This window comes from Nonomuraea sp. NPDC049637, from assembly GCF_040675235.1.
GTDB lineage: Bacteria > Actinomycetota > Actinomycetes > Streptosporangiales > Streptosporangiaceae > Nonomuraea.
Window position 1 is genome coordinate 1 of sequence record NZ_JBFAOM010000050.1, and the last position, 56,786, is coordinate 56,786.

General features: G+C 70.8%; 54 protein-coding genes and 1 pseudogene (1 of these 55 running past the window's edge). 43 read left to right on the forward strand and 12 right to left on the reverse strand.

The window, feature by feature from the left end; all coding sequences use genetic code 11:
• A partial coding sequence (locus AB0J71_RS41705) for a PIG-L family deacetylase (protein ID WP_364419647.1) occupies positions 1-527 on the reverse strand: 527 nt, incomplete at its 3' end.
• Positions 528-1,045: 518 nt separating this feature from the next.
• On the opposite strand from AB0J71_RS41705, the gene AB0J71_RS41710 reads away from it, so the two are divergent.
• From AB0J71_RS41710 to rfbD, 8 genes are all read left to right on the forward strand, one after another.
• Entirely contained in the window at positions 1,046-1,423 is a 378-nt protein-coding gene (locus AB0J71_RS41710; RefSeq protein ID WP_352322213.1) for a hypothetical protein, read from the forward strand.
• 19 nt (positions 1,424-1,442) lie between these two features.
• Positions 1,443-2,327, forward strand: coding sequence for an EamA family transporter (locus tag AB0J71_RS41715; protein ID WP_352322214.1), 885 nt, complete (start codon positions 1,443-1,445; stop codon positions 2,325-2,327).
• Positions 2,324-2,956, forward strand: a complete 633-nt coding sequence (locus AB0J71_RS41720) for a GntR family transcriptional regulator (protein WP_352322216.1) — start codon at positions 2,324-2,326, stop codon at positions 2,954-2,956. The genes AB0J71_RS41715 and AB0J71_RS41720 overlap by 4 nt, the downstream gene beginning before the upstream one ends.
• 70 nt (positions 2,957-3,026) lie before the next feature.
• Positions 3,027-3,377 (forward strand): hypothetical protein, encoded by a 351-nt coding sequence (locus tag AB0J71_RS41725; protein ID WP_352322218.1) that lies wholly within the window; start codon positions 3,027-3,029, stop codon positions 3,375-3,377.
• A gap of 265 nt (positions 3,378-3,642) precedes the next feature.
• Positions 3,643-5,097 carry a sugar transferase gene (locus tag AB0J71_RS41730; protein ID WP_352322220.1) on the forward strand — a complete coding sequence of 485 codons (1,455 nt, stop codon included), beginning with the start codon at positions 3,643-3,645 and terminating at the stop codon, positions 5,095-5,097.
• A 2-nt stretch (positions 5,098-5,099) separates the two neighbouring features.
• A complete protein-coding gene (locus tag AB0J71_RS41735) occupies positions 5,100-6,167 on the forward strand; it encodes a glucose-1-phosphate thymidylyltransferase (protein WP_352322222.1) in 1,068 nt (355 codons plus the stop codon).
• Positions 6,164-7,087 (forward strand): dTDP-glucose 4,6-dehydratase, encoded by a 924-nt coding sequence (gene rfbB / locus AB0J71_RS41740; protein ID WP_352322224.1) that lies wholly within the window; start codon positions 6,164-6,166, stop codon positions 7,085-7,087. The genes AB0J71_RS41735 and rfbB overlap by 4 nt, the downstream gene beginning before the upstream one ends.
• Positions 7,088-8,008 (forward strand): dTDP-4-dehydrorhamnose reductase, encoded by a 921-nt coding sequence (gene rfbD / locus AB0J71_RS41745; RefSeq protein WP_364419649.1) that lies wholly within the window; start codon positions 7,088-7,090, stop codon positions 8,006-8,008.
• Here rfbD and AB0J71_RS41750 read toward each other — a convergent pair.
• On the reverse strand, positions 7,931-8,536 hold the full coding sequence (locus tag AB0J71_RS41750) for a dTDP-4-dehydrorhamnose 3,5-epimerase family protein (RefSeq protein ID WP_352322227.1): 606 nt from the start codon (positions 8,534-8,536) through the stop codon (positions 7,931-7,933). The two genes, rfbD and AB0J71_RS41750, sit on opposite strands and share 78 nt — an antisense overlap.
• A gap of 305 nt (positions 8,537-8,841) precedes the next feature.
• Between AB0J71_RS41750 and AB0J71_RS41755 the strand changes: the two genes are divergently transcribed.
• Genes AB0J71_RS41755 through AB0J71_RS41785 form a run of 7 tightly spaced genes read left to right on the forward strand, consistent with a single transcriptional unit; the run spans position 8,842 to position 16,191 of the window.
• Positions 8,842-10,059 (forward strand): class I SAM-dependent methyltransferase, encoded by a 1,218-nt coding sequence (locus tag AB0J71_RS41755; protein WP_364419651.1) that lies wholly within the window; start codon positions 8,842-8,844, stop codon positions 10,057-10,059.
• Positions 10,056-10,829 carry a glucose-1-phosphate cytidylyltransferase gene (locus AB0J71_RS41760; RefSeq protein WP_352322231.1) on the forward strand — a complete coding sequence of 258 codons (774 nt, stop codon included), beginning with the start codon at positions 10,056-10,058 and terminating at the stop codon, positions 10,827-10,829. The genes AB0J71_RS41755 and AB0J71_RS41760 overlap by 4 nt, the downstream gene beginning before the upstream one ends.
• Positions 10,826-11,479, forward strand: a complete 654-nt coding sequence (locus AB0J71_RS41765; RefSeq protein ID WP_364419653.1) for a PIG-L family deacetylase — start codon at positions 10,826-10,828, stop codon at positions 11,477-11,479. The genes AB0J71_RS41760 and AB0J71_RS41765 overlap by 4 nt, the downstream gene beginning before the upstream one ends.
• Before the next feature lie 6 nt (positions 11,480-11,485).
• Positions 11,486-12,508 carry an SDR family oxidoreductase gene (locus tag AB0J71_RS41770; protein ID WP_364419655.1) on the forward strand — a complete coding sequence of 341 codons (1,023 nt, stop codon included), beginning with the start codon at positions 11,486-11,488 and terminating at the stop codon, positions 12,506-12,508.
• The gene (locus AB0J71_RS41775; protein ID WP_352322236.1) at positions 12,505-13,782 is read left to right on the forward strand and encodes a DUF4910 domain-containing protein; all 1,278 of its coding nucleotides are present in this window, start codon (positions 12,505-12,507) and stop codon (positions 13,780-13,782) included. The genes AB0J71_RS41770 and AB0J71_RS41775 overlap by 4 nt, the downstream gene beginning before the upstream one ends.
• Positions 13,779-14,750, forward strand: coding sequence for a hypothetical protein (locus AB0J71_RS41780; RefSeq protein WP_352322238.1), 972 nt, complete (start codon positions 13,779-13,781; stop codon positions 14,748-14,750). The genes AB0J71_RS41775 and AB0J71_RS41780 overlap by 4 nt, the downstream gene beginning before the upstream one ends.
• Positions 14,740-16,191 (forward strand): oligosaccharide flippase family protein, encoded by a 1,452-nt coding sequence (locus tag AB0J71_RS41785; protein ID WP_364419657.1) that lies wholly within the window; start codon positions 14,740-14,742, stop codon positions 16,189-16,191. The genes AB0J71_RS41780 and AB0J71_RS41785 overlap by 11 nt, the downstream gene beginning before the upstream one ends.
• 10 nt (positions 16,192-16,201) lie before the next feature.
• On the opposite strand, the gene AB0J71_RS41790 is transcribed toward AB0J71_RS41785, so the two are convergent.
• The gene (locus AB0J71_RS41790; protein ID WP_364388452.1) at positions 16,202-17,158 is read right to left on the reverse strand and encodes a glycosyltransferase; all 957 of its coding nucleotides are present in this window, start codon (positions 17,156-17,158) and stop codon (positions 16,202-16,204) included.
• A gap of 257 nt (positions 17,159-17,415) precedes the next feature.
• Between AB0J71_RS41790 and AB0J71_RS41795 the strand changes: the two genes are divergently transcribed.
• Complete coding sequence (locus AB0J71_RS41795) at positions 17,416-18,162, forward strand: hypothetical protein (RefSeq protein WP_364419659.1); 747 nt, start codon at positions 17,416-17,418, stop codon at positions 18,160-18,162.
• On the opposite strand, the gene AB0J71_RS41800 is transcribed toward AB0J71_RS41795, so the two are convergent.
• On the reverse strand, positions 18,159-19,043 hold the full coding sequence (locus AB0J71_RS41800; protein ID WP_364419661.1) for a DUF6492 family protein: 885 nt from the start codon (positions 19,041-19,043) through the stop codon (positions 18,159-18,161). The two genes, AB0J71_RS41795 and AB0J71_RS41800, sit on opposite strands and share 4 nt — an antisense overlap.
• A gap of 169 nt (positions 19,044-19,212) precedes the next feature.
• On the opposite strand from AB0J71_RS41800, the gene AB0J71_RS41805 reads away from it, so the two are divergent.
• Together AB0J71_RS41805 and AB0J71_RS41810 are read left to right on the forward strand one after the other, a co-directional pair.
• Entirely contained in the window at positions 19,213-19,932 is a 720-nt protein-coding gene (locus AB0J71_RS41805) for a hypothetical protein (protein ID WP_352322247.1), read from the forward strand.
• On the forward strand, positions 19,929-21,281 hold the full coding sequence (locus AB0J71_RS41810) for an O-antigen ligase family protein (protein WP_364388448.1): 1,353 nt from the start codon (positions 19,929-19,931) through the stop codon (positions 21,279-21,281). The genes AB0J71_RS41805 and AB0J71_RS41810 overlap by 4 nt, the downstream gene beginning before the upstream one ends.
• Here AB0J71_RS41810 and rfbC read toward each other — a convergent pair.
• Positions 21,220-21,765, reverse strand: a complete 546-nt coding sequence (rfbC, locus tag AB0J71_RS41815) for a dTDP-4-dehydrorhamnose 3,5-epimerase (RefSeq protein WP_352322251.1) — start codon at positions 21,763-21,765, stop codon at positions 21,220-21,222. The two genes, AB0J71_RS41810 and rfbC, sit on opposite strands and share 62 nt — an antisense overlap.
• A 62-nt stretch (positions 21,766-21,827) precedes the next feature.
• On the opposite strand from rfbC, the gene AB0J71_RS41820 reads away from it, so the two are divergent.
• From AB0J71_RS41820 to AB0J71_RS41840, 5 genes are read left to right on the forward strand one after another with little or no spacing between them, the layout of a single operon-like run.
• Positions 21,828-22,691 carry a WecB/TagA/CpsF family glycosyltransferase gene (locus AB0J71_RS41820; protein WP_352322252.1) on the forward strand — a complete coding sequence of 288 codons (864 nt, stop codon included), beginning with the start codon at positions 21,828-21,830 and terminating at the stop codon, positions 22,689-22,691.
• Positions 22,692-22,715: 24 nt separating this feature from the next.
• Positions 22,716-24,809 carry a glycosyltransferase gene (locus tag AB0J71_RS41825; RefSeq protein WP_364419663.1) on the forward strand — a complete coding sequence of 698 codons (2,094 nt, stop codon included), beginning with the start codon at positions 22,716-22,718 and terminating at the stop codon, positions 24,807-24,809.
• A 25-nt stretch (positions 24,810-24,834) separates the two neighbouring features.
• On the forward strand, positions 24,835-26,124 hold the full coding sequence (locus tag AB0J71_RS41830) for a hypothetical protein (RefSeq protein ID WP_352322464.1): 1,290 nt from the start codon (positions 24,835-24,837) through the stop codon (positions 26,122-26,124).
• A gap of 11 nt (positions 26,125-26,135) precedes the next feature.
• Positions 26,136-27,428, forward strand: a complete 1,293-nt coding sequence (locus AB0J71_RS41835) for a hypothetical protein (protein WP_364419665.1) — start codon at positions 26,136-26,138, stop codon at positions 27,426-27,428.
• A complete protein-coding gene (locus AB0J71_RS41840; protein WP_352322466.1) occupies positions 27,425-28,300 on the forward strand; it encodes a Gfo/Idh/MocA family oxidoreductase in 876 nt (291 codons plus the stop codon). The genes AB0J71_RS41835 and AB0J71_RS41840 overlap by 4 nt, the downstream gene beginning before the upstream one ends.
• Here AB0J71_RS41840 and AB0J71_RS41845 read toward each other — a convergent pair.
• Positions 28,297-29,388, reverse strand: a complete 1,092-nt coding sequence (locus AB0J71_RS41845) for an acyltransferase (protein ID WP_352322467.1) — start codon at positions 29,386-29,388, stop codon at positions 28,297-28,299. The genes AB0J71_RS41840 and AB0J71_RS41845 overlap by 4 nt on opposite strands.
• Before the next feature lie 64 nt (positions 29,389-29,452).
• Positions 29,453-30,262 carry an AfsR/SARP family transcriptional regulator gene (locus AB0J71_RS41850; RefSeq protein WP_352322498.1) on the reverse strand — a complete coding sequence of 270 codons (810 nt, stop codon included), beginning with the start codon at positions 30,260-30,262 and terminating at the stop codon, positions 29,453-29,455.
• Between the two features lie 349 nt (positions 30,263-30,611).
• Between AB0J71_RS41850 and AB0J71_RS41855 the strand changes: the two genes are divergently transcribed.
• The 9 genes from AB0J71_RS41855 to AB0J71_RS41895 are packed head-to-tail and all read left to right on the forward strand — an operon-like array spanning position 30,612 to position 40,786.
• Positions 30,612-32,594, forward strand: a complete 1,983-nt coding sequence (locus AB0J71_RS41855; RefSeq protein ID WP_352322468.1) for a hypothetical protein — start codon at positions 30,612-30,614, stop codon at positions 32,592-32,594.
• Entirely contained in the window at positions 32,591-34,000 is a 1,410-nt protein-coding gene (gene pelF / locus AB0J71_RS41860) for a GT4 family glycosyltransferase PelF (protein ID WP_352322469.1), read from the forward strand. The genes AB0J71_RS41855 and pelF overlap by 4 nt, the downstream gene beginning before the upstream one ends.
• Positions 33,997-35,394 (forward strand): hypothetical protein, encoded by a 1,398-nt coding sequence (locus AB0J71_RS41865; RefSeq protein WP_352322470.1) that lies wholly within the window; start codon positions 33,997-33,999, stop codon positions 35,392-35,394. The genes pelF and AB0J71_RS41865 overlap by 4 nt, the downstream gene beginning before the upstream one ends.
• 22 nt (positions 35,395-35,416) lie before the next feature.
• A complete protein-coding gene (locus AB0J71_RS41870) occupies positions 35,417-36,142 on the forward strand; it encodes a sugar phosphate nucleotidyltransferase (RefSeq protein WP_352322471.1) in 726 nt (241 codons plus the stop codon).
• Positions 36,139-36,990, forward strand: a complete 852-nt coding sequence (locus tag AB0J71_RS41875) for an NAD(P)-dependent oxidoreductase (RefSeq protein ID WP_352322472.1) — start codon at positions 36,139-36,141, stop codon at positions 36,988-36,990. Before AB0J71_RS41870 ends, AB0J71_RS41875 begins: the two co-directional genes overlap by 4 nt.
• The gene (locus AB0J71_RS41880; protein ID WP_352322473.1) at positions 36,987-37,844 is read left to right on the forward strand and encodes an endo alpha-1,4 polygalactosaminidase; all 858 of its coding nucleotides are present in this window, start codon (positions 36,987-36,989) and stop codon (positions 37,842-37,844) included. The genes AB0J71_RS41875 and AB0J71_RS41880 overlap by 4 nt, the downstream gene beginning before the upstream one ends.
• Before the next feature lies 1 nt (position 37,845).
• Positions 37,846-39,141 carry a nucleotide sugar dehydrogenase gene (locus AB0J71_RS41885; protein ID WP_364419667.1) on the forward strand — a complete coding sequence of 432 codons (1,296 nt, stop codon included), beginning with the start codon at positions 37,846-37,848 and terminating at the stop codon, positions 39,139-39,141.
• On the forward strand, positions 39,138-40,088 hold the full coding sequence (locus AB0J71_RS41890) for an NAD-dependent epimerase/dehydratase family protein (RefSeq protein ID WP_352322475.1): 951 nt from the start codon (positions 39,138-39,140) through the stop codon (positions 40,086-40,088). The genes AB0J71_RS41885 and AB0J71_RS41890 overlap by 4 nt, the downstream gene beginning before the upstream one ends.
• Positions 40,085-40,786 (forward strand): hypothetical protein, encoded by a 702-nt coding sequence (locus AB0J71_RS41895; RefSeq protein ID WP_352322476.1) that lies wholly within the window; start codon positions 40,085-40,087, stop codon positions 40,784-40,786. The genes AB0J71_RS41890 and AB0J71_RS41895 overlap by 4 nt, the downstream gene beginning before the upstream one ends.
• A 60-nt stretch (positions 40,787-40,846) precedes the next feature.
• Here AB0J71_RS41895 and AB0J71_RS41900 read toward each other — a convergent pair whose 3' ends face one another.
• The 4 genes from AB0J71_RS41900 to AB0J71_RS41915 form a co-directional block, all read right to left on the reverse strand.
• The gene (locus tag AB0J71_RS41900) at positions 40,847-41,893 is read right to left on the reverse strand and encodes a 2-oxoacid:ferredoxin oxidoreductase subunit beta (RefSeq protein ID WP_352322477.1); all 1,047 of its coding nucleotides are present in this window, start codon (positions 41,891-41,893) and stop codon (positions 40,847-40,849) included.
• A complete protein-coding gene (locus tag AB0J71_RS41905) occupies positions 41,886-43,730 on the reverse strand; it encodes a 2-oxoacid:acceptor oxidoreductase subunit alpha (RefSeq protein WP_352322478.1) in 1,845 nt (614 codons plus the stop codon). The genes AB0J71_RS41900 and AB0J71_RS41905 overlap by 8 nt, the downstream gene beginning before the upstream one ends.
• Before the next feature lie 120 nt (positions 43,731-43,850).
• On the reverse strand, positions 43,851-43,940 hold the full coding sequence (locus tag AB0J71_RS41910) for a putative leader peptide (RefSeq protein WP_352322479.1): 90 nt from the start codon (positions 43,938-43,940) through the stop codon (positions 43,851-43,853).
• Positions 43,941-43,973: 33 nt separating this feature from the next.
• Positions 43,974-45,452, reverse strand: coding sequence for a polysaccharide deacetylase family protein (locus tag AB0J71_RS41915; protein ID WP_364419669.1), 1,479 nt, complete (start codon positions 45,450-45,452; stop codon positions 43,974-43,976).
• A gap of 85 nt (positions 45,453-45,537) precedes the next feature.
• Between AB0J71_RS41915 and ndhC the strand changes: the two genes are divergently transcribed.
• From ndhC to AB0J71_RS41945, 6 genes are all read left to right on the forward strand, one after another.
• Positions 45,538-45,909: an NADH-quinone oxidoreductase subunit A gene (gene ndhC, locus AB0J71_RS41920; RefSeq protein ID WP_352322481.1), complete on the forward strand. Its 372-nt coding sequence runs from the start codon at positions 45,538-45,540 to the stop codon at positions 45,907-45,909.
• A 44-nt stretch (positions 45,910-45,953) separates the two neighbouring features.
• The gene (locus tag AB0J71_RS41925; RefSeq protein ID WP_364419671.1) at positions 45,954-47,099 is read left to right on the forward strand and encodes a M48 family metallopeptidase; all 1,146 of its coding nucleotides are present in this window, start codon (positions 45,954-45,956) and stop codon (positions 47,097-47,099) included.
• Positions 47,100-47,227: 128 nt separating this feature from the next.
• A complete protein-coding gene (locus AB0J71_RS41930; RefSeq protein WP_352322499.1) occupies positions 47,228-47,701 on the forward strand; it encodes an NADH-quinone oxidoreductase subunit B family protein in 474 nt (157 codons plus the stop codon).
• Positions 47,698-48,240: an NADH-quinone oxidoreductase subunit C gene (locus tag AB0J71_RS41935; RefSeq protein WP_352322483.1), complete on the forward strand. Its 543-nt coding sequence runs from the start codon at positions 47,698-47,700 to the stop codon at positions 48,238-48,240. Before AB0J71_RS41930 ends, AB0J71_RS41935 begins: the two co-directional genes overlap by 4 nt.
• On the forward strand, positions 48,233-49,174 hold the full coding sequence (gene nuoH, locus AB0J71_RS41940; RefSeq protein ID WP_352322484.1) for an NADH-quinone oxidoreductase subunit NuoH: 942 nt from the start codon (positions 48,233-48,235) through the stop codon (positions 49,172-49,174). Before AB0J71_RS41935 ends, nuoH begins: the two co-directional genes overlap by 8 nt.
• Before the next feature lie 79 nt (positions 49,175-49,253).
• Positions 49,254-50,198 (forward strand): hypothetical protein, encoded by a 945-nt coding sequence (locus tag AB0J71_RS41945; protein ID WP_352322485.1) that lies wholly within the window; start codon positions 49,254-49,256, stop codon positions 50,196-50,198.
• Between the two features lie 172 nt (positions 50,199-50,370).
• On the opposite strand, the gene AB0J71_RS41950 is transcribed toward AB0J71_RS41945, so the two are convergent.
• Positions 50,371-51,624: a serine/threonine-protein kinase gene (locus tag AB0J71_RS41950; RefSeq protein ID WP_352322486.1), complete on the reverse strand. Its 1,254-nt coding sequence runs from the start codon at positions 51,622-51,624 to the stop codon at positions 50,371-50,373.
• 315 nt (positions 51,625-51,939) lie between these two features.
• Here AB0J71_RS41950 and AB0J71_RS41955 point away from each other — a divergent pair, with 315 nt between their 5' ends.
• From AB0J71_RS41955 to AB0J71_RS41975, 5 genes and pseudogenes are all read left to right on the forward strand, one after another.
• On the forward strand, positions 51,940-53,460 hold the full coding sequence (locus tag AB0J71_RS41955) for a 4Fe-4S binding protein (RefSeq protein WP_364419691.1): 1,521 nt from the start codon (positions 51,940-51,942) through the stop codon (positions 53,458-53,460).
• Positions 53,457-54,017: an NADH-quinone oxidoreductase subunit J gene (locus tag AB0J71_RS41960; RefSeq protein ID WP_352322488.1), complete on the forward strand. Its 561-nt coding sequence runs from the start codon at positions 53,457-53,459 to the stop codon at positions 54,015-54,017. The genes AB0J71_RS41955 and AB0J71_RS41960 overlap by 4 nt, the downstream gene beginning before the upstream one ends.
• Positions 54,017-54,319 (forward strand): annotated as a pseudogene (nuoK, locus tag AB0J71_RS41965) (NADH-quinone oxidoreductase subunit NuoK); the annotation flags it as partial. The gene AB0J71_RS41960 and the pseudogene nuoK, both read left to right, overlap by 1 nt.
• Before the next feature lie 146 nt (positions 54,320-54,465).
• Positions 54,466-56,409 (forward strand): NADH-quinone oxidoreductase subunit L, encoded by a 1,944-nt coding sequence (locus tag AB0J71_RS41970; protein WP_364419673.1) that lies wholly within the window; start codon positions 54,466-54,468, stop codon positions 56,407-56,409.
• Positions 56,406-56,786, forward strand: partial view of an NADH-quinone oxidoreductase subunit M gene (locus AB0J71_RS41975; RefSeq protein ID WP_364419675.1) — the 5' portion only. 1,245 nt of this gene lie beyond the right edge of the window; 381 of the gene's 1,626 nt are visible here — the first part of the coding sequence; the start codon lies at positions 56,406-56,408; its stop codon lies beyond the right edge, outside the window. Before AB0J71_RS41970 ends, AB0J71_RS41975 begins: the two co-directional genes overlap by 4 nt.

Consider the following 56,786-nt stretch of genomic DNA (forward strand, 5'->3'; position numbering starts at 1 on the left):
ACGGTGGGCTGGTAATGCTGCATCAGGCCGCGCAGTACGGCGACCACGTCGTCGTAGGCGTAGGTGTACGACTGGGTCACCAGGCTGCCCTGCGGGATGATCGTGTGATCGACGAAGTCGTCCACGACGGTGAACCAGCCGAGCTGGTCGTCGCGCAGGTTCATGAACACGAGCTGGACCCGTGGTTCGGCGGTGAGGGTGTACCTCTCGACCTGGCGGCCGGCCAGCGACCAGGCGTCGCGGCTCCACTCCTCCTGGGCATGGGGGTCGGCGTCGGGCACCCCGGCCATGCGCGCGTAGGCGTCCTGGATGCCGCGCTGCCGGTTGCGGGCGCGTTGCTCGTCGGTGCTGCCGAGCCCGGTGAGCTGGCCGGCGGTGATGAACACGGTCACGCTCGACTGCCCCGACCGGATGGAGTCGTGGATGTCGGGGTTCATGAACAGCAGGTCGTCGTCCTCGTGCGCGACGACCTGCATGAACTGGTCGCCCGCCGTGGTGGCCGAGGCGGTGCCTCCGGCTCCGGTCATCGGGATCAGCGTGACCAGTGCCACGGCCAAGGCAGTCAGCCGAACGGATAAGGACGTGAACGCGTTTCTGCGCATGTGTGCTCCCCCCACCAGGTCCTCCGGGCCGTCGTTGCGTGCCCAGAAGCCGATGCTGATCAGCCCGTAATTGGCGAGCAAGGGGAAAAGAGATAACAACTGCGTAACTCGCGCCGCGAGTAAGGCAATGTTATGGCACGGACCGCACGGGAAAACGGTTGCCTCGCGGTTTTCGGCCACGCCTTTCCCGTCGGTACGAAAACGTTCCCGACAATCCACGGGCGAATATGGCGCGGCCCATGGCGTTCCGTGATCGCGGGATCGCTCCGGCGGCCGTGAATGCGGTCACGCGCCCGCGGGCCGGCGCTGCGGAATTCCGGACGGTTCCATTCGTTCCCCGCAGCCCGACGGAAACGGACGCCGAGGGCCGGTATTCCCGGCCGGCACGCATGCGAATGGACACGAGTGGTCGGCGTGGCGTGCCCTGATCTAGGCTTTCGGACGTGAATGGAGAGAGTCTGGCCGCGGCGGGCCTGCTGGAAACTCTGAGCCGGGCCGCGGTGGTTCTCGCCGAGTCGCGGCACCCCTTCGTGTGCAGCACCCCGTTCTCCTTCTTCGTCCCGCCCGCCGGGGTCAGGGTCGGAACCGTGTTCACGCTTCCCGACGGGCGCGAGGTGTCCTTCGCCGTCTCCGTCGCGGTCGCCGGCGACGCCTTCCACGTGGACGGTTCGGTGACGGTCGAGAGCGATGTGCTGCTGGAGTTGCCGCGCGCGAGCGCGCCGGCGATCCAGGACGCGCTGGCGGTGCTGGAGGACCACGCGGGGGAGGTGGCGGCGGCGTCGGGTCGGCTGATCGACCAGTTACTGGAGGATATTGTATAGTTGTCAGACAATGTCTGGCATGAAGAACGGTCCTCTCGCCGTCGTGGGCGCCTCCGTGCTGTGGGGCACGGCCGGCACAGCCGGGCTGCTGGTCTCCGCGGACTCCGTCGCCCTGGCCGCGGCCAGGCTGGTCGTCGGCGGCACGGCGCTCGCCCTGCTCGCCGGGTCCGGGCTGCGGCGCACGATCACCCCCTCCCTGCTGCTGGCCGCCGCCGCCGTGGCCGCGTACCAGTTGTGCTTCTTCGCCGCCGTCAGCCGCACGGGCGTGGCCATCGGAACGGTGGCGGCGATCGGCAGCGGGCCGGTCTTCACCGGGTTGCTGTCCTGGCTGCTGCACCGCAGAAAGCCGGACGCGCGGTGGGCGCTGGCGACCACCGCGGCCGTGTGCGGCTGCGCGGCCCTGATCGTCGGCGGCGACCCGGCGGGCGGCCAGGTCGCGGGCGGTCAGGTGGTCATCGGAGTCGCGTTCGCCCTGCTCGGCGGACTGCTCTACGCCTTCTACGCCGTCACCGCGGCGCGGGCCATCAGCGGGGGCGCGGCGTCCGGCGCCGTCATGGGCGTCCTGTTCGGCGGGGCGGCCCTGATCATGCTGCCGGTCCTGCTGCTGACCGGCGTCGAGTGGCTGGCCGAGCCGGAGAGCCTGATCGCCGTCGCCTATCTCGGCCTGGGAACCACGGCACTGTCCTATTTCCTGTACGGCCGCGGCCTGCGCACCACCCCGGTCGCCACGGCGGCGACCCTGGCCCTCGCCGAACCGGCGGTCGCGGCGCTCCTCGGCGTCGTGGTGCTGCGGGAGCACCTCGGCCTGGTCTCCGTCGCGGGGCTCGTGCTGATGGCGATCGGGCTCGTCGCGGTGGCCGTACCGGATAAGGCGCGGGCGGGGGCGTTAGAGTCACAGCCGTGACGTTGTCCCTCAAACCAGTCTCCGCCGTCGACGCGCTGGCCGGCGCCCTGCGCACCAGGGTGTTGTCGGGCGAGATCGAGCCGGGCACATCCCTGCCTGAGCAGGAGATCGCCGCCGCGTACGGCGTCGCGCGGCCGACCGTTCGCGAGGCGCTGGCGATGCTGGTCCACGAGGGGCTGCTCAGGCGCGAGCGCAACCGCAGCGCCTATGTCCCCGAGGTGACGATCTCGGACCTGGACGACCTCATGTACGTGCGCCGGCCGCTGGAGGACCTGATGGCGAGGGCCGTGGCGGGACGCCGGGTCGAGCCGGCGGAGGCGGCGCTGCGCAGGATGGACGGCCTGCCGGAGCAGGCGCCGTGGTCGGCGGTCGTGGCCGAGCACATGGCGTTGCACCAGGCGCTCATCGAGGCCGTGGGCAGCCCCCGGCTGGAACGTCTCTACGCCGGTCTCGCCGCCGAGACCAGGCTCGGCCTGGTGCGGCTCAAGCAGGTGTACAAGGACCGCGACGTGCTGGTCCGCGAGCACCGCGCCCTGCTGGACGCCATCGCCGACGGGCCGCAGGACGCCGCGCGGGCGGCGGTGGCCGCGCACCTCAACCACTCGTGGGGGCAGGAAACGGACGGCTGACCGTCCTTCGGACGGGGCATTCAGGACGAACCCTTGCGTGATCCGCCCGCGACTCGCAAGAATCGCGCCCATGCACGGCAATGCGATGCCGGACTCCTACGTGTATGTCACGGAAGAGGGCGTCACTCGTCACTACGCGGACGGGAGCGTCGAAGCCCTCGCGTGGGAGGACGTGGTCGAGATCCGTGTCGTCGCCGCCTCCGGGGAAGACATCCACTACATCCTGCTCGATCGGGACGGCGAGGGCTGCGTGGTCCCGCGCAGCGCGACGGACGCCACCTTCCTGGCCCGGCTGAGGTACCTGCCCGACTTCGACGTCGATCGTCTCCGCCTGGCGGCCGACTCGGCCGGCGACGCCGTCGTGGTCGTCTGGCGCAGCCCGGACCCGCCCAGCGCGCTGCCGGACTTGGAGTACGACTAGGCCGTTACGGCGTCACCTGCCGAAATATCGCCTTAAACCTCACATTTACCCCTCGCGGGCGTTGCATTTTTGGACCGTTCCGTCAAGGTCTCTTGTCAACTAACCTTCGTCCGATTGTGGACATTTGCTCGGTATTTCCCTGCTTCGGATTGATCTTTACCCTTTAGTGGGGGCCGCCGCCCTTGATCAGACATGGGCTATGTCAACCCATGTGGCTCAAGAGACGTCATGTACAGCGGTGTACGGAGTCATCAGGGTGGTTTCTATGAGGGTGGGGACTGGGGAGTCCGCTGTCGTGCTCCTTGAGGCCGTACCGCGTCATTCGTCCAGTATCTGGACGCGAGCCTACTCGCGACTTCTGTTGCTCGGGGACACTACCTGCGCTTTCGCGGCGTGTGTCGGAGTGATTGGAGTTCGAGCGCTCGACGACGCGTACGTTCCTTTCGAGGAGTTCGTGTTCGGATTCGTTCTGGTACTGGCCTGGCCGGTCGCGCTCGTGTTCGGCGGCGCCTACCGGCAGCGGGCCAACGGAGAAGGAACGGAGGAGTTCAAGGCGGTCTTCAACGGCGGGATCGGCCTCATGGCGGCGGTGGCGATCGGCGCCTATGCCACGCAGACCGCCGTCGCGCGGAGTTTCGTCATGGCGATGCTGCCGATGGCGCTGCTCTCGACGTTGTACTTCCGCTACAGAATGCGCAAATACCTGCACCGCCGGCGGGTGAGCGGCGACTACATGCGCCAGGTCATCGCCGTCGGCCATCGGGACTCGATCCTCGACCTGATGGTGCAGTTCCGCCGCCAGCCCTATCACGGCATGGAGGTGGTGGGAGCCTGCCTGCCGACCGGCGATCCCGACATCGACCTCGACGGCGTCCCGGTGATGGGCTCGTTCCACGATGTGGCGGACGTGGTCGCGGACGCGCGCGCCGACGCGGTGGCGGTGCTGGCCTGTCCCGAGCTGGACGGCGCCGCGCTGCGCAGGCTCGCCTGGAGCCTGGAGCCGACCAGGACCGACCTGTTCGTCGCCCCCGCGCTGCTGGACGTGGCGGGGCCGCGCATCAGCATCAGGCCGGTGGCGGGCATGCCGCTGATGCACGTGGAGCACCCGGAGTTCGACGGCGCCAGGCGCTTCGTCAAGTCGGTCTTCGACCGCCTGGTCGCCGGCGTGGCCCTGCTCCTGCTCGCCATGCCGCTGCTGCTGGTCGCGCTGCTGATCAGGAGCACCAGCGACGGGCCCGCGCTGTTCCGGCAGACCAGGATCGGCAAGGACGGCGCCGAATTCAGGGTCGTGAAATTTCGTACGATGGTGGCTGACGCTGAGCGGCTGAAGGGCACACTCCTCGACTCGAACGAGTTCGACGGCGTGCTGTTCAAGATGCGGCACGATCCACGGATCACCCGGGTGGGCGCGTTCCTGCGGAAGTACTCCGTGGACGAGGTCCCCCAGCTGCTCAACGTCATCCGCGGTGAGATGTCGCTGGTCGGCCCGAGACCGCCGCTGCCCGACGAGGTCGCCAGGTACGGGACCGACGTGCGCCGCCGCCTGGTGGTCAAGCCGGGCATGACCGGTCTCTGGCAGGTCAGCGGCAGATCCGACCTGAGCTGGGAGGAGTCCGTCCGTCTCGACCTGCGATACGTGGAGAACTGGTCGCTCATTCTCGACCTGCAGATCCTCTGGAAGACCTGGTCCGTCGTCACCCGTGGAGAAGGGGCTTACTAGCAGTGAAGGCGCTCGTGCTCGCCGGAGGATCCGGTACACGGCTACGGCCCATCACCCACACCTCGGCCAAACAACTGGTGCCGGTCGCGAACAAGCCGGTGCTGTTCTACGGCCTGGAGGCGATCGCGGAGACCGGCATCCAGGAGGTCGGCCTGGTGGTCGGCGACACCCAGCCGGAGATCGAGGCCGCCGTCGGCGACGGCTCGGCGTTCGGGTTGCAGGTCACCTACCTGCGTCAGAGCGCTCCGCTGGGGCTGGCGCACGGCGTGCTCATCGCACGGGACTTCCTGGGCGACGAGGACTTCGTCATGTACCTGGGCGACAACTTCATCGTCGGCGGGATCGGCGCGCTGGTGGACAGGTTCGCCGCCCGGCGGCCGGCCGCGCAGATCCTGCTGACCAGGGTCGGCGATCCCTCGCAGTTCGGCGTGGCCGAGCTGGACGGCCTGGGCAGGGTGGTCGGCCTCGAGGAGAAGCCGGCCCGGCCCAAGAGCGACCTGGCCCTGGTCGGCGTCTACCTGTTCACCCCGGCCGTGCACGCCGCGGTCGCGGAGCTCAAGCCGTCGTGGCGGGGCGAGCTGGAGATCACCGACGCCATCCAGTGGCTGATCGAGGCGGGCATGGCCGTCGACTCGTCGGTGATCACCGGCTACTGGAAGGACACCGGCAACGTCACCGACATGCTGGAGGTCAACCGGCTGGTGCTCGAAGCGCTCGAAGCGCGGGCCGAGGGCCTGGTGGACGAGGCCAGCGAGCTGGTCGGCCGGGTGGTGGTCGAGGCCGGCGCCGTGGTGGAGCGCTCCCGCCTGGTCGGCCCGGTGATCGTCGGGCCGGGCACCCGCGTCGCGGACAGTTACATCGGCCCGTTCACATCCGTCGGCGCCGACTGCCTGGTCAGCGGCAGCGAGCTGGAATATTCGATCGTGATGCCCGGCGCCTCCCTCACCGGGGTGGGCAGGATCGAGTCCTCGCTGATCGGCCACCACGTCGAGGTGACCGCCTCACTCAACACACCCAAGGCCCACCGTCTCGTGCTGGGCGATCACAGCAAGGTGCAGATCGGTACATGAAGAGGATTCTGGTGACCGGAGGGGCGGGATTCATCGGGTCCCACTTCGTCCGAGGGCTGCGTGACGCCGACGTGACCGTGCTCGACAAACTCACGTACGCCGGCAACCTGGCCAACCTGGAGGGGGTGCCGCACGCGTTCGTCCGCGGCGACATCTGCGACGCCGACCTGCTGCGCCGGGTCGTCCCGGGGCACGACCTGGTGGTGAACTTCGCCGCCGAGTCGCACGTGGACCGTTCGATCGCGGGCGCAGCCGAGTTCGTGCGCACCAACGTCCTGGGCACCCAGACGTTGTTGCAGGCGTGCCTGGAGGCGGGGGTGCCGAAGGTCGTCCACGTCTCCACCGACGAGGTGTACGGCTCGATCGACATCGGCTCCTGGGACGAGTCCGCGCCGCTCCAGCCGCGGTCGCCGTACGCGGCGTCCAAGGCGGGCGCCGACATGCTGGCCCGCGCGTACGCCGTCACCCACGGGCTGAACGTCAGCGTCACCCGGTGCGGCAACAACTACGGCCCGCGCCAGTACCCGGAGAAGCTCATCCCGCTGTTCATCACCAACCTCCTGCGCGGCAGGAAGGTGCCGCTCTACGGCGACGGCGGCAACGTCCGGGACTGGATCCACGTCGAGGACCACTGCGCCGGGATCCGCCTGGTCGCGGAGGCGGGCCAGTCCGGCGAGGTGTACCACATCGCCGGTACGGCCGAGCTGACCAACAAGGAGCTGACCGGCCGCCTGCTCGAAGCCTGCGGCCGGAGCTGGGACCTGGTCGCCTACGTCGAGGACCGCAAGGGCCACGACCGGCGCTACTCGCTGGACGACCGCAAGCTGCGCGCGATGGGCTTCCGCCCGCAGATCTCCTTCGAGCAGGGCCTGAAGGAGACCGTGCGGTGGTACCACGAGAACCGGGCCTGGTGGGCGTAGGTGACGCGAGAGCAGGCGGCGCCCGGCGCCGCCCTGACGTGGCTGGTGACGGGGGCGGGCGGGATGCTCGGCCACGACCTGACGCGGTTGCTGCGCGCCCTGCCGGACACGCGGGTGGCCGCGTTCACCAGGGCGGAGCTCGACGTGTGCGACGCGGCGGCGGTGGCGGCGGCGGTGCGCGCGACCGAGCCGGACGTGGTGGTCAACTGCGCCGCCTGGACCGACGTGGACGGCGCCGAGGCGGACGAGGCCGGGGCCATGGCCGTCAACGGAACCGCGGTGACCGGGCTCGCCCGGGTGTGCGCGGAGAGGGGAGCGCGGCTGCTGCAGCCCTCCACCGACTACGTCTTCGACGGTACGGCGCGCACGCCGTACCCGGAGGACGCCCCGGCGTGCCCGATCAACGCGTACGGCAGGTCCAAGCTGGCCGGTGAGCGTGCCGCCCTCGGCCACGGACACTACGTCGTGCGCACCGCGTGGCTCTACGGCGCGCGCGGGCGCAGCTTCACCCGGACGATGGCGGCGATGGCGGCGGCGGGCAGGCCGGCGAGGGTGGTCGACGACCAGCTCGGCCAGCCCACCTGGACCGCGGACCTGGCCGAACGGCTGATCCTGCTCGGCCGCGGCCAGGCCCGGCCCGGCGTCTACCACGCGACCAGCACGGGCCGGACGAGCTGGTACGGCCTGGCCCGGCTGGTCTACTCGCTGGCCGGGGCCGACCCCGGCCTGGTCGAGCCGGTCGGCTCCGCCGCCTTCCCCCGGCCCGCGCCCCGCCCCGCCTACAGCGTGCTGGGCCACGACGCCTGGGGGACGGTGACGCCGATGCGCGAGTGGCGCGCCGCCTTATCCGCCGCCTGGCCCCACCTGCTGGCCGGTTGGGACCCCGTAATGGGCCAGGCAGTCGGCGTAGGAGGGCAGTAGACCTTGTTCGGCTGCTTGCGCCAGCGTGGGCGCCGCGGCGTCCTTCTCCGACAGGACGGGCTCGATGCCGGCCGGCCAGGCGATGCCGAGGGCCGGGTCGAGCGGGTGGATGCCGTGCTCCATCTTCGGCGTGTAGGGGGTGGAGCACAGATAGACGACCGTGGCGGTGTCGCTGAGCGCGAAGAAGCCGTGCCCGAGGCCCTCGGCGAGGTAGACCGCCTGCCGCCGCCGGTCGTCGAGCTCGACGGTCACCGAACGGCCGAAGGTGGGCGATCCGGTGCGCACGTCCACGACGACGTCGAGCACTTTCCCGGACACGCACGTCACGAATTTCGCCTGTCCGGGCGGCACGCTGGAGAAATGCACGCCGCGCAGGGTGCCTTTGAAGGAGGTCGAGCAGTTGGCCTGGGCCACCTCCATGGGGCGGTCGAGCTCGTCCCTCTTGAACCATTCAAGGAACGACCCGCGGTGGTCACCGTGGATACGCGGGCTGAACAGCCGGGCACCGGCGAGATCAAGGGGGTCCATGAGGCGGATGATGGCACAGCGGGAACGTTCCGACCAGTGCCTGTAACGCCTGTGGTCATGGCCGCGAAATGTCAGTTGGCGCGGGTAAGGGGCCGGCGTCAAATGAGCACCCGGCACCGCATGCCCGTCGCGGAATTCGCGGTCGTGCTCGCCGGCCGCGAAATTTATTTCCTTCGCCACCCGGCCGTAGAAGGCAGATGAACCGCGCCGAACCGCACGTCCCAGAAATTCACCTGAATCCAGAACGCCTGTCATTGGGGAGGGACCATGGCTCGTCGGTACCAGTGTGAGAGAGGTCGAGGCCGGTGAGGCGGTGCCGGTTGTGCGGCTCGGACCGGCTGGCGAGCGTCGTCGATCTCGGCGCCACGCCTCCGTGCGAGCTGTTCCTCACCGAGGAACAGCTCGACGAGCCCGAACCCACCTACCCCCTGCACCTACGGGTCTGCACCGATTGCCGGCTGGCCCAACTCCCTCCGCTGATCAGGCCGGAGGACACCTTCACGGAGTACGCCTACTTCTCCTCCTACTCGGCCTCCTGGGTCGAGCACGCGCGGCGGTTCGCCGACTCCGCGCTCGACCGCCTGGCCCCCGGTTTCGTGGTCGAGGTGGCGAGCAACGACGGTTACCTGCTGCGGCATGTCGTCGAGCGCGGCGTCCGCTGCCTGGGTGTCGAGCCGTCGGCGAACGTGGGCCAGGCCGCCAGGGACAGGGGCGTGCCCACCCTCACCGCGTTCCTCGACCCGGAGACCGGGGCGGCGATCAGGGCCGAGCACGGGCCGGCCGACCTGGTGGTGGCCAACAACGTCTACGCGCACGTGCCCGACATCGTGGGCTTCACGCAAGGGCTGCGCGCGCTCGTCGCCGACGACGGCTGGGTCTCCATCGAGGTGCAGCACCTGCTCACGCTCATGGAGCTGAACCAGTACGACACGATCTACCACGAGCATTTCCAGTACTACACGGTCGCCTCGGCCCAGCGGGCGCTGGCGACGGGCGGACTGACCCTGGTGGACGTGGAGCTCCTGCCGACGCACGGCGGCTCCATCCGGCTGTGGGCCAGGCCCGCAGAGGCGGCCGCCGGCCCGGGGCCACGCGTCGCCGACGTGCTGGACAGGGAGAAGGCCGCCGGGCTGGCGGAGACCGGCGGCTATGCCGAGTTCGGCGAGCGGGTGGCCAAGGTACGCCGCGACCTGCTGCAGTTCCTCATCGACGCGGCCGAGTCGGGCAAGACGGTGGTCGGCTACGGCGCCCCGGGCAAGGGCAACACCCTGCTCAACCATTGCGGCATCCGTCCGGACCTGCTGGCCTACACGGTGGACCGCAACCCGTACAAACACGGCAGGTTCACGCCCGGCACGCGCATCCCCGTGCTACCGCCCAGCAAGATCGCCGAGGACAGGCCCGACTACGTGCTGGTCCTGCCGTGGAACCTGCGGACCGAACTCCTCGAACAACTCTCCTACGTCCGCGAATGGGGTGGACGGCTGGTCTTCCCCATCCCGTCACTGGAGGTCGCGCCATGAAGGTCGTGCTCTTCTGTGGCGGTTACGGCACCCGCATGCGCAGCGGCGCGCCGGGAGACGTGCCCAAGCCGATGCAGCTCGTCGGCCCCCGTCCGCTTCTGTGGCACGTGATGCGCTACTACGCGCACTTCGGGCACACCGACTTCGTTCTCTGCCTCGGCTACGGCGCCCAGCACATCACCGAGTTCTTCCTCAACTACCGGGAGACGCTCTCCAACGACTTCGTGCTGCGCAAGGGCGAGGTCGAGATGCTCTCCCAGGACACCTCGGACTGGTCGATCTCCTTCGTGCAGACCGGCATCCAGTCGCCGATCGGGGAGCGGCTGCGCCGGGTCCGCCCCTACCTGGAGGGCGAGGACGTCTTCCTGGCCAACTACGCGGACGTGCTCACCGACGCCCCGCTGCCCGACGTCATCGACAGGTTCATGGCGGCGGACGCGGGCGCGTCCATGATGGTGGTGCCGCCGCCCGGCACCTTCCACTGCATCGACGTCACCGACGACGGGCTGGCCCGCGACATCGTCCCGGTCAGCGAGATGCCGCTCTGGGTGAACGGCGGCTACTTCGTCCTGCGCCAGGAGGTCTTCGACCATCTGCCGGAGAACGGAGACCTGGTCGGTGACGCCTGCGTGGAGCTGGCCAAGCGCGGCCGGCTGACGGCCTACCGGCACCGCGGGTACTGGCGGCCGACCGACACCGTCAACCAGCGCGTCGAGTTGGACGAGGCCTACTCGCGCGGCGATCGGCCGTGGGCCTTGTGGGAGAGATGATCGGGCTCCTCCCGGCACGCCTCGGCGAGGTCGTCGCGCTCGGCGCGCACTGCGACGACCTCGCGATCGGCGCGGGCGGCACCCTGCTCACCCTCTGCGCGGCCCGCCCCGGACTACGGATCCACGCGCTCGTGCTGTCCGGCGGCGGCACCGGGCGCGAGGAGGAGGAGAGGGCGGCGCTGGCCGCCTTCTGCCCGGACGCCGACCTGCGGCTGAACGTGCTCAAGCTGCCCGACGGCCGGCTGCCCGCGTACTGGCAGGAGGCCAAGGACGCGCTGGAGGAGCTGCGCCGCGCGAGCGACCCGGACCTGATCCTCGCCCCGCACCGGGCCGACGCCCACCAGGACCACCGGGGCGTGGCCGAACTCGTGCCCACCACCTTCCGTGACCACCTGACGCTCGGCTACGAGATCGTCAAATGGGACGGCGACCTCGGACGTCCCTCCCTCTACCAGCCGCTGCGCCCCGAGGTGGCGCGGGAGAAGGTCGCCCTGCTCCAGCGCCACTACCCCTCGCAGCGGCACCGCCCCTGGTACGACCCGGAGGCGTTCATCGGCCTGGCCCGCATCCGCGGCATCGAGTGCGGCGCCAGGTACGCCGAGGCCTTCCACGCCAGCAAACTCGTCATCGACCTCACAGCCGGAGGCTAGCCGGACATGCGTGTACTCCTGACCGGGCACCAGGGTTACCTGGGCACCGTCATGGCCCCCGTCCTGGCCGCGGCCGGGCACGAGGTGACCGGCCTCGACTCGGGCCTGTTCGCCGACTGCGTGCTCGGCCCGCCCCCACCCGAGCCGCTCGGGCTGGCCGCCGACCTGCGCGACGTGCCCGCCGAGGCGCTGGCCGGCTTCGACGCGGTCGTGCACCTGGCCGCGCTGTCCAACGACCCGCTGGGCTCGCTGGCGCCCGAGCTGACCTACGACATCAACTACCACGCCTCGGTCCGGCTGGCCCGGCTGGCCCGTGAGGCGGGGGCCAAGCGCTTCCTGTACGCCTCCACCTGCTCGGTCTACGGCTCGTCGGGAGGCGGGCAGCTGGTGACGGAGGACGCGCCGCTGCGTCCGCTGACGCCGTACGCCGAGTCCAAGGTCAGGGTCGAGGACGCGCTGCTCGACCTGGCCGACGACGACTTCACCCCGGTCTTCCTGCGCAACGCGACGGCCTTCGGCTTCTCCCCCCGGCTGCGCGCCGACATCGTGCTCAACAACCTCGTGGGACACGCCCACCTGTCCGGTGAGGTCAGGGTGCTGTCCGACGGCACACCCTGGCGGCCGCTCGTGCACGCCCTCGACATCGCCGAGGCGTTCGCGGCCGCGCTGACCGCTCCCCGGGAGGCCGTGCACGCGCGGGCGTTCAACGTCGGCAGCGAGCAGAACAACGTCACGGTGGCCGAGATCGCCGCCGCCGTGGTCGCGGCGGTGCCGGGATCGACGCTGGTCATCACGGGGGAGACGGGGGCGGACCCGCGCTCGTACCGGGTGGACTTCTCCCGGGTGCGGGCCGCGCTCCCCGGTTACGAGGCCCGCTGGACGGTGAAGGAGGGCGCGATCGAGCTGATCGACGCCTACCGCCGCCACGGCCTCACCAGCCAGGGCTTCGAACGGCGGTTCACCCGGCTGGCCCGGCTGGCCGACCGGCAGGCCGACGGCACGGTGGACGGGGAGCTGCGGCCACAGTGAGCGGCAAGGAGATGCACGAGCTGGTGAGACGCCTCTACCCGCTGTGCAGGAGCATCACGGGCGACGGGGTCAGGGCCACCCTCGATGTCATCGGCGAGCATCTGCCGCTGAAGGTGTACGAGGTGCCCACCGGGACCCCGGTGCTCGACTGGCACGTGCCACGCGAGTGGAACATCCGGGACGCCTACGTCCGGGACCCCGCCGGGCGCAAGGTCGTCGACTTCGCCGAGTCCAACCTGCACGTCGTAGGCTACAGCGTCCCGGTCTCGGCGACGATGCCGCTGCGCGAGCTGCGCGGCCGCCTGCACACGCTGCCCGACCAGCCGGACCTCGTCCCGTACCGGACCAGCTACTGGGCCGAGGACTGGGGTTTCTGCCTGCGCCAGGAGACCCTGGACGGCCTGGCGGACGGCGACTACGAGGTCGTCATCGACTCCACGCTGGCCGACGGGCACCTCACCTACGCCGAGCACGTCGTGCCCGGCGCAAGCGAGGAGGAGGTGCTGATCTCCTGCCACACCTGCCATCCCTCGCTGGCCAACGACAACCTCGCCGGCATCGCGGTGGCCGTCTGGCTGGCCCGGCGGCTGGCCGGGACCCGCCCGCGGCACACCTACCGGTTCCTGTTCGCGCCGGGCACCATCGGCTCGATCACCTGGCTGGCCCGCAACCGGGAGGCGGCCGGGCGGGTCCGGCACGGTCTGGTGCTGGCCTGCGCGGGAGACGCCGGCGCGCTCACCTACAAGCGCAGCAGGCGCGGCGACGCCGAGATCGACCGGGCGATGGCGTACGTGCTGGCCTCCTCGGGCCGGCCGCACTCCACGCTCGACTTCTCGCCCTACGGCTACGACGAGCGGCAGTACTGCTCGCCCGGCTTCGACCTGCCGGTCGGCTCCCTGACCCGCTCGACCTACGCGAGCTATCCCGAGTACCACACCTCCGGCGACGACCCGGACTTCGTGCTGCCGGAGTCGCTGGAGGACACGCTGGAGACCTGCTGGGAGACGTTCGCGGTGCTCGAAGGCAACCGGCGTTACGTCAACCTCCGGCCGTACGGGGAGCCGCAGCTCGGCCGGCGCGGGCTGTACGACGCGCTGGGCGGGCGCAGCGACACCAAACAGGCGCAGCTGGCGATGCTCTGGGTGCTGAACCTTTCCGACGGAGACAACACGCTGCTCGACGTGGCCCAGCGGTCCGGCCTGCCGTTCGCCGCGATCGCCGAGGCCGCGCAGAGCCTACGAGAGGCGGAACTGGTGGCGGAATGCACGGAATGAGCCTGCGCGCGGGCGATCTGGTGGAGGTCCGCGGCGAGGCCGAGATCCTCGCGACCCTGGACGAGAACGGCGAGCTGGACGGACTGCCGTTCATGCCGGAGATGGTGAAGTTCTGCGGCCAGCGCCTCACCGTGCACAAGGTGGCGCACAAGTTGTGCGACACGTTGTACAAGACGGGCCTGCGCCGCATGGAGGACGCCGTGCACCTGGTCTCCGCGCGCTGCGACGGCGCGGCGCACGGCGGCTGCCAGACGGCCTGCTCCATGTACTGGAAGACGGCCTGGATCCGGCGGGTCGAGGCGGGCGATCCGCCGCCCGACACCGTGCCGGACTCGCGGCTGCTGCCGCTGCTGGAGGTCAACACCCGCAAGCCCCCCGGCGAAGACGGTTGCGCACGGTACTCCTGCCAGGCGACCGAGCTGCTCAGAGCCGCGCCCCAGCCGCTGCCGATGGCCGACGTCAAGCAGTTCGTGGCCGACGTGCGCACGGGCAACGCCGGCCTCGGCCAGACGGCGCGGGCCGTCGCCATCGGGCTGTACAACCGGTTCCAGCACGCCACGAGGAAGCGGCTGCCGGCGGCGATCCTGATCAACAAGGGCAGGCCCTGGGGGCACATGACCGGCAGCGTGCGCGGCCGCACCCCGGTGAGAACGCTCGACCTGCGACCCGGTGAGCTCGTGCGCGTCCGGTCCAGGGAGGAGATCCTCGACACCGTCAACGAGGAGCTGTCCAACCGCGGCATGAACTTCGACGCCGAGCTGGCCCGCTACTGCGGCACGACCGCGCGGGTGCGCGCCAGGGTCGAGCGGTGCCTGGACGAGCGGACCGGGCGCATGCTGGAGATGAAGACGCCGTGCATCGTCCTGGAGGACGTGGTGTGCGCGGGCGTGCACTCGCTCAACTGCCCCCGGGAGTTCTTCCCGTTCTGGCGGGAGATCTGGCTGGAGCGGGTCGCGGATGACGAGTGAGCCGGTCGAGAGCACCAGGGCGGGGTCGGCGGCCCGGGGGCTGCGCTGGGGGCTGGTCGCCAGAGGCGCCTCGAAGCTGGCCACCTTCGCCATGAGCCTGGTGCTGGCCCGCCTCCTCGCGCGCGAGGACTTCGGCCTGTACGCCGTCGCGCTCGCGGCCAACCAGTTCCTGTTCTACGTCAACGACGCCGGGATCGTGGCGGCCGTGGTGCAGTGGCGGGGCAGGCTGGAGGACATGGTGGCCACCGCGACCACCGTGGTCCTGACGATCAGCGTGACCGTGTACGCGCTGTTCTGGTTCTCCGCGCCGTTCTTCACGGCCATGGCGGGCAGCGAGTCGGCGACCCCCGTCGTACGGCTGCTCACCCTGATCATCGTCATCGACGGCTTCGTCAACGTCCGCAGCGCGATCATGTTGCGCGGCTTCCGGCAGGACATGATCGCCAAGGCGAACATGATGGGCATCGCCGTACAGGTGCCGCTGGCGATCACGCTGGCGGCGCTCGGCGCGGGCGTCTACAGCTTCGCCCTCGGCGCGGTGGCCAACTCGCTGGTCAGCGGGGCGCTGGTGCTGTGGTGGGCCAAGGTGCCCTTCCGGCTCGGCTTCGACCGGGCCATCGCGGGCCGGCTGCTGCGCTTCGGCGTGCCGCTGGCCGGCAGCCTGGGGCTGGAGGCCCTGGTGCTCAACGCAGACGCGGTCATCGTCGGCAGGACGCTCGGCCTCACCATGCTGGGCTACTACATGCTGGCCATGAACGTGTCGAGCTGGGTGCCCGGCCTGATCGGCGAGGCACTGCGGCACGTCACGCTGCCCGGCTTCTCCCGGGTCGCCGACGAGAACCCGGCCGCCTTCTCCGACCGCGTCCAGCAGATCGTGCCCATGCTGATCATGCTGGTGACGCCGGTCGCGGTGCTGATCGGCGTGCTCGCGCCGCAGCTCGTCGCCCTGCTGTACGGACCCCGCTGGCAGCCGGCCGCGGCTGCCCTGTCCTTCCTGATGGCGCTCATGGTGGTGCGCATGCTCACCGCGCTGGCGTTCGACATCCTCACCTCGCTCGGCGTCACCCGGCGCATCGTGTGGATGAACCTGAGCTGGGCGGCCGTGTTGCTGCCCGCGCTCTACCTGGGGGCCGAGCTGGGCGGCATCCGGGGCGTGGCGATCGGGCACGTGGTGGCCGCGTTCCTGGTCGGACTGCCCGTGGCGGTCTGGCAGCTGCACCGGTCGGGCGTGGTGATCGCGCCGGTCGCGGCGCCCGTCTCGCGGCTGCTGCTGGGCGGCCTGGCGGGCGGCGCGGCGGCCTGGCTCGTCGCCGGGCTGACCTCGGACGCCGTCGTGCTCGTGCAGCTCGTGGCGGCGGGCGCGGCCGGCTTCGCCGTCTACGTGGTCGTCGGGATCTCGCGCGCCCGGTTCAGGCAGATCCGCGAGGTGGCGACCGGCTGAGCCGGGGCGGTCAGGGCCCGGGGTCCGCGCGCCGGGGACGCAGGCTGCGCGCCACGTCGATCGCGGAATGGGCGACGTTGCGCGCCATCGGCACGGCGTTCCTGGCCAGCCAGGGACGCAACGCCGCGTAGGCGCGCAACCGCTGGCCGAAGCCCATCGGCGCGGCGTGGATCACCCGTAGCAGCGCCCTGCCCTCCTCCACGTTGGGGAGGAAGAAGCGCTGGTCACCGGGCATCTCCCGGGCACGGTACCGGCGGGCGTGGTTGGCCTGGCTGTCGCTGCCCGGGTGGTTGCGGTGCCGCAGCAGCGGCTCGTCCACCACGACGAGCGGCCCGAACAGCGCCCAGCCCGCGATGATCACCCGGTCGGCGGGCAGGATCGGCTCCAGCGGCCTGGCCCGCAGCAGCGTCTCGCGGCGGATGAGGCCGTAGAAGTGCATGGTGTCGTCGTAGTTGAGCATCCGGTGGCGCAGCCGGGCGGCCGGGGCGGGCTGAACCGTCGGCGACTCGTCCCGCCAGAAGCCGATCGTCTGGCCGTCCTCGTCGATCTCCTCGACGGCCGAGAGGGCCGCGGCGGCCTCGGGATGGCGTCGCAGTGCCGCGGAGAGCAGGGCGAGCCGGTCTTCGCGGTATTCGTCGTCGGAGGTGGCGTAGGAGAAGAACTCGCCGCGCGTCTCGTGCATGAGGGCGTTGTGGTTGGCCGTGACGCCGATGTTCCGGTCCCTGCGGATGTACCGCACGCGCGGATCGGTCCGCGCGGTCTCGCGGCACAACTCCTCGGTGCCGTCGGTCGAGCAGTTGTCGGCGATCACCAGTTCGAAGTCGGCGTCCTTCTGCGCGAGCACCGAACGCAACGCGCCGGCCAGGTACGGCTCGCCGTTGTAGACCGGCAGGCCCACGCCGATCGGCGGCTCCGCCTGGCCGATCAAGGACGCTGTGGAACGTTCTTCCGGAATTCGGGACGTCATCCGGCGACCTCTCGAGGATTCTTCGGCGGGCGGGCGACATGGTCTCGCGAAGGGTGCCGTGCGGCAAGATGTACTAACCATTCGTAACATCCCACCTTCTGGACACGATAAGCCATCTGCATCGCAATATGGCGAGACAAACCCGTACTGGCAGGGGGTTGGTCGGGACAATGGCCTTTTGGAACGATTTGCTGCGGCTCGTTCGACGGAAGAACATTGTCATCCCCATCCTCGCCGCCGGCCTCCTCCTCGCCGCGGTGGCCTTCCTCCTGGGCCCGTCGCGCTACAAGGCCGAGTCGTCCCTCATCCTGACCGCGCCGCCGAGCGGCGGCACGCTCTCCATGGACCCGACCAAGCCGGTCGGCCTGACCAACCCGCTGCTCCAGTACAACGACGGGCTGCGGACCGTGGCGGGCATCCTGATCGTCGCGATCAACAGCAAGGAGGAGATGGGCAAGCTGGGCGTACGGGAGAACGACGGCACCGAGGTCGTGATCGACGACGGACGGTCCAACTCCGACCTGCTCGGCGTCGTGACGCTCGGCCCGTTCCTGCACGTCAAGGTCGAGAGCGGCGAGCCGGGGACCGCCCAGCGCATCCTGGAGCGGGCGCACCAGCGCCTGCGCGAGGAGCTGATCGCCTACCAGACCAAGCTCGGCGCGCCCAAGACCACGTTCATCGCGATCAACACCGTCGCCCTGCTGCCGCCCGAGTACGACGGCGCCCGGCGGACGCAGCTCGCCGTGGGCGTGCTGGTCGCCACGTTGTTCCTCGGCCTCGCCGGCGCGTACGGGGTGGTGGTGCGGGGGCTCTTCCCCCGCCGCCCGCCGGCCGGGACCGCGAAGGCGGACGACGACGCGCCCGAGGAGGCCGAGGTGGCGGCGGGGACGCCCGCCAAGGAACACTCCGCCAACGGCCAGGTTCCCGCCGGCACCCCGCTGAACAGCGTCGCCGACGACGAGGACGTTCCTGACGGACAGGCCGCGCCGAACCCGCATCGTTAGGGCGTCCGGCCGGCGATCTCCGTGCAGCGCCTGATGGCCGCCTGCCGCACGTCGTCGGGGGTGCCGGACTTGGAGGAGATCAGCATGCCGATCGCGCCGGGGCCCAGCCGTCCGGCGAAGTCGAGTGCGGTCGCCAGGTCCATCGGCGACTCGTCCGGGTTCTTGTGGCAGATCGAGGTGTCCGAGGGCGGGCGGCCCTCCGTGGCGCTGAGCACCTCGTCCACGAAGACGCCGTAGAGCATGAACTCCGACACGTGCAGCCGCGAGCCGAAGGCGTCGATCCAGTGCCGCCCGGTGGTCTCCCGCAACCTGTCCTGAAGGGCGCGTACGACGGCCGGCCGCCAGAAGGTCAGCGGGCTCATGTAGTCGGGCAGCGGCGGCTCGGGCGGCGGCGGAAGCCGGAGCAGCTCGCGGGCGACGCGATGCCACAGGACGTGCCGGGTCATGAGGGGATGGACGCCGTCCTCCAGCCGGTGCAGCAGCACGCGGCCGTCGATCAGGGCGCGCTCGGCGGTGACCGGCCGGACCAGCACCACGTCGGAGTCGGCCACCAGGACCACGTCGGTGTCCATGGCCGCGGTGGCGGCGAGCTTGACGATCTGCTGCATCACCCAGCCGCGTACCGGGGGCCAGGGCCGCAGCACGTTGACCCACAGGCCCTTCCGCGGCACCTTGACGTACCGGCCGGGCAGCAGGCTCTCCACCGTCCGGACCCGGCAGCGCGGCCCCTCGTACGCCCGGAACAGCCCGAGGTCGGCCGCCGGGACGACCACGTGGTGGACCGTGTCGTCGGGGGTGCACTCCAGCACCGAACGGTGCAGGTCGGCGAACTGCCCGGCATCGGGTCCGTAGCTCGGGGTCACGACCGAGAGCGTCCTCATGGTCGGCCCTCCGGCGCGCGGCACTCTTCCACGGCTCACCTTTCGTGGACGGCTGTGTCGGCCCACCGTCTATCGACGCGCGACTTTGGCACGTTACAGGTGAGGGGTAACACCATCCGCGTTCCTGGCGATTGCCTGGATATCGGGGGAAACCTGTCTGGGGGCTGTGTTGGACTTCTGGAAAGCGATCACCGTCCTCCTGCGCCGCTGGTACGTGGCACTCCCCGCCCTGCTGCTGACCCTCACGCTCGCCTACGGCGTATACGCCACGATCCCGACGCAGTACTCCTCGACCTCGCTCCTGGTGCTCACGGTGCCGACCAGCGGCTCCTACCGGCCGGCGCGGCCCACCGAGCCGAACCCGCTGGTCAACCCCATGCTGAACTTCGACGGCGGTCTCAACATGACGGCCTCGGTGCTGGTCCAGATACTCAACGGGCCCGAGGTGGCCGGGCAGCTCGGCGTGCGGCCCGACTCCACGACCAGCTACAAGGTCAACAACGGCCACCCCAACCCCGAGCTGCTCATCAGCGCGCCCTTCGTGGTCATCGAGGGCACCAGCCGCTCGCCCCAGGACGCCAAGGCGCTGGTCGAGCGGGTGGCCGAGCGGGCGAAGGTCGAGCTGAAGCGGCGGCAGCAGGTCCTGAACGCCCCGCCGGAGACGTACATCAACCTGACCGAGATGGTCGCGCCCACCGAACCCCAGGGACAGCGCGGCGGCAAGACCCGTACGGCCGCCGCCGTGTTCGCGCTGGGCGTCATGGCGGCGCTGGGCTCGTCGTTCGCCGCCGAGAGCATCATGGACGGGCTGCGGAGGCGGCGGGAGGAGGGGCCGCCCGACGACGCGGGAACGTCCGCCCCGGACAAGGAAGCGGTGTTGCGGCCTTGAACGTCGCCCCTCGTCCCGTGGGAGCCGTGCGCAGCGCCGACGGCGCCACCCTGTGCGCGATCTTCGTGGTGGTCCTCATGCTGGTGCCGGCCCGCCAGGTGATCGGCGGGTTGCCGTTCGACCTCACCTACGCCGAGGCCGTCGGGCTGTTCGCCGCCGTGTGGTGGTTCTGCGCCCACCTGACCAGCACGCTCGGCGCGGCCAAGGGCCCGTCGCCGGTCAGGTACGGGATCTACTTCTACGTGCTGGCCTTCCTGATCACCTACGGCTACACCGCGGCCGGCTACCTGCCCTCCTACGAGCTGGAGCTGTCCGACCACATCCTGGTGATCACGGTGGGCATCGTCGGCATGTCGCTGCTCGCCGTGGACGGCGTGTCCGGCCGCGACCGCCTCGACCTGGTGCTGAAGACGCTCGTCGTCGCCGGTGCCGTCATGGGCGTGATCGGCGGGATCCAGTTCCTGCTGTCGTTCGACATCACCCAGTACATGCAGGTCCCCGGCGCCCGGCTGCGCGCGGTCGAGGAGACGATCCTGCAGCGCAACGGGGTCAACAGGGTGGCCTCGACGGCCGGGCACCCCATCGAGTTCGGGGTCGTGTCGGCGATGGTGCTGCCGGTGGCGCTGCACTACGCCTACGACGCCTGGGAGCGCAGGGTGCCCGCGCTGCGCTGGTGGATCCTGTGCTCGCTGGTCGCCTGTGGCATGGCGTTCTCGGCCTCGCGCTCGACGGTGCTGGGCCTCGCGTCCTCGGGCGCGATCCTGCTGGTGGGCTGGAACAACGCCAGGCGGCTCAGGGCGGCGGCCGGGCTGGTCGGGTTCCTCGTCCTGCTGCGGCTGTTCGTCCCCGGGCTGCTCGGGGCGATCTTCGGGTTGTTCACCAACCTGGACAACGACGAGAGCCTGCGCTGGCGGACCAACGACTACTCGACCGCGGTCTCCGAGTTCGCCCGGCATCCCCTGCTCGGGCGGGGGAACGGCACCTGGTTCCCGCCGCACCACCCGGTCTTCGACAACCAGTACCTGCTGACCGGCGTGCAGGGCGGGGTGTTGGGGCTGCTGGCGTTCGTCGGGCTCTTCCTGATCGGGATGTGGGCGGCGATGCGGGCCAGGAGGATCAGCGCGGACGTGCGCGCCAAGGACCTCGGGCTGACGTTGACGGCGTGCCTGGCCGTGCCGCTGATCGGCTGCGCCACGTTCGACCTCAACTCCTTCAGCACCGCCAACTCGCTGGCCTTCCTGCTGATCGGCCTGGCCGGCGCGCTGCTGCGGGCGGTACGCCGGGAGGTCACGCCCCCAGGCGCCGCCGTGCCTCCTTCCACGAGCCGGCTGCCAGATCCCGCGCGCTGATCGCGGTGACCGGCAGCGGCCAGGCGATGTCCAGGTCGGGGTCGTCGTAGCGCACCGAGACGTCCTCGGACGGGTCGTGCTCCCGGTCGATGCGGTAGCAGACGTCGGCCTCGGTGAGCGCCTGGTAGCCGTGCAGGAGGCCGGGGGGCACGTACAAGTGGGTGAAGGCACGGTCGTCGAGCACCACCGTCATCCGCTCGCCGAAGGTGGGCGAGCCGGGACGCGCGTCGACCAGCACGTCGTGGACGGCCCCGCGCGCGCACCTGACGAGTTTGGCCTCGCCGCGCCCCGACCTGCCGTGCAGGGCCCTGATCCCGCCGGCGACCGTGCGCGACTGGCTGTCCTGGATGAAGGCGGCCGGGTCCAGCCCGTGCTCCCTGGCGATCGCGGCGTCGAACGTCCTGGTGAACAGGCCGCGATCGTCGAGGTGAGGGGTGGGGACGAACAGCAGGGTCCCGGCCAGCGCGCCGCGCTCGACTCTCATGAAGCCATCCTGACCTCTGACGACTCTGGCATCCAGTGTGTAACGGAGAATGCCCTCCTCCGATGACAAAAAGGAAGGACTGGCGGCGCGGGTCAAGTGGCGTCAAGCCCGAGGAGGGTGAGGGCATCCTGGTGGACCACTCCCCGTACGAAGTCGTCCCACGCGCCCGTGTCGGGGCCGTCGAGGTCATGGCCCTGACCGAGACCGAGGTCGCCGGCCTGGTCACTCAGGGCTGGCGGGACGGCCGCGGCGGCTCGATCGTCACCGCGAACGTGGACATCGTCAGGGCCGCCACCCGTGATCCCGGGCTCGCCGCGCTCGTGGCGGAGGCCGAACTGGTCGTGGCCGACGGCATGCCCGTCGTGTGGGCCGCCAGGCTGGCGGGCCTGGCCCTGCCGGACCGCGTCACCGGCGCCTCGCTGGTCTTCACCCTCAGCGAGAGCGCCGCGCGCGAAGGACGCTCGGTGTTCCTGCTGGGCGGCGAACCCGGCGTGGCGCGGACGGCGGGCGAGGTGCTCGCCGGACGCTGCCCCGGACTGCGGGTGGCCGGCTCGTCCTCGCCGCCCTTCGGCTTCGAGCGCGAGCCGGGCGGCATGGAGGAGGTCGTGCGGGAGGTCCGCGCGGCGGCGCCCGACCTGGTCCTGGTGGGGCTCGGCTTCCCCAAGCAGGAACGGGTCATGGCCGCGCTCCGCCCCGAACTGCCGCGCGCCTGGTACCTGGGCTGCGGGGCGGGCATCCCGATGGCCGCCGGGCACTTCAGGCGGGCCCCCCGCGCCATGCAGCGCGCGGGCGGCGAATGGATCTTCCGGCTCGCGCTGGAGCCCCGCCGCCTGGTGCGCCGATACCTGCGCGACGACCTGCCCTTCGCGCTCAGGCTGCTGGCCGGGACCGCGTGGCGGCGCCTGACCGCAGACCACCGTCCCTGACCGTCCAGAGATTGGTTTCCGCAGATGAGCGTGCCCGGGCTTGCCGTCGTCATCGTCACCTACAACAGCGGCGAGATCATCGAGGAGTGCCTGGCCAGCCTGGAGCCCGCGCTGCGCGGGGCGGGAGCCGCCAGGACGATCGTGGTGGACAACGACTCGGCCGACGACACGGTGGATCGGGTGCTCGCCGCCGGGCCGCGCGTCGAGTTGGTCAGGACGGGCCGCAACGGAGGGTTCGCGGCCGGCGTGAACGCGGGCATCACCGCCGCCCCCGGCTGTGACGTCCTCGTGCTGAACGCCGACATCAGGCTCGGACCGGGCTCGGTGCGCCTGCTGCGCGAGCGGCTGGGCCGGGCGGGCGCGGGCATCGCGGTGCCTCGGCTGACGGACGCGGACGGCACGCTCCAGCTGTCGCTGCGCCGTCGTCCGACCGTGCTCAGGGCGCTCGGCGAGGCCCTGCTCGGCGGGCTCAGAGCAGGCAGGTACGCGCCGCTCGGCGAACTGGTCGTGGACCCTCGCCGCTACGACAGCCCGGGCAGCCCCGACTGGGCGACCGGCGCGGCCTGGCTGATCTCCCGAGCCTGCCTGGACGCCGTGGGCCTGCTCGACGAGCGGTACTTCCTGTACTCCGAGGAGACCGAGTACATGTTGCGCGCCCGCGACCACGGGTTCGCCATCGCCTACGAACCGCGGGCGCACGCCGTCCACCTCGGCGGCGAGCAGGCCAACTCCAGCCCGCTGTGGACGCTGGCCGCGCTCAACCGCGTCCGCCTGCACCGCGAGCGGCACGGGCGGCCCCGGGCCCAGCTCATGAGGCTGGCTGTCGCGCTGAACGAGGCGCTGCGCGCGGCTCGCCGGGGCAGCCGGGACGGCGAGCGCCATCTGCGCGCCCTGCGCGAGCTGGCCACGATGACCGAATGGCCCGCGCCGCCCGGGACGGGCCGGGCGGCGCGGCCGCAGCCGCCGCCCTACGTCTGCTTCTCCGCCCAGGACTGGTGGTACCACAACAGGGCGCACTCCGACTTCCAGCTCATGCGCCACCTCGCCGGCTCGCGCCGGGTCCTGATCGTCAACAGCATCGGCATGCGCATGCCGGTGCCCGGACGGACGACGTTCCCGGCCAGGCGCATCGTCAGGAAGCTGCGCAGCGTGGCCAAGTTCGTCCGGCGGGTGGGGCCGCGCCTGTGGGTGATGTCGCCGCTTCCCGTCCCCCTCTACAACAGTCGGCAGGGCCGGGCGCTGAACGCCTGGCTGATCAGGACGCAGGTGCGGGCGGTCTGCGCCTGGCTCGGGCTGCGCCGCCCGGTGATCGTGGTGACGATCCCGACCGCCTGGGACGCGGTGCGCCCGATGAGCCGCCGCGCCCTGGTGTTCAACCGCTCCGACCGCCACTCGGCCTTCCCGGAGTCGGACGCCGCCACGATCCAGGCGCTGGAACGCCGCCTGCTGGAACGTGCCGACCACGTGGTCTACGCGGGCCGCGGCCTGATGTGCGAGGAGTCGTCGCTGACCGGGGACCGCGCCCACTTCCTCGACCACGGCGTGGACCTGGAGCACTTCACCCGGGTGCCGCCCGGGAGTCAGCCGCCGGATCTGCTGGCCGTCCCGGGGCCGCGCGTCGGCTTCTTCGGCGCGCTCGACGACTTCGTGGTCGACTTCGCGCTGCTCGAACGGGTTGCCACGGAGCTGCCGGACGTCTCGCTCGTGCTGGTCGGCGACGCGACGGGCGACGTCGAGCGGCTGACCAAGTACCCCAACGTGCACTGGCTCGGATTCCGGCCGTACTCGGTGATCCCGGCGTACGGGTCGGGGTTCGACGTGGCGATCATGCCGTGGCTGGACAACGAGTGGATCAGGCACGCCAATCCGATCAAGCTGAAGGAGTACCTGGCGCTCGGCCTGCCGGTGGTCAGCACCGCGTTCGACGAGCTGGTCCACTACGCCGGCCGGGTCAGGGTGGCGCGTACGCCCGAGGACTTCATCACGGCGATCAAGGTGAGCCTGGTCGAGGGCGCGCCGAGCCCGCCTGCGGCGTTACGCGCCTCGCTGGCCGGCAAGACGTGGGCCGCGCGGGCCGCGGACCTGGCGGCGCTGGTCGAGCGGACGCCGCCCGCCTAGGCGGGCGCCCGGGGGAGGAGGCGCTGTGAAGCTGCTGACATTGTCCAAGGCCGGAGCGGTCGTGACGGCCGCCGCGGTGGCGCTGGCCGGCTGGACCTGGCTGCGCGGCCACCCGGCGAGCCCGGCTCCGAGGTCGATGACGGCGGCGTCGATGTCCATGCGCGCCCTGCCCTGGGAGGGTGGCCCGGCGGCCTACGCCGGATGGCCCGCGGCGGTGGGCGCCGGCTGGACGCGCCCGTCCTTCTTCCCCGTCGGGCTCTGGTTCGCCGCCGTCCGCCGGGGTGAGCAGGTCGCCGCGGACCGGGCCATGGGGATCAACACCTACGTCGAGCTCACCGGCGACAGCCGTCCCGGCCTGCTGCGGAAGGCGGGCATGAGCGCGCTGACCGCCCGGCGGCTGCCCGGCTCGGGCGCGGAGACGGTGGGGTGGACGCTGGCCGACAAGGCCGACGTGTGGGCGGGCATCGGCGACGCCCGCTGGACCGGCTCGGTGGGCGCGACACCGCCGCCGTGCAGGCCCGAGCTCCTGGCCTGCGGCTACACCGTCCTGCGCACGCTCGACGGCAGGCTGCCGCACGACTCTCGTCCGCGCTACGCCACGTTCGGCAAGGGAGTGGCCCTGTGGGCGACCGACCCGCAGGGGGCCAGGTTCGTCGACGACTACGCCGGCATCGCCGGGGTGGACGTCTCCTGGTACGGCGATCCGAACATCTGTGCCGAGGCCGCCCGCTGGCGGCAACTGCCGTCCGGCCGGTGCCGCCGGGCCGCGAACTACGGCGCGACCGTGGACCGGGTGCGGGAGCTGGACGCCGCCGACGGCCGCCGCAAGCCCGTCTTCTCGGTCATCGCGCTTGCCGGGCTGACGCCGCCGCAGGTGGGCGGAGCCGTGATGAGCTCGCTGATCCACGGCGCCCGCGGCATCGTCTACGACGCTCACGCCGCGGGCCCGGCGTGCCGGAGCGAGAACGTGCTGCGCAGCGCCTGCGGCCAGGCGCTCAGGAAGGCGGTGACCGAGGTCGATGGCCAGATCGACCGCCTGGCTCCCGTGCTGAACACGCAGTCCTACGCCTATGACTTCGCGCCGGACCTGGACACGATGGTCAAGGCGTACGACGGCTCCTACTACCTGTTCGCCATGCTCGCGGGCGGCAGATCGCCCGGGACGTACACGCTCACCGTGCCCGCGAACCTGTCGAAGAGCGGCCGGATCGAGGACTATCTGACGAACCGTCCCATCGCGGCCGACCAGGAGGGCCGGTTCACCGCCACGTTCGACGCGGAGCACGTCTACCACGTCTATCGCATCAGGCCCTAGCTGGGAGGAACATGGCTTTCCGCAAGGTACCAAGGTGGGCGTTCGTGCTGCCGGTGATCGTCGTGCTGTTCTGCGCGGGGTGGCTCGTCACGCGGCCGGAACCGAAGCCCGGCCACCCCGGCCTGTCCCGCATCCCCTGGGAGGGCGGCCCGGCCTACTACGCCGGGTTCGGCGCCCCGGCGAAGGCGGGCTGGACCGATCCGGCGTTCTTCCCGATCGGCGTCTGGTTCGAGTCCGTGGTCGAGGAACATGACGTACGGCTGGACAAGGAGGCCGGGCTCAACACCTACGTCGAGCTGACCGCCAACAGCAGGATGGACCTGGTCCGCTCCTCGGGCATGTACGCCATCACCAGCAAGCCGCTGCCCGGCGCGGGCGCCGAGACGGTGGGCTGGATGATCGCCGACGAGCCCGACATGTTCGCCGGCCCCGGGGACGGCGTCTGGAGCGGCAAGTACGGCGGGGAAGGGCAGGTGTGCCTGCCGGACAAGCCGCCCTGCGGCTACACGGCGATGCGCACGCTCAAGGACAGGCTCCCCAAGGGGGACGGCCGCCTGCACTACGCCAACTACGGCAAGGGCATCGCCATGTGGGAGTCCGACCAGGAGGCGACCCGGTTCGTCAACGGCTACACCGACGTCATGTCCACCGACGTCTACTGGTACACCGACACCGGCATCTGCCCGGAGGCGGAGAACTTCATCAAGCTCCCGAGGGACCGCTGCCCGCGCGCCGCCAACTACGGGCGGGTCGTCGACCGCGGCCGGCAGCTCGACGCCCTGGACGGCCGCAGGCAGCCCGTCTACGCGTTCGTGGAACTCGGCTGGCCCGGCTCGAACGGCCGGCGGGCCATCACCCCCGACGAGATCGCCGGAGCCGTCATGAGCTCCCTCATCCATGAGGCCCGCGGCGTCATCTACTTCAACCACAGCTTCGGCGGCCCCTGCGCCAGCCAGCACGTGCTGCGGGAGCCGTGCGCCAAGGAGACCAGGGCGGCCGTCACCGAGCTGAACCGCAGGATCACCGGCCTGGCGCCGGTGCTCAACACCCAGTCGTACGCCCACTCCTTCAGCCCGAGGCTCGACACCATGCTCAAGGAGAAGGACGGCTCCTTCTACGTCTTCGCCATGACCAAGGAGGACGCCGCGCCCGGCGAGTACGCGCTGCGACTGCCCGGCACCCTCGCCGGGGCGCGGAACGTGGAGGTGATGTTCGAGAACCGCCGCCTTCCGGTACGCGGCGGCTCCTTCACCGACGCGTTCGCGCGGGCCGACTCCTACCACGTCTACCGGATCACGCCGTGACCGCGCCGGTGGAGGTGGGCCTGGTCGGGGCGGGTCCGTGGGCGCGGATCTTCCACGCGCCCACGTTCGCGGCGGGCCCCGAGACCAGGCTCGCCGGAGTGTGGAGCAGGAGCCGCCCGGCCGCCGAACGCCTGGCGGCAGAGTACGGGGTGCCGGCCTTCGGCTCGTACGAGGAACTGCTCGGGCGGTGCGCGGGGGTCGTGTTCGCGGTGCCGCCCGACGTCCAGGCCGCGCTTGCGGTGCGGGCGGCCCGCGCGGGCCGTGCCCTGCTGCTGGAGAAGCCGATCGCGTTGTCGGTGGCCGACGCCGAGGCGCTGGCGCAGGCCGTGACGGCCGCGGGCGTGGCCACGCAGATCGTCCTCACCCACCGGTACCGGCCGGTCATCCGCGACTTCCTGGCGCGGCTGCGCGACTTCCCCGTGTTCGGGGCGCGCGGCTGCCAGCTCACCGGCGAGTTCCTGGACGGGACGTACGACGACAGCCCGTGGCGGGCGACGGCGGGGGTGCTCTACAACACCGGGCCGCACGGGCTCGACCTGCTCGACGCCGCGCTGGGGCGGATCGAGGAGGTCAGGAGCATGAGCAACAAGGACGGCCTGCTCGCGCTGACCTGCCGGCACGAGAACGACGCCGTCAGCCAGCTCACGATCTGCGGCCGGGTGCCGCCGCGCCGCCGCAGCCACTACGAGCTGTACGGCCCCCGCGGCACGCTGACCCTCGACTTCGACCGGCTCCCGGAGGATTCGGGGGCGACCAGGGCGAACCTGCGGGCGGAGTTCGCGCATGCCGTGCGCACCGGCGAGCCGCACCCCATCGACGTGCATCGCGGCCTGCACCTGCAGCGGCTGCTGGCGCAGGCCGAACCGTCCTAGGGCGCGCCCGCCGCCGCCTCCGGAGCCGCGTCCGGCGGGACGGGGTCGGGCCTGTGCCGGCGCAGCCGGAGGGCGGGGGCCTCGACCAGGCGCCAGCTCAGCGCGGCGAACGGCAGCACGACGCAGGCCGTGGCCGTCAGCACCAGCCAGGGCGTACGGACGCCGAGCTGTACCAGCACCTGCTGGACGGGGAAGGCCAGCAGGTAGGCGCCGTAGGACAGATCGTAGGAGCCGGTGGGCCGGTGCAGCGCCGCCGGCGAGCGGAAGGCGACGAAGAAGGTCGCGCAGGTGATGGCGGCGATGGCGCACAGGTTGGCCGCGGGCGTGCCCCACGACAACCACCAGGCCACCAGCGCGGCCGGGGTCAGCCACGCGGGCGGCACCCAGCGCAGCTCCCTGACCAGCATGCCGAGGGCGAAGAACGCCAGCGGCTGCGCGGCGAAGGCCGAGACGACCAGCGGGATCAGGGGGCCGCTGTAGCCGGTGAGGTGGATGACCGTGGTGACGGCGAGGGTGACCGCCACCAGCCCGGCCAGCACCGTACGGCGCCGCAGCAGTCCCAGCGCTCCCATGACGGCCACGCCCGCGTAGCACAGGACCTCGACCCAGATCGTCCACAACGAGCCGTTGACCGCGCCTGGATAGGGCAGCCCCTCGAAGACGCCGGGCAGCGCGTAGCTCACCGGCTGGACGAGCAGCCCCCGGGCGACGTAGGTCCACGCGCCCGGTCCCGAGAAGTACCCGGCCGCGGGCAGCGTGCTCACCAGGGGCCCGAGCAGCAGCGCGGTCAGGACGATGACCAGCGCGTACGCGGGGTAGATGCGCAGGGCCCGGCGCAGCGTGTAGCGGGCGGGCGACGGGTCGGCCAGCCAGCTCGCGCTGATCAGGTAGCCGCTGATGAGGAAGAAGACGCCGACGCCGATGCCGCCGGCGCCGATCCCGCTGGCCGGGGTGAGCGGCGTGCCGTGCCCGGAGAGCACCCAGCTGTGCTCGACGACGACGGCGAACGCGCCGAGCAGCCGCAGCAGGTTGAAGGCGTTGGCCCGGGAGGAGCCGGGACCTGTGCGTAACGCGCTTGCTCCGGCCACTCAGCAGCCCCCTGGGGAGTACTCCGACGCGTCCGGAGATGTATCGATCCAGCGCGGAGCCGCGTTACCGGACGTATCTGGCGCAATGTGGACAGCCCGCGGCGTGCCGGGGCGCGAGGCGCCGGTGCACCGGCCGCTTGGCCGCCGCCGGCGGGTGGCCGGGGGCCAGCGACGAGTCGCTGGTGAGGATGGCCAGCTCCAGGCGGCGCAGCTCCTGGGAGGGTTCGAGGCCGAGGTCGGCGGCGAGGATGCGCCTGCCCTCCCGGTAGACCTCCAGGGCGTCGCTCTGCCGGCCGGTCCGGTAGAGCGCGATCATGAGCTGGCCCCGGAACTTCTCCCGCAGGGGATGCTCGCGTACGAGGTCGGACAGCTCGGCCACCAGGTCGGCGTGCCTGCGCAGGCGCAGATCTGCCTCGATCCGGTCGACCAGCGCGCCGAGGCGCTGCTCCTCCAGCCGCGTGGCCTGGTGGTGGAGGAGGGAGATGTCGCTCAGGCCGGACAGGGCCGGGCCGCGCCACATGGCCAGGGCGCTCCTGATCAGGTCGCCGCCCTTTGGATCGTTCCCGGACTGGATCAAGGTCCGGCCTCTGCGCACCAGGTCCTCGAAGCGTAAGGCGTCCACCGCCTCGCGCGGCACGTCGAGCCGGTAACCGGTGGAGCGGTGGATGATCGGCGCCCGGTCGCCCAGCGTGTGGCGCAGCCGGTGGAGTTGCAGGCGCAGGCGCCGGGCTCCGGCCTCGCCCGCGCCGCTGCCCCACAGGGCGTCGATCAGCACGTCGCTGCGAGCGACGGTGCCGTGGTGACAGAGCAGCAGGGCCAGCAGGGTGCGTTGCTGGATCGAACGGAGGGATAAGTCATGCTCCCCGTCGGTCACTTCCAACGTTCCGAGGATGCCGAACTGCATGGGTCCCCCCTGCAAGTGCCCGACTTTTCTAGACGGCAAGCATATGGGGGTTTCCTGAGGGGCGGGAGCCGTATGGGAGGAAATTGGGCTGAAACTCAACTGAAACTCAGTGATCTCACACTCAATGCTGGTCGTTGGTGTCTATAGCGACTTGGAAGCATTCGGGGGACTTGCCCGAATGGGGGGGATCGTGGTGTTTTCACTCTGGCGTCGGCGCGCTCTGGCCGCGGCCGGTGGTTTCGTGCTCGTCTCTTCTCTTACGGCCGGTGCCGACGGACGTGGACAGGATCATGCGCACGCCGCACCTGTACGCGCCGACGTGCAGCGGGCCAAGGCGGCCAAACTCGGTCCGCTGCCCAGAACCAGGCAGGGGACCGTTCCCGTCAAGCGCTCCACCACGGTCGCCAGGTCGGCCGCCGCGCTCGCGGCAGCCGCCGACGACAAGGTCGGCCTGCGCGTGCTCGTCGTCGCCGTGGACCAGGACGACTGGGGCATCGCGACCTGGCGGGCCACCCTCGACCGGGTCGGCGCCCAGTACGACGTGCTGCTCAGCAAGACCCAGGCGCTCACCGCGGCCGACCTGGTACGCCCGGACGGCGTCGGCAAGTACAACGCCGTCCTGCTGACCAACAACTCGCTGCTCTACTACGACGGCTCCAGCTATCTCAGCGGCCTCGACGCCACCGAATGGAACGTTCTATGGGCGTACGAGCGGGACTACGGCGTCCGTCAGGCCTCGCTCTACACCGCCTACGGCACCTGGCCCGAGGACTACTGCCTGCGCGCGGGCAGTGAGGGCGGTGTCGCGAGCACGCCCATCGGCACCCAGCTCACCACGGCGGGCGCCGGCGTGTTCGACTACCTGAAGACCGGCGTGAACGTGCCGATCTCGCTGTCGTACGTCTACCGCAGCACGGTCGCGCCCGGTTGCGCCGCCGACGTGGTCATGACCAGCGGCTCCGACGTGCTCGGCGTACGCAGCACCTCCGGCGACGGCCGCGAGCGCATGGCGCTGACGTTCACCTCCAACCAGTACCTGCCGCAGGCCGACCTGCTCACCTTCGGGCTGTTCCGCTGGGCCACCCGCGGCCTCTACCTGGGCGAGCAGCGCCACTACCTCAACGCCGACGTCGACGACTACTTCAACTCCACCGATCACCTCTACCCGGACGGCCACGTCGAGTCCAACCCTGGCTACCGCATGACCAGGGCCGACGCGATCAGCACGTACAACCAGCAGGTGGCCTTCACCGGCGCCAACCCGCTCGCCTCGGGCTTCAAGCTGAACCTCGCCTACAACGGCGAGGGCGCCGACCCGACCGCGCCCTCCACGTGCTCGACCCCGCCGCTCTTCAAGGACGCCCTGACCAGCTACTCGCGCTGCCGCGCCGGGGCCTTCTCGTGGATCAACCACACGTTCACGCATCCGAAGCTGAACTTCACGGACTACGCGACGAGCTACGCCGAGATCCAGGACAACCTCACCAGGGCCACCGCGATCGGCCTGACCGTGGACGGGACCGTGCTCAAGACCGGCGAGTACTCCGGTCTCGGCGTCTACAACCCCGACGTCAACAACGACATCGACCCGCCCACCGACTACGGCCTGGCCGCCTCCAACGCGGCCATGTTGCAGGCCGCCAAAGACCTGGGCGTGAAGTACCTGCACGGCAACATGTCGTTCGGCAGCCACCAGCCGTCCTGCTTCAACTGCGGCATCTACCACCCGCTCCAGCCCACGCTGATGGTGGTGCCCGACTGGCCGACCAACATCGCCTACCACAGCACGGCACCCGCCGAGGAGACGCTGTTCTACAACTCCTACTACGGGCCCGGCGGGAAGTTCCCGTACTGGCCGGTGGACCAGACCTACAGCCAGATCCTGGACCACGAGAGTGACGTGGCCATGCAGCACGTCATGTCGGGTTCGATCTACGCCCACACCTTCCACCAGGGCAATCTGCGGGACTACGGCTCGTCCAAGAACCTCGTCTTCGACTGGCTGAACGCGGTCATGGCCAAGTACAACGGCTACTACAACGTCCCGCTCCTCACGCCGGCCTGGGGTTCTCTCGCCCAGTACGTCGAGAACCGCACCAAGCACTTCGCCGGGCTGTCCGGAGTGAGCGCGGTCTATGACAGGACGGCGGGCACGGTCACCTTCGAGTCCGCCGCCGACGCGTCCGTCTTCGCCACCAACGCAGCCGCCCCCGGCGCGACGGCGTACGGCACCGACTCCATCGCCCTCCTGACGCTCACCGCCGGCGTCCCCGTCACGGTCACCGCGGGCGTGCGACCGTGAAGGTGACGCTGGTCTCCGAGGGGACCTACCCGTTCGCCATGGGCGGGGTGAGCGTCTGGATGGACCAGCTCATCAGGGGCATGCCCGACTACCGGTGGGACGTCGTGACCATGACGGTCGACGGCAAGGAGCGGCCGGTCTGGGATCGGCCGGCCAACCTGGAGCAGGTCATCTCCGTCCCGCTCTGGGGCAGGACCCGCAGGCGCTCGTCCAAGCCGCCGGGGCCCGGCTTCAGCGACGCGTACGGCCGCTTCCTGGAGATGGTGCTGACCCCGGCCGTCATGGGCGACGGCGGCGCGGAGTTCCTGGCGGTGCTGGAGCAGATCTACCGGTTCGCGGCCGAGGGCGGCGACCTCATCGGCGCCCTCACCGCCAACGAGTCGTTGTCGCAGCTCATGGACGCCTGGTACTGGAACAGGACCGACGGGCTCACCCTCGCCGACGCCATCGTGGCGGGGAACCTCATGGGCCACATGTTGCGCCCGCTGTCGGAGCCGCCGCCGCGCACGGACCTGATGCACGTCGCCATGAACGGGCTCAGCATGCTCATGGCGATGACCGCCAAATGGCGGTACGGCACCCCGATCGTGCTCTCCGAACACGGCGTCTACCTGCGGGAACGCTACCTCCAGTACGTCAACGAGCCGGTCTCGCACGCCGTGCGGGTCTTACTGCTCAGCTTCTTCCGCCGCCTGGCGGGGGCGGCGTACGTGGCGGCCGACCGCATCGCGCCGCACTCGACGTACAACCGGCGCTGGCAGGTTCACAACGGCGCCGACCCGGCCCGCATCCGGGTGATGTACAACGGCGTGGACCCGGCCGACTTCCCGGTGGCCACCTCCGACCCGCCCCAGCCCACGATCGTGTTCATGGGCCGGGTCGACCCGCTGAAGGACCTGCACACGCTGATCCGCGCGTTCGACATCGTCCGGGACAAGGTCCCGGGCGCCCGGCTGCGGATCTTCGGAGGCGTCCCGAAGGGCAACGAGAGCTACCAGGAGAGCTGCCTCGACCTCATCGACGAGCTCGGCCTGGAAGGCTCGGCGGTGCTGGAGGGCCGGGTCGCGACCCAGGTGGACGCCTACCACGCGGGCCAGGTCGTGGCCCTGACCAGCATCTCCGAGGGCTTCCCCTACACCGTCGTCGAGGCCATGGCCTGTGGCAGGCCGTGCGTCGTGACCAACGTCGGCGGGGTGGCCGAGGCGGTGGGCGACACCGGGTTCGTGGTGCCGCCCCGCGACCACGCGGCCGCCGCCGACGCCATGGTGCGGCTGCTGCACGACGCCGAGCTGCGCCGCAGGCTCGGCGCGCTGGCCAGGCAGCGGGTGCTGAGCCGCTTCACGCTCCGGCAGTCGCTCGACGACTACCGCGCGGTCTATCGCGAGCTCGTCGGGGCGCGCGCGTGACCGCGGTGGAGCCCTCCCGCTCGATCGACGACCTCATCGAGCCCATGGGCACCGGGGTCTTCCGCGCCGTCGAACCCCTCCAGGTCGCGGCCATGCTGGAGTCCCAAGGGCTGAACGACAAGATCGCCCGCGAGCAGTACGGCCACGCCGACATCTTCGCCCTGGCCGAGACCGCCTACTTCCACGTCAAGGCGATGAACCGTCCGCAGGCGCGCACCCGCACGCCGCTCAAGCGGGCCAGGCCGGCCGCCCAGATGTTGCACGGCCTGCTCTACGCCCTGCCGGCGGCCCTGCTCCCGGCCGCCTCCGGCCTGGTGGGCAGCCAGTGGCTGATGCCCGGCCTGGTGCTGACCACGGGCTTCGGCTGGATCGTCGGCAGCGCCGCGGCCCACCTGGGCTATTCGCTGATCGCCCAGGGACACCCGCGCTCGGCCGGCCGCGTGCTGCGCAGCGGCCTGCTCGTGGGCGTGCTGGCCGCCGCCTTCATGGCGGGCACCGTCGCCATCTCGCGCGACGGGCCGGTCATGCTGGTCGCCCTGTGCGTCATGCAGATGGCCTTCCAGATCGCCTCGGGGATCCTGCTGTTCTACCGGCGGGAGGGCTGGCTCGGCCTGATGATGGCGCCGGCCGCGGTCGCGGGCCTGGCCTACATCGTCATCGGCGACCGCTGGGTGGGGCTGCTGACGATCTGGGTGGGCCTGATGTGCATCGTGGCCACCGTGGCGGGCGCGCTCAGGCTCACGCTCACCCGCGGCCCCGACGACGCCGCCGAGCCGCCGCTGCGCACGCTCGTCGAGGCGAACGCCCGCGCCCTGGCGCCCTCGCTCGTCTACGCCCTGTTGAGCGCGGTGTTCCTGCTCCAGGCCGAGGGCCGGTACGTGCTCGAACGGGCCGACATCGCGGTCGCCGGCGCCGGGCTCGTCGTCGGCATGGGGATCCTGGAGTACCGGGCCCACTCCTTCGAGGACGACGTCCGGGCCGCGATCGGGGAGGTGCGCTATCCGGCCGACTTCACCCGCCGCGGCCGGTGGCTGCTGGCCAAGGGCCTGTTCGTCTGCCTCGCCGCGCTCGCCGTCCTGTCGGTGCTGCCGCTGGGATTCCTCTACGCGACCGGCGACCTGACCGAGGCGAGCGTCGCCATGGCCGTCGCCCACGTCGTCATCGGCGGCGCCTACTTCGTCGCCTTCCTGCTCGCCAACCAGGCCAAAGTGATCCATCTGTGCATCGCCCAGGCGGTGGCGCTCGCCGTACACCCCCTGGGCCGCCTCTTCCTGCCCGCCGGGCACACCGCGCTGGCCGACGTCCTGCTCTTCGCGGCCGCCGCGTCGCTGTTCCTCGTGATCCTGACCGTCCTGATGAGCCTCGGGCTCAGGGACGTCAGGCAGTACAGCTGATCCTTCACACCAGGAGACCACTGTGCACGTCGTCATACTCGCGGGCGGCAAAGGAGTCCGCCTGCGCCCGTACACCTCCGCGCTGCCCAAACCGCTGGTGCCGATCGGCGAGGAGTACGCCATCCTCGACATCATCCTGCAGCAGCTGACCGCCCAGGGTTTCACCGCGGCCACGCTCGCGGTCGGGCACCTGAGCCCGCTGATCCGGGCGTTCGTGGGCGACGGCTCCCGATGGGGGATGGAGGTCGACTACACCGAGGAGGTCAAGCCGCTGTCCACGATCGGGCCGCTGTTCCCGATCAGGGACCGGCTGCCCGAGCAGTTCCTCGTCATGAACGGCGACGTGCTCACCACGCTCAACTACGCCGACCTGCTGAACCGGCACATCGAGACCGGCGCGCCGCTCACCGTGGCGACCTCTCCCCGCGTGGTCAAGATCGACTTCGGCGTGCTGGAGACCCAGGGCGGCCAGATCGTCGGCTTCCGCGAGAAGCCGCTGCTCAGCTACCTCGTGAGCATGGGCGTCTACGCCCTGTCCCGCTCGACGATCGAGCACTATCCCGAGGGCATGCCGTTCGGCTTCGACGAGCTGGTGCTCGAACTGCTGGCGCGCGGCACCCCGCCCGGCGTGTACGAGTTCGAGGGCTACTGGCTCGACATCGGGCGGCCCGACGACTACGACGAGGCCAACGCCCGGTTCGACGAGATCCGGCCGTTGTTGTTGCCGGCCAGGGACCCGGTGCGATGACCACCATCGTGCTCTTCGGCGCCACCGGCTTCCTCGGCCGCCAGGTCAGGGAGCTGCTGGCCGGCGATCCCCGGCCCGCACAGCTCGTCTGCCCGGGCCGTGCCGACCTCGACCTGCTGTCGGCGGACCCCGGCACGGTGGCGGCGTTCCTGCGCGAGGTGGCCCCCTCGGTCGTGCTCAACTGCGTGGGCCGCATGTCCGGCGGCCACGCGGAGCTGTTCCGTGGCAACGCGGGGGTGACTGCCCTCCTGCTGGAGGCCATGGCCGTCGCCGCGCCGCGCGCCCGGTTCGTCCGGCTCGGCTCGGCCGCCGAGTACGGCCCCGTGCCCTACGGCCACGTCCAGCACGAGGAGGACCCGGCCAGGCCGATCACCGCGTACGGCATCAGCCACCTGGCGGGGACGCTCCTCGTCGAGCGGACCCGCGAGATCGACGGCCTGTCATTGCGCGTCTTCAACCCGGTCGGGCCGGGCATCTCCGCCGACAACGTGCTCGGCCGGGCCAGGGAGCTCATGCGCGCCGGCCGCGCCGACCTCGGGCCGCTGGGCGCGATGCGCGACTTCGTGGACGTCAGGGACGTGGCCGACGCAGTGGTCCGCGCCGCGTTCGTCGCCGAGCCCGCCGAACGGGTGATCAACGTCGGCAGCGGGAGGGCGGTCGCCGTGCGGGAGGCGGTCAAGCTGCTGGCCGAGGTCTGCGGGTTCACCGGGGAGATCCGCGAGAGCGCCCCCGTCTCCGGCAGGGCCGGCGCCGCCCCGTGGAGCCGCGCCGACGTCGGCAGGGCCTGGGACGTGCTGGGCTGGCGGCCCTCGATCCCGCTCGCCGACTCGATCAAGGCGATGGCATGAACGTCCTCCTGGCGGGCGCGCTGCTGATGTCGCTGACGGACGTGCGGTCGTTCACGTACGTCCTGCAGGACTACCCCGCGGGCCGCCTCGACACCGTCGCCCGCGCCCCCCACCAGCTCGCCATCGTGGACCTGTCGCGCGACGGCACCACGAAGGGCTACTTCCGGCCCGCCGAGATCGCCCGGGTGCGCGCGAGCGGCAAGAAGGTGCTGGCCTACTTCGAGATCGGCTCCATCGAGACCTTCCGCACCGAGTACCGCGGGCTGCCGAGGGACCTCGTCCTCAACGTCTGGCCCGACTGGCCGGACGAGCGTTTCGTGCGCTACTGGGACCGCCGCTGGTGGGACGTCGTGGTCAAGCCCCGCGTGGATCAGGCGCTGCGCGCCGGGTTCGACGGCGTCTACCTCGACACGCCGCTCGCGTACGAGGAGATCGACCTCAAACGGGTGCCCGGCGAGAGCCGCGCGACCCTGGCCAGGAAGATGAGCGACCTGATCGTCCAGATCAGCGGGTACGCGAAGAAGGTCCGTCCCGGCTTCTTCATCGTCCCCCAGAACTCTCCCGAGCTACGGCTCCAGCCCGGGTACGTCCGGGCCATCGACGGCATCGGCATGGAGGAGCTGTTCGTCAAGGCCACCGACAAACCCTGCGTCGAGGACTGGTGCCGGGAGAACCTGGCGCACGCCCTCGCCCTGCGCAAGCTCGGCAAGGCCGTGCTCGCCACCGACTACGCGCGCAGACCGGCCGGCATCGCCGCCGCCTGCGCCGCCTACCACCGCTACGGCATAGCGGGGAACGTCACCACGGTCGAACTCGACCGCGTGTCTCCGTCCTGTTCAAAGAGAGGATCGTGAAATGCCGAAGACAGTCGGCGTGATCGGCATGGGCTACGTCGGCCTGACGCTGACCGCCGCCCTGGCCCGCAAGGGTTACACCGTGTACGGCGTGGACAACAGCCCGCACGTGGTCGAGGCGCTGTCCGGCGGCCGGATCCACGTGTACGAGCCAGGGGTCGAAGAGGCCTTCGCCGAGCACCTGGGCAGCTCCATCTTCATCTCCGACCAGCTCCCCGAGCAGCGGCTCGACGCGGCGATCCTGTCCGTCTCCACCCCGGTGGACCTGTCCACGGGCCGGCCGGACCTGAGCAACCTGTCCGCCGCCGCCGAGCACGTCGCCGAGCGTCCGGAGACGCTGGTCGTCGTCCGCAGCACCGTGCCGGTCGGCACCAGCAGGAAGGTCGTGCTGCCTCCGCTCACCGCCCGCTGGGGTGGCGCGAAGGTCGTCATGGCGCCCGAGCGCACCATCCAGGGCCAAGCGCTGCGCGAGCTGGTGGAACTGCCCCAGGTGATCGGCGGGCTCGACGAGGAGAGCCTGCGGGCCGGCGTCGAGGTCTTCCAGGGCCTCGCCGACCAGATCGTGCCCGTCTCCAGCCTGGAGACCGCCGAGATGGTCAAGCTGTCCAACAACTGCCACACCGACCTGATCTACGCCTTCGGCAACGAGATCGCGCTCATCGCCGAGCAGCACGGCCTGGACCCCCTGGAGGTGATCAGGGCGACCAACCTCGACTACCCGCGGCCCGACCTGGCCAAGCCCGGGTACGTCGGCGGCGGCTGCCTGTCGAAGGACCCGTACATCATGATCGCCAGCACGTCGCGCAGCCCGTACCTGGTGGGGCAGGCGCGCAAGCTCAACGAGCGGCTGCCCGCGCACGTCGCCGAGCGCGTGGTCGAGCTGGTCCGCGAGGCGTTCGGCCGCACCGAGGGGGTCACGCTGTCCGTGCTCGGCTGGGCCTACAAGGGCTGGCCGGCCACCGACGACATGCGCGGCACACCCGTCGCCGACATGGTGCCGGTCTTCCGCGCCGCCGGGCTCACCGTCCTCGGCCACGACCCGATGGTCACCGACCAGGTCATCCGCGAGTACGGCGGCGAACCCGTCAGCCTGGACAAGGCGTTCAGCGACGCCGACGCCATGATCGTCATCAACGACCACCCCGACTACCGGGCGTTGGAGATCGGCGGCAGGCTCGCCGGGTCGGGGCTGCGGGTGGTGTTCGACTCCTGGCGCATCCTCGACGAGGCCGCCGTCGTGCGGAGCGGCGTGCGCTACGCCGGCATCGGCTACACCGCCAAGGAGGTCGTGGCGTGAGGACACTGCTGCTGGGCGGCGCCGGATTCATCGGGCTGCACCTGGCCCGCCGGCTGCTCGCCGACGGCCACGACGTCACCGTCGTGGACGACTTCTCCCGCGGCCGCCGCGACGACGCGCTCACCGGCCTGGACGTCGAGGTGCGCTCGGCCGACCTCACCGACCCGGCCGCGTACGCCGCGATCGAGCACGGCTGGGACCAGATCTACATGCTGGCCGCGGTCGTCGGCGTCCGCAACGTCGAGAAGGACCCGGCCAAGGTGATCAGGGTCAACACGCTGGCCCTGATGCACCTGCTCGACTGGCTGAGCCCCGGCGACCGGCTGTTCTTCGCCTCCACCAGCGAGGCGTACGCGGGCGCCGTCACCACGGGCCTGGCCCCCGTGCCGACGCCGGAGACCGTCCCGCTGGTGATCGAGGACGTCGGCTCGCCGCGGTACACGTACGCGATCAGCAAGCTGCTCGGCGAGGCCGCGGTGCTGCACACCGCGCGCGCCAAGGGCTTCGAGGCCGTCATCGGGCGCTTCCACAACGTCTACGGCCCGCGTATGGGCGCCGACCACGTGATCCCCGAGCTGTCACTGCGGGCCGCCCGCGGCGAGAACCCCTTCACGCTGTACGGCGCCGACCAGAGCCGCGCCTTCTGCTACGTGGACGACGCCGTGGAGGCCGTGGTCAGCCTCATGGACACGCCCAAGGCCTTCGGGCAGATCGTGCACATCGGCAACGACACCGAGACCAACATCGGCGACCTGGCCGAGCTCGTCCTGAGCGTGGCGGGTGTCAGTCCGGAAAGGCACGACGTGCCCGCCCCCGCCGGATCCGTCGCGCGCCGCTGCCCCGACCTCACGCTGCTGCGTGAGCTGACCGGGTACGAGCCCCGCGTCGGCCTGGAGGAGGGCGTGCGCAAGACGTTCACCTGGTATCAGGAATCGTGGAGACCATGACGCAACTGCCTATCGCGTTCTACTACGGGGCGGGGCACCTCGACCGGCTGTCCAGGTTCGACAAGGTCGTCCTTCAGGCCGAGGAGAACTACTACAGCACGCAGGAACTGAGCCTGCTGCGCGAGCGCGGGGTGCAGACGCTCGGCTACCTGTCGCTGACCGAGGACGTCGGGCCGCCCGCCCCCTGGCAGCGGCAGGAGCGCAACCCCGACTGGGGCGGCGCCTTCGTCCACTGCGGCGACCCGCGCTGGGTGGCGCACGTCGTGGAGCAGGCCAGAGCGGCCATCGCCCGCGGCTTCGACGGCCTGTTCCTCGACACGCTGAACATCGAGTTCAACTACCCCGAGGACCTGCCCCACCTGCTCTACCTGATCGCCGCGATCAGGGAGGAGGCCCAGCCGGACTACATGCTGGCCAACCGGGGGTTCGGGCTGCTGCCGCAGCTCACCGGGCTGGTGGACGGCATCCTGTTCGAGTCGTTCTCCGCCCGCTGGGTGGACACGGACTCGTACGCGCCGTGGCCCGACGACGTGCTGGAGACGCACGCCGAGGTGGCCGAGCGGCTGCTCGGCCACGACGTGGACCTCTACGCCCTCGACTACGCCGAGGACGAGGAGCTGACCGACTTCGCCTACCGCAGGGCGCGCGAGTTCGGGATGTTGTGCTTCGTCACCGATCGCGTGCTGTCGAAGATCTGAGACGCCGCCGTCCGACGGACGGCGGCGTCTCCCTTCTGTACCGGTCTGCTGCGCCTGGCGTCAGCCGATGCGCCAGGTGTCGCCGCCCAGCAGCAGCTCGCTCAGGTCGCCGGGGCCCTTCTGCGCCACGGCCTCCTCCAGCTGGTCGGCCATGAGCACGTCGTAGGCCGGGCGGTCGACCTGGCGGAAGATGCCGATCGGCACGTGCTCGAAGGCCGGCTCGTCGAGCCTGCTGAGGGCGAAGGCCACCGACGGGTCGGGGTTGTGGGCGTCGTGCACGAGGATCTGCTCCTCGCTCACGCCGTCCCTGGCGACGACCTCGATGCCGCCGTTCGCGCCGCGCACGACGGCCTTGGACGCGCTCACGATCGGCTGGCCGTGCTCCAGGCGCAGCGTGATGTCGTCGCGGACCGCCGGGTCCTTGAGCTGCTCGAAGGCGTTGTCGTTGAAGATGTTGCAGTTCTGGTAGATCTCCACCAGCGACGTGCCGCGGTGGGCCGTGGCCTCGCGCAGCACCGACTGCAGATGCTTGCGGTCGGAGTCGATCGTGCGCGCCACGAACGACGCCTCGGCGCCGATGGCCAGCGAGATCGGGTTGAACGGCTTGTCCAGCGAGCCCATCGGGGTCGACTTGGTGATCTTGCCGACCTCGGAGGTGGGCGAGTACTGGCCCTTGGTCAGACCGTAGATCCTGTTGTTGAACAGCAGGATGTTCAGGTTGACGTTGCGGCGCAGCGCGTGGATCAGGTGGTTGCCGCCGATCGACAGCGCGTCGCCGTCACCGGTGATCACCCACACCGACAGGTCCGGCCGCGAGGCGGCCAGGCCGGTCGCGATCGCGGGCGCGCGGCCGTGGATCGAGTGGAAGCCGTAGGTGTTGAGGTAGTACGGGAAGCGCGAGGAGCAGCCGATGCCGGAGACGAACACGATGTTCTCGCGCCGCAGCCCCAGCTCGGGCAGGAAGCTCTGCACCGCGGCCAGGATCGCGTAGTCGCCGCAACCCGGGCACCAGCGCACCTCCTGGTCGGACTTGAAGTCCTTCAGCCCCTGCTTGACGTCGGTCTTGGGAACCAGGCTCAGGCCCTTCCCGTTCACCAGCTCAGTCACTGTCGATCACGTCCTGAATGACTCCGGCCAGCTCCTCGGCCTTGAACGGGAGCCCGCGCACGCGGTTGTAGCTGATCACGTCGACGAGGTAGCGGGCCCGCAGCAGCAGCGCGAGCTGGCCGAGGTTGATCTCGGGCAGCAGCACCTTGTCGTAGCTCTTGAGCACCTCGCCGGTGTTGGCCGGCAGCGGGTTGAGGTGGCGCAGGTGCGCCTGGGCGACCTTGCCGCCCTCGCGCCTGATGCGCCGCACGGCCGCCGCGATCGGCCCGTACGTCGAGCCCCAGCCGATGACCAGGACCTTGGCGTCGCCGTCGGGGTCGTCGACCGCGAGGTCGGGCACGTCGATCCCGGCGATCTTGGCGGCCCGGGTGCGGACCATCAGGTCGTGGTTGTCCGGGTCGTAGGAGATGTTGCCGGTGCCGTCGGCCTTCTCGATGCCGCCGATGCGGTGTTCGAGGCCGGGGGTGCCGGGGATGGCCCAGGGGCGGGCCAGCGTCTCGGTGTCACGCTTGAACGGCAGGAACTCGCCGCCCTCACCGTTGGGCTCGGTCGTGAATTCCTGCGAAATGTCGGGCAAGTCGGAAACTTCGGGCAGGCGCCACGGCTCCGAGCCGTTGGCCAGGTAGCCGTCCGAGAGCAACATGACCGGCGTGCGGTACTTGACCGCGATGCGGGCCGCCTCGACGGCCGCGTCGAAGCAGTCGCTCGGCGACAGCGGCGCGACGATCGGCACCGGCGACTCGCCGTTGCGGCCGAACATGGCCATCAGCAGGTCGGTCTGCTCGGTCTTGGTCGGCATGCCCGTGCTGGGACCGGCGCGCTGGACGTCAACGATGATCAACGGCAGCTCGGTGGTGACCGCGAGGCCGACCGTCTCCGCCTTCAGCGCCACGCCGGGGCCGGAGGTGGTGGTCACGCCCAGCGCCCCGCCGAACGCGGCGCCCAGCGCCGCGCCGACGCCCGCGATCTCGTCCTCCGCCTGGAAGGTGCGGATGCCGAACCGCTTGTGCTTGGACAACTCGTGCAGGATGTCGCTGGCCGGCGTGATCGGGTACGAGCCCAGGAACAACGGCAGCTTCGACTGCACGCTGGCCGCGATCAGCCCGTAGGCCAGAGCCTGGTTCCCGGAGATGTTGCGATAGACGCCGGGAGCCAGCCTGGCCGGCTTGACCTCGTAGGAGACCGAGAACGACTCGGTCGTCTCGCCGTAGTTCCAGCCCGCCTGGAAGGCCGCGATGTTCGCCTTGGCGATGTCGGGCTTCTTGGCGAACTTCTGCTGCAGGAACGAGATCGTCTGCTCGGTCGGCCGGTGGTAGAGCCACGACAGCAGGCCGAGGGCGAACATGTTCTTGGCGCGCTCGGCGTCCTTCTTCGAGATCTCGAAGCCTTCGAGCGCCTTGACCGTCAGCGAGGTCAGCGGCACCGCGTGCACGCGCCACTCGCTCAGGGAGTCGTCCTCCAGCGGGTTGGCCGCGTAGCCGACCTTCTGCAGGTTGCGCTTGGAGAACTCGTCGGTGTTGGCGATGATGTCGGCGCCGCGCGGCAGGTCGCCGAGGTTGGCCTTCAGCGCCGCCGGGTTCATGGCCACGAGCACGTTGGGCGCGTCGCCGGGCGTCAGGATGTCGTGGTCGGCGAAGTGGAGCTGGAAGCTCGACACGCCGGGCAGGGTTCCTGCGGGGGCGCGGATTTCGGCGGGGAAGTTGGGCAGCGTCGACAGGTCGTTGCCGAACTCCGCCGTCCCCGCGGTGAAGCGGTCGCCGGTGAGCTGCATGCCGTCGCCGGAGTCGCCGGCGAACCTGATGATCACGCGGTCGAGTTGCTGGACCTGCTTCGTCACAGCTCAGTCCTCCTCGACGCGCCAAGGCGCGGTTGCGTTGGGCGCGTTCTCTGTTTCCATGCTAGATCCTCGGAAGGTCACGCGTTTGCCAGCCGCGAAAGCGGGTAACGCGGTCGGAAGTCAGGGTGAGGCGGGAGAACGACGACACAGCCCTGACGCGAGCCTGCAGAGGTCTACATGCAGGCGTGCGAAGAGGACGGTTCGGGTCACGAGCGCCAATGATACGTCCCCCCAACACGTGTGCTACGTCAGGGGCTGCTTACGCGACTGCTGGTTCCCCGACTCGTACAGGCGTCCGGCGCGCATCGCTGCGGAGCCGTACAACTCTGGAACGGTCACGAAGGTGTAACCCTTCCCGCTGAGTTCTTTCAGGATGCCCGGAATCGCGTCGATCGACTCGGGGTTGGTGTCGTGCATCAGGATGATCGCGCCCGGATGGGCCTTGCGCACGACGCGGTCGGTGATCTCCGACGCCTTCGCGCCGGGCTCGTCCCTGGAGTTCACGTCCCAGCCGACCAGCGACAGTCCCAGGTCGCGGGCGACGTCGCGCACGTCCTTGCTGATCGCGCCGTACGGCGGGCGGGCCAGCGTGGGCTCCTGCCCGATCGCCGCCCGGACGGCGTCGTCGGTACGCCGGAAGGAGTCGGCGATCTTGCTGGTGGCCTGCTTCGACAGGTCCCGGTGCGACCAGGAGTGGTTGCCGACCAGGTGACCCTCCGCGCTCATCCGGCGCAGCAGGCCCGGCTGCGCGATGGCGTTCGTCCCGACGGCGAAGAAGGTGGCCCGCGCCTTGCCGGCGGCCAGCAGGTCGAGCAGTCGCCCGGTCCGCGGCCCGGGCCCGTCGTCGAACGTCAGCGCCACGCACTTGGTCCTGGCGCAGTTCACGCTCCCGGCCCGGTTGCTGGACGCCTCGGGGCTCGCCGTCGTCTTCGGCGTCGTCGTGGGTCCGGCCGGAGGGGCGCTGCGGGCGGCCTCCCGCACGCTCTCCTGTGCCCGGCGTCCCAGCTCCGACAGCAGCGGCGCGACCCGTCCCGCCTGGACGGCCACCGCGACCCGGCCGAGCGAGCACGGCCCGATCTGGCAGTCGTCGAACTCGACCACCAGGTCACCGCTCCGGTTGAAGGCCATGGAGTCGAACTGGCCGGGGTCGGCCCGCAGGCCGTCCCGCTCGACCTGCGGCCCGCGTCCCTTGAGCTGCTCCTTGACCAGCGCCGCGAGCCGGTCCAGCGCCTGCGGCCCGCCGAGCAGCGCCGTGGACCCGCCCGCCTTGCCGGTACGCGGGTCGAACCAGAAGGTACGGGTGGAGTTGCCCCAGCTCGCGCCCAGGAACTCGCCGGTGCGCAGCCGTACCGCGACGGCCTCCGGGGAACGGGCGGCGAGCTGCCAGTCCACGTTCAGCTCTGGACGCGGGTAGTCGCCGTTGACGCTCTTGGCGGCCCGGAAGTCCCGCAGCTGCCGCTCGGCGTCCGCGCGCAGCGCGCGGTTGAGGCCCGGCGCGTCGGCCAGTTCGGGGTAGCTGATGTGCACGAATCTGCTGTGGTCGTCCTCGTTCGTGATGGTCGCGGTGGACAGGCCGACGACTGTCGCGGGGTCGACGAAGTCGATCGCGGTCGGCTCTGCCGGGACCACCACGTCCCGCTCGGGTGCGGCGGCGGCCAGCCCGCAGCCCCCGGCCGAGAGGGCCAGCAGAGCGATTCCAGCAAAGAATCGCGTTTGGTGCATGTCTGTCAGGGTATGTGGGGGACCTTACCTTTTGCCCCGTCTTGGGGTTATGGGGTCTGAGGTTTGACTGGGTTACGATCACGTCATGGACGGCTACTTCGGGTCCTACGTGCTGGTCGCCGTGCTGTTCGCGATCGGTGTCGCCATCGTCGCCGGGGCCCTCACGGTCAACCGGCTCCTGCGGCCCACCAGGCCGACCCCCGAGAAGCTGACCACGTACGAATGCGGCGTCGACCCGGTGGGCGACGGCTGGGCGCAGTCGCAGGTCCGCTACTACGTCTTCACCTACCTCTACGTCGTCTTCGCCGTCGACGCCGTCTTCCTCTTCCCGTGGGCCACCGTCTTCGACGCGCCCGGCTACGGGGTGACGACCCTGGTGGAGATGTTCGTGTTCCTCGGCTTCATAGCCCTCGGCATCCTGTACGCCTGGCGCAAACGCGTCCTCAGCTGGACGTAGATCGCTCTTGACGTTCTCGTGCCGTCTCGGCACATTTGTCTGCCGTGTCGAGCACCGGCAAGGGATGGGCGGCGCGCCGGCAGGCGGCCGTCGTCCACGGCCTCCACCGCGACGTGATGCGAGCCGCCCGCGAGGGTGACGCCGTTCGGGCGGGCGGATCGGCCGGGGTCGCGCGGGCCGCCGGTTACGCGCTCGCCGCGCTGGTCCATCTGCTCCCGTGCGCCTTCCTCGTCCTCGGCGGCTACCTGGTGACCAGGTTCACCATCCTCAGCGTGCCCCTCGGGATGATCGCGCTCGACGTCGCCTGGTTGCTGCGTCCCCGCGTCGAACGCCTCCCGGGCGGCGCCGAGACCCTCACCCGGAAGAACGCCCCGCGCCTGTACGAGCTGATCGACCGGATCGGCGACGAGGTCGGCGCGCCGCGCACCGACCTCGTCGTGCTCAGCGGCGCCGCGAACGCCGCGTTCACCACGTACGGCTGGCGTCGGCGCCGTCTGGTGGAGATCGGCTACCCCCTCTGGATGCTGCTGACCCCGGCCGAACGCGTGTCGGTGATCGCCCACGAGATGGCCCACTCGCGCAACGGCGACGCCAGGCACGGGCTCGTCGTGGGCAGCGCGTTGTACTCGCTGGACGAGCTGCGGGAGGTGACCCGGTTCTGCTGGCAGCCGGGTGACGGCCTGTCCCGGCTGGCCGCCGAATGCCTGCTCGCGGTCGTCGGGCTGCCGGTGCGGGGGCTCATTATCGTCCTGGAGCTGCTGGTCTACCGGTCGTCGCAGCGGGCCGAGTACCGGGCCGACGCCATCCAGGCCCGCGTGGGCGGGACTGAGGCGGCACTCTCCCTGATGGATGCCCTGAGAACCCGCGTCGTGCCCGCCGACCATTTCCTGATGACGCAGACCCTCGCGGTGGGCCGGCAGGACCTGTGGGCGGAACTGCGGGCCCACGTCGCCGGCATCTCAGAGGCGGAGGTCGAACGGCTGTGCGTGGAGACCGGGCTGGACGAACTACGGGTCGACAGGACGCACCCGCCCACGCACCTGCGGAAGGAGCACCTGGCCGCGCTCCCGTACGCGGAGGCGCGGGTGCGGGCGCAGGCCATGGAGGAGATCGAGGAAGAGCTGGCGACGCCGGCCGAACGCGTGGCGCGCGGCCTCAAGGAAGACGCCCAGTCGGCTCTGTACCGCTGAGGACGCCGCCGGGCGCCGTGGGCGCGTCCTTTGCCTGACCTGCGATTCGCGCAAGAATGGGCGACATGGCAGCAACGGATCTCCCGATGCCCACCGTCGGACCTGTCTCCAGGCTCGCGCCCAAACCCATGCGGTTCGTGCTCAACTGGGGGCGGCGCTATTCGCTGTGGGTGTTCAACTTCGGGCTGGCCTGCTGCGCCATCGAGTTCATCGCGACCTCCATGAGCAGGCACGACTTCATCCGGTTCGGGGTCATCCCGTTCGCCAACGGCCCTCGTCAGGCCGACCTGATGATCGTCTCCGGCACGGTCACCGACAAGATGGCCCCCGCCGTGAAGCGCCTCTACGAGCAGATGCCCGACCCCAAGTACGTGATCTCGTTCGGCGCCTGCTCCAACACCGGCGGCCCCTACTGGGACTCCTACTGCGTGACCAACGGGGTCGACCAGATCATCCCCGTCGACGTCTACGTGCCCGGCTGCCCTCCCCGTCCCGAGGCGCTGCTCTACGGGATCATGAAGCTCCAGGAGAAGATCGCGGGGGAGAAGCTCAGCGACCGCTACGTCTGGTCCCGCTCCCACGGCTCCGAGGACCAGGCGTGAACGCCGCCGTCGCCGCCCGCTTCGGCGAGCGCGCCGAGATCAGCGAGTCCTACGGCGAGACCACGGTCGACGTCGCCCCCGCCGACTGGATCGAACTGCTGACCTTCGCGCGCGACGACCTCGGCCACGCCTTCTTCGACTGGCTGACCGGCGTGGACGAGCCGCCCGACGCCTTCGTCGTCGTCGCCCACGTCTACAACCTGGACACCCGCGCGCGGCTGCTGCTGCGCACCCGGGTGCCGCGCGCCGACCCGCGCCTGCCGTCCGCCGTCGGGGTCTACCGGGGGGCGAACTGGTACGAGCGCGAGACGTACGAGATGTTCGGGGTGATCTTCGAGGACCACCCGTACCTGGTGCCGCTGCTCCTGCCCGACGGCTTCGAGGGCCATCCGCTGCGCAAGGACTTCGTGCTGGCCGCCCGCGTGGCCAAGCCATGGCCCGGGGCCAAGGAGCCGGGCGAGTCAGGGCACGGCGCCCCGAGCCGCCGCAAGACGCTTCCGCCCGGAGTACCGGCCGATTGGGGTCCGCCTGATGCTTGAAGTGGTGCTGAGCTTCGTCGTCATCCTCGTCGTGTTCCTGGTGCTGCCGCTGATCGTCGGCCAGACCGAGCACAAGGTCATGGCCCACATGCAGTCGAGGCTCGGCCCCATGTACGCCGGCGGCTTCCACGGCTGGGCGCAGCTCATCGCCGACGGCGTGAAGTTCATGCAGAAGGAGGACGTCATCCCGGCCGCGGCCGACCGCCGCGTCTTCATGATCGCGCCGGGCGTGGCGCTGGTCCCGTACCTGGTCGTGCTGATCGTCATTCCGCTCGACCGCGGCCTGGTCGCCGTCGACCTCGATCTCGGGCTGTTCTTCGTGCTCGCCGTCATGGGCGTCGGGGTGCTCGGCGCGATCATGGCGGGGTGGTCGTCGGCCAACAAGTATTCGGTGCTCGGCGGCATGCGGGCGGCGGCCCAGCTCATGTCGTACGAGCTGCCGCTGGTGCTGGCGGCCTCGTCCGTGGCGATGGCGGCGGGCACGCTGTCGATGCCCGGCATCGTCGAGGCGTGGCAGTGGTGGTGGCTGCCCTGGCAGGCGATCGGCGGCGTGGTGTTCTTCGTGGCGGGGCTGGCCGAGCTGCGGCGTCCGCCGTTCGACATGCCGATCGCCGAGTCCGAGATCATCATGGGCCCGATGACCGAGTACACCGGCATGCGTTTCGCCCTGTTCATGCTCTCCGAGTACGCCGGGATCGTCGTCCTGTCCTTCCTGACCACCGTGCTCTTCCTGGGCGGCTGGCACGGGCCGTTCCTGCCCGGCTGGATCTGGACGCTGATCAAGGTCTTCTCGCTGGCGTTCGTGGTCATCTGGCTGCGCGTCACCTATCCGCGGCTGCGTGAGGACCAGCTCCAGAAGCTCGCCTGGGCCGGTCTGGTGCCGCTGGCGCTCGTGCAGCTCGCGCTCACCGGAGTGGTGAAGGTCCTCGTCTGAGTTTCGCGCCGGCGGAAACTTTACGTCGCCTTTATCCGTCATACCCGGCATAGGGGGCCCCGGATGAAGGGGACGATTCGTGAACGCGCAAATCCTGCCCGTCGCGGGTGCGATGAAAGGCGCCCGCTGCCCGAAAGTCAGCCTCTCCTCCGACGGCCGCACCGTGACCGTCACCGACAGAGCCAGGGGCCGTTCCACGACCCTGACGCCCGCGTCGCTCTACCGTTACGACTATTCGACAGACGGTTCCGGAAAGAGGTCGCGGTTCCTGAAAGGGGTCGCCGCCCTCGACCCCGACGGGCTCGTCCTGCTGGACCTGCCCGGCGACTGGCACCCACCCCACCTGCGGGACTTCGCCGCCAAGGCCCGCCTCCCGCTCCGGGACGGCCGGGACGACAGCTCTGCACGTGCGCGCCGGATCCTCGCCGCCCGCGCCCCCGGCTGGGAACGCATCCGCGGAATCCCGGCGCCGCGGACGGGCCGATGGAACCTGGCGCTGGGGGTGTGCGCGGGAATCGCCGGGCTGGCGTTGATGATGTATCTCGGGGCCGCCGGAATGTGGGGCGCCTGGCGCGGCTTCTCGACCTTCGGACATTTCCTGACGGACCTGATCCACGCCAAATGGCTGATGGTGGCTTTCAGCCCCGCGTTGCTCGTCGTGCGGCCTGTGCTGGGCGGGATACATCGGTGGCAGGAGAAGCGTGGCCTTGTCGTGGGGCCGCCTGGAGGGCCGCATCTGCGGATGAAGTCGTCCCGGAGGTTGTCGGTGTACCGCCCTTCGGGGGTGATCACCGAAGTTCCGGTCGAACCGGGCAGCAGCCTCCTCCGGTACCGCCACGACGACCTGTGCGGCGTCTTCCTCCTCGACCCCGCGGGCAACCCCCTGCTCCACCTGCCCGGCCGCTGGCCCCCGGCTTCTCTCCACCGCTTCACCGAACGCCACGGGCTGGGTCTGGCGATGCACCGGATCTCCCGCGAGGAATACCTGACCCTCACCACCCACTCCCCCCAAGCCTTCCCCTGACCCCCGCGTCGTCGCCCTCGAAGGGTCTCCCTCACCTCCACCGTTCCTGCCCCTTGGGCAGGGGTGACCCGCTTTCGCCGTACGGCGCTTCGGGGTGGGGTGACTCGCTGCGATCCCCGGTCACCGGGGGCGGTTGTGCGGTGGTGCCCGCCTGTACGGGGGTGGCCGGCGGTCAGTGGACGATCGCGACCATCACGTCCGACGCCGACGGGCGTTCCTGGGGGCGTTTGTTCAGGCATGCCCCCACCACACCGCGCAAGGCGGGCGGCAGCGGCGACAGGTCAGGATGAAACGTGAGCACCCGGTTGAAGACGGCAGGCACGGTGTCCTCCCCGAACGCCGGACGCCCGGTGGCCGCGAACATCATCGTCACCGCCCAGCTGAACACGTCGGACGCCGGCCCCACAGGCTCCCCGGTCAGCTGCTCAGGCGACATGTACGGCGGCGTCCCCACCATCTTCCCGGACGTCATGGTCATCCGATCGAGCGCCCGGGCGATCCCGAAGTCGATCACCCGCGGCCCGTCGTGCCCGATCAGGACGTTGCTCGGCTTGAAGTCACGATGCACCACCCCGGCCTTGTGGATGGCCGCCAGCGCTCCGGCTGTGGATAACGCGAGCCGCGTCAGGCCGTCCTCGTCACGGGGGCCGTGGCGCCGTACGAGTTGCTCCAGCGACGGCCCCTCCACGTATTCGGAGACGATGTACGCGTGCTGCCCGTTGATGTTCACATCGAGCACCCGGGCTGTGGAGAACGTGGCGACGCGCCGAGCCGCGTCCACCTCCCGCGCGAACCGGGTGCGGGCCGTCTCGTCGACCAGGTCGTGCAGCACCTTGACCGCCACCCGTGCCCCGTTGGGCGCCATGGCCAGGTAGACCGCGCCCTGCCCGCCGCGCCCGAGCTGGTGCAGCACCCGGTAGTGCCCGATCCACTCCGGCTGCCCGCGATGTTGCTGATGGGTGGGGGCCGTGGTCCGTTGATGCAGGTCGGCGGGCCGGTGTTGCGGTGTGGGCGTCTGTGCGGGCGCGTGCATGGGCGCCTGCGTGCGCACGGGGGCCTGCGCGTGCACGGGGGCCTGCGCGTGCACCGGCGGCCGGTGGCGCGCCCGCGCCATCACCGGCACCAGGACGGCCGAATGGGCGACCCCGCCGATCCAGGCGATCACGAACCCGAACGAGATCAATGTGGACATCGGCTCGGGGATGTTGTCGAAGTCGTCGTACAGCATGATGGCGATGACGAACGAGCCGATCAGGACCAGGTAGACGCAGGCTCCGATGGCCTGCCAGGTGCTGCGCAGCCAGAATGCCGCGAACCCGATCGTGAACGGGGTCGCCAGCCCGCACGAGATGAGGGCCAGGCTGGCCCACCCGATGGCGGCCGCCCACGCCCCGCTGCTGGGACGGACCGGATGGCTGTACGGCATGGCCGAGAGACTATCGCCATGCAGTCGCTCATATCGGACAGTCACCCAGCCTGTGGATAACTTCCACAGAACCTGTGGACAGCTGTGGAAAAACTGGGGACAACGGTCTTGGCTCATTCACCTCCGCCGCCAAGTACGTCATGATGTTGAACCATGGCGCGGATACCGGGAGTCGGACTGGCGAAAGGGCTGTCCATCACTCTTCGCCACATGCTGCGCAAATCCGTCACCCAGCAGTATCCCGAGGTCAAGCCGGCTCTTCCGCCGCGCAGTCGAGGCGTTATCGCCCTCGTTGAGGAAAATTGCACCTCTTGCATGCTCTGTGCCCGAGAGTGCCCCGACTGGTGCATCTACATCGACTCCCACAAGGAGACGATCCCGGCCCCGGAGGGCGGGCGTCCCCGCCAGCGCAATGTGCTCGACCGGTTCGCCATCGACTTCGCGCTGTGCATGTACTGCGGCATCTGCATCGAGGTCTGCCCCTTCGACGCGCTCTTCTGGTCTCCGGAGTTCGAGTACGCCGAGGGTGACATCCGGAACCTTCTTCACGAGAAGGACAAGCTGGCGTCCTGGACCCAGACCGTCCCGCCGCCGCCCGCCCACGATCCCGGCGCCGAGCCTCCCAAGGAGCTCACGGCGGCACCTCGCCGTCCCGCGGCCCGTACCGGAACGACCCGCCCCGGAGCGGCGCCGGAAGCACCCGGCCCCGCCGGAGCCGCCCGCCGCGCCCCGCGAGAGCGGGAGCGGGAGGGCGCCACGGGCGAAGCAGCGTCAACGGCGCCTCGGGAGGGCGCCACGGGCGAAGCAGCGTCAACGGCGCCTAGGGAAACGGGCGCAGCTCGCCCGGGTGCCGGCCCGCGGGGCGAGCGTGCCCTCAGGGGAGCGACGGGCGTCCCGGGCGAGGGCGTGACCGAGCCGGGCGCCGCCGAGCCAGGAGCCGCGCCCCCGGGAAGCGGAGAGCCGGGAAGCGGAGAGCCGGGAGTGGCTGCCTCCGGTGCGAACGCCGGCGCCGGCTCCGAGACCGGCGCCGCATCGGCGCTCGGCCCCGACTCCGCCGTCAGCGCAACCTCCGGCGCCGAAGCGGCGCGCCGCCCCGAAGGTGGGGAAGGCGTCCCTGCCCCCGAGGGTGACGCCGGACGGACGGGCGCAATTCCGCCTTCTGGGCGCACCGACGCGGGCCCGTCGGTCGTCGAAGAGTGCGCCGGCGCGGACCGGGAAGAGCGGGCAGGCGAGAAGGCCGGCTCCGCGGAAGCGCCCGAGGCCGCTCCCGGCGAAGGCCCGGCCGCGCCCCCTGCGGGCCGCCGCGAGCGTACGCGCAGGCCCATGTCGAACGTACGAGGCATCCGTCCTCCAGGCTCTCTCCCGCCTACCCCGCAGGCGGCCGAACCGCCCGCCGATGCACAGGACGAAGAGCCGGAAGGCACTCGCCCGTCCGACACGAAGGCGCCGAAGCCGTCAACAGCGGCAAGCCCGTCAGACGTGGCGGAAGGCGACGTTCCCCCCGCGGCTGAGGGCGTCGCGCCGCGCGTCCATGACGACGACGCCGCCGCTCCGGCGGGCGAGGCCGCCGTTCCGGCGGGCGAGGAGCCGAACCGCCCATCCGGCCAGGCCGGCCCGGCCTCTGACGAGCGCCCGCCGCGCACGCCTTCATCCACAGGCGAGCCGCCCTCGAACGGGTTTTCCACAGGCGCGGGTGAACCGGCTCCGGAACCCGGCCCGGACGAGCAGACTTCTTCCGCGAGCCCCCGCAGGCGCCGGATGGCGGACCCGAGGTCCATCCGACCGCCGGGGCGGCTCGGCCCTGACGACACAGAGGAGTCCGAGGAGGAGTCGTGACCGAGGCGGTGCCCTCCTACCTGTCACCCACCGGGCAAGAGATCGTCTTCTTGCTGCTGGGAGCGGTAGCGGTTGGATCGGCGCTGCTCGTCGTCACGACCCGGCAACTCGTCCACGCCGCCCTGTGGCTCGTGGTCTCCTTCGGCGCGCTCGCGGGCGGCTACCTGGTGCTGACCGCCGAGTTCGTGGCCTGGGTCCAGGTGCTCATCTACGTGGGCGCGGTGGTGGTCCTGATGTTGTTCGGCATCATGCTCACCCGTGCCCCGATCGGCCGTTCCGCCGACCTCGACAGCGGCAACCGGCCGGTGGCCGCCCTGGTGGCGGTGGCGACCGCCGCGGTCCTGGTCACGGTCGTGATCGACGGTTTCCGCACGGCGTACACCCCGCTCACACCGGGCCAGGGGGCGGCGAAGGAGCTGGGCGCCAGCGTCTTCGCCACCTGGGTGCTGCCGTTCGAGGCGCTGTCCGTGCTGCTGCTCGCCGCATTGATCGGAGCCATCGTGCTGTCCCGTACGGACATTCCCGGCTCGCCGCCCGATCAGACCGGGGGTCACTAGTGCACATCGTCTACCCGGCGGTCGTCTCCGCGCTGCTGTTCTCCGTGGGCGTCTACGGCGTGCTCGCCAGGCGCAACACGATCCTCGTGCTGATGTCGGTCGAGCTGATGCTCAACGCCGTCAACCTCAACCTGGTGGCGTTCGACGTGTGGCTGCGCGACCGGCTGCACAGCGGTCAGGTGCTCACCCTCTTCGTCATCGTCATCGCCGCCGCCGAGGTCGGCCTCGGCCTGGCGATCGTCCTGGCCCTCTACCGCAACCGCCGCACCGTCGACCTCGACCACCTCCGCGACCTGTCCGAGCCCGCCGACGAACGCCCTGACCTGGTCCCGAGCTCCGCCTCCGCCGGCACCGGCCCGCCCTCTCTCAACGACCACCCTCCGGCCTCGCCGACCGGCCCGGGCCGGCCCCTCTCGGACGACCGCCCCGCCCGGCGAGGGGGCGAGCTGTGACGACGTTCCCGCTGCTGGCCGTGTTGCTGCCCGCCATCGCCGCCGCCACCGGCCTGCTGCTCTCCCGCTGGCCGCACGCCCGCCCCGCTGTCCAGGAACCCCCATCGGACAGAGCGCGGCTCGCGGCTGCCGAGAAGATCGCCGGCGAACGCGCCAACACCCGAGCCGCCTGGATCGCCGTCGTCCCGACCGCGGCGTCGGCCGTCCTGGCTCTGTGGCTGGCCTGGGGGCCGGGCTTCGCGTTCCTCGAAGGCGGCGTCCCCTCGGCGCCGGTGGGCCGCACGTACGGCTCGATCGTCACCGGCGGCGTCCCGATCTCGCTGACCCTGCTGGCCGACGACCTGTCGGCCGTCCTCGGCGTCCTGGTGACGCTGGTGGCGCTGGCCGTGCAGGTCTACTCGGTCGGCTACCTCAAGGACGATCCCCGCTACCCCTCCTACAGCGCGTTCATCAGCCTGTTCACCAGTGCCATGCTCCTGGTGGTCTACGCGGGCGACCTCCTGGTCCTCTACGTCGGCTGGGAGATCATGGGCCTGTGCTCCTACCTCCTCATCGGACACTGGTGGGAAGACCGGGGCAATTCGCGTGCGGCGGTCAAGGCGTTCCTCGTCACCCGGCTCGGCGACGTCGGCTTCCTGTTCGGCATCTTCGTCCTCGGCACGGCGGCGGGCAGCTTCCGCGTCGCCGACGTGCTGGCGAAGGTGCCCGACATGTCCGCGGCCACCCTGACGACGGCCACCATGCTGCTGCTGTGCGGCGTCGCCGGCAAGAGCGCCCAGGTGCCGCTGCACACCTGGCTCCCCGACGCCATGGCCGGCCCGACCCCGATCAGCGCGCTGATCCACGCCGCCACCATGGTCGCCGCCGGCATCTTCATCGTGGCCAGGCTCTATCCCGCCTTCCTCGCCGCCCGTCCCACGCTCGACGTCCTGGCCGTCGTCGCGGCGGTCGGCATGCTGGGCGCCGCACTGGCCGCGTTCGCCCAGGACGACCTGAAACGCGTGCTCGCCTACTCCACGGTCAGCCAGCTCGCCTACATGGCCGGCGGCCTGGCCGCGGGCTCCGACCGGGCGGCCGTCTTCCACCTGGTGACCCACGGGGCGTTCAAGGCGCTGCTGTTCCTGTGCGCGGGAGTGGTGATCCACCACGTCGGTTCCAACCTGATGACCCAGATGGGCGGGTTGCGGCGCGAGCTGCCGGTCACGTTCGTGACGATGACGGTGGGGTTCGCCGCTCTGATGGGCCTCCCGCCGGCCAGCGGTTTCTTCAGCAAGGACGGCGTCCTGGCGGCCATGGAGGGCGCGCTGTCCGGCAGGGGCCTGACGGACGCCGCCGCCCTGCTCCTGTACGGCTGCGCCCTCGCGACCGTCGCCGTCACCGGCGCGTACGCCACCAGAGCCTGGCTCCGCACGTTCTTCGGGCCGCCGCGCGTGGTGGCGCTCCCCGAGCCCGAGCCCGGCACGGCCCACGTCGTCGACGTCACCGAGGCTCCCAAGACCATGCTCGTGCCCGTCGTGCTTCTCGCGGTCCCCGCCCTGCTGCTGGGCTTCGCCGGGCAGCCGCACGTCGAGCTGGCGGTGGCCGCGATCAGCGTCGTGCTCGCCCTGCTCGGCGCGGGTGTCGTCTACGCCGTCTGGCGCGGCGATCCCGTCACCGACCCGGCTCGCCTGCTCGGCCCTCTACGGGTGCCCTGCGAGCGCGCCTTCTACGTCGACGACGTCTACGCGGCGCTGTTCGTCCGCCCGATCGCGGCCCTGGCCCGGCTGGTCGTCAGAACCGACGACGTGGTCGTGGACGGCGCCGTCCGCGGTTCGGGCCGCACCGCCCGCGGCCTGTCCGGATGGCTGCGCCTGGCCCAGAACGGCAACGTCCAGCTCTATGTCAGCGGCGTTCTCGCCGGCGTGATCCTGATCGCGGTGGGGGCGGTGATGCTCACATGACGGGCTGGCTGTCGGTCGCACTGCTCGCCGTGCCCCTGCTCGGCGCGCTTCTGCTGCTCCTCGCCCCCGGCGCGCTCCGCCCGGCCCTGCGCGCGTACGGCTTGATCTTCTCGGGGGTCACACTGGCGCTGGCCCTGGTCATGGCGGCCACGTTCGACCACGGGCGGCCGACGAGCCCGCAGTTCGCGATCGACCAGCCGTGGATCCCCGGCCTGGGGCTCCGCTTCCACCTGGGCGTCGACGGCATCTCCCTGCCGCTGATCGTGCTCACCGCGCTGCTGACGTTCCTCTGCTTCGGCTACCTGTCCTGGGGGCGGCCCAGCACGCCGGGCCGGTTCCTGGGGAACAGGCCGAGGGCGCTGGTGTTCACCCTGCTG

What these genes read in the sequence shown, in the direction of transcription:
- AB0J71_RS41715 (WP_352322214.1), top strand. Translation starts at nt 1,443, where the DNA reads ATGAAGAACGGTCCTCTCGCCGTCGTGGGCGCCTCCGTGCTGTGGGGC.
- AB0J71_RS41725 (WP_352322218.1), top strand. Translation starts at nt 3,027, where the DNA reads ATGCACGGCAATGCGATGCCGGACTCCTACGTGTATGTCACGGAAGAG.
- AB0J71_RS41730 (WP_352322220.1), top strand. Translation starts at nt 3,643, where the DNA reads ATGAGGGTGGGGACTGGGGAGTCCGCTGTCGTGCTCCTTGAGGCCGTA.
- rfbB (WP_352322224.1), top strand. Translation starts at nt 6,164, where the DNA reads ATGAAGAGGATTCTGGTGACCGGAGGGGCGGGATTCATCGGGTCCCAC.
- AB0J71_RS41750 (WP_352322227.1), bottom strand. Translation starts at nt 8,536, where the DNA reads ATGGACCCCCTTGATCTCGCCGGTGCCCGGCTGTTCAGCCCGCGTATC.
- AB0J71_RS41760 (WP_352322231.1), top strand. Translation starts at nt 10,056, where the DNA reads ATGAAGGTCGTGCTCTTCTGTGGCGGTTACGGCACCCGCATGCGCAGC.
- AB0J71_RS41765 (WP_364419653.1), top strand. Translation starts at nt 10,826, where the DNA reads ATGATCGGGCTCCTCCCGGCACGCCTCGGCGAGGTCGTCGCGCTCGGC.
- AB0J71_RS41770 (WP_364419655.1), top strand. Translation starts at nt 11,486, where the DNA reads ATGCGTGTACTCCTGACCGGGCACCAGGGTTACCTGGGCACCGTCATG.
- AB0J71_RS41780 (WP_352322238.1), top strand. Translation starts at nt 13,779, where the DNA reads ATGAGCCTGCGCGCGGGCGATCTGGTGGAGGTCCGCGGCGAGGCCGAG.
- AB0J71_RS41785 (WP_364419657.1), top strand. Translation starts at nt 14,740, where the DNA reads ATGACGAGTGAGCCGGTCGAGAGCACCAGGGCGGGGTCGGCGGCCCGG.
- AB0J71_RS41790 (WP_364388452.1), bottom strand. Translation starts at nt 17,158, where the DNA reads ATGACGTCCCGAATTCCGGAAGAACGTTCCACAGCGTCCTTGATCGGC.
- AB0J71_RS41800 (WP_364419661.1), bottom strand. Translation starts at nt 19,043, where the DNA reads ATGAGGACGCTCTCGGTCGTGACCCCGAGCTACGGACCCGATGCCGGG.
- rfbC (WP_352322251.1), bottom strand. Translation starts at nt 21,765, where the DNA reads ATGAGAGTCGAGCGCGGCGCGCTGGCCGGGACCCTGCTGTTCGTCCCC.
- AB0J71_RS41820 (WP_352322252.1), top strand. Translation starts at nt 21,828, where the DNA reads ATGACAAAAAGGAAGGACTGGCGGCGCGGGTCAAGTGGCGTCAAGCCC.
- AB0J71_RS41825 (WP_364419663.1), top strand. Translation starts at nt 22,716, where the DNA reads ATGAGCGTGCCCGGGCTTGCCGTCGTCATCGTCACCTACAACAGCGGC.
- AB0J71_RS41835 (WP_364419665.1), top strand. Translation starts at nt 26,136, where the DNA reads ATGGCTTTCCGCAAGGTACCAAGGTGGGCGTTCGTGCTGCCGGTGATC.
- AB0J71_RS41875 (WP_352322472.1), top strand. Translation starts at nt 36,139, where the DNA reads ATGACCACCATCGTGCTCTTCGGCGCCACCGGCTTCCTCGGCCGCCAG.
- AB0J71_RS41880 (WP_352322473.1), top strand. Translation starts at nt 36,987, where the DNA reads ATGAACGTCCTCCTGGCGGGCGCGCTGCTGATGTCGCTGACGGACGTG.
- AB0J71_RS41885 (WP_364419667.1), top strand. Translation starts at nt 37,846, where the DNA reads ATGCCGAAGACAGTCGGCGTGATCGGCATGGGCTACGTCGGCCTGACG.
- AB0J71_RS41895 (WP_352322476.1), top strand. Translation starts at nt 40,085, where the DNA reads ATGACGCAACTGCCTATCGCGTTCTACTACGGGGCGGGGCACCTCGAC.
- AB0J71_RS41915 (WP_364419669.1), bottom strand. Translation starts at nt 45,452, where the DNA reads ATGCACCAAACGCGATTCTTTGCTGGAATCGCTCTGCTGGCCCTCTCG.
- ndhC (WP_352322481.1), top strand. Translation starts at nt 45,538, where the DNA reads ATGGACGGCTACTTCGGGTCCTACGTGCTGGTCGCCGTGCTGTTCGCG.
- AB0J71_RS41930 (WP_352322499.1), top strand. Translation starts at nt 47,228, where the DNA reads ATGCGGTTCGTGCTCAACTGGGGGCGGCGCTATTCGCTGTGGGTGTTC.
- nuoH (WP_352322484.1), top strand. Translation starts at nt 48,233, where the DNA reads ATGCTTGAAGTGGTGCTGAGCTTCGTCGTCATCCTCGTCGTGTTCCTG.
- AB0J71_RS41950 (WP_352322486.1), bottom strand. Translation starts at nt 51,624, where the DNA reads ATGCCGTACAGCCATCCGGTCCGTCCCAGCAGCGGGGCGTGGGCGGCC.
- AB0J71_RS41955 (WP_364419691.1), top strand. Translation starts at nt 51,940, where the DNA reads ATGCTCTGTGCCCGAGAGTGCCCCGACTGGTGCATCTACATCGACTCC.